Source organism: Brucella sp. (assembly GCF_032066345.1).
In the GTDB taxonomy this organism is placed as follows: Bacteria; Pseudomonadota; Alphaproteobacteria; order Rhizobiales; family Rhizobiaceae; genus Brucella; species Brucella pseudogrignonensis.
On the sequence record NZ_DAMBKZ010000010.1, the window covers coordinates 115165 to 172835 of the forward strand.

The window sequence follows — 57671 nt, forward strand, 5'->3', positions numbered from 1 at the left end:
GGCGTCTCTTTGAGCATGGAGACGAGGTAATTTCCCATTGCAGGAATAATGCGCGGGATGGCCTGCGGAACAATAATATCCCGATAGGTGCGCCAGGGCGTGAGGTTTAACGCACGCGCTGCTTCCCACTGGCCACGCGGAATTGCTTCTATACCGCTGCGATAGACCTCAGATGTATAAGCTGAATACTGTAAGCCGAGTGCTAAAGCACCGGTGAGGAATGCAGGTAACACGATACCGTACACGGGCAGCACGTAATAGAGAAAGAACAATTGAACTAGCAGCGGTGTGTCACGCAGAAATTCCACTACAACCACTGTTGGCCAGGAAATGATCTTGTATGGGCTGCGCCGCAAAAGCGCAAAAACAAGACCAAGCACCAGCGCGATGGCAAAACCAGTGGCAGCTGCCTTAAGCGTTACCGTCAGGCCAATCGCCAGAATGGGCAGAATGGAAATAGCAAAAGAGAGTGTAGTCGAAGTGTCCCAGGCGTATCCGTAAATCATGCGAAACCTCCGGCCATCGTTTTGCGACGAAGGTGCCTTTCGAGCCAGCGAATGGCTGTGGCAAGAACGAGTGCCATAGCGAAGTAACCAAGCAGCGTCAGAGAATAAATCGTGACATTATCAAGTGTCAGATTACGCAGACGTTGAGCTTGGAAGGTGAGGTCGCTTATCGCAATGAGTGAAGCAAGAGCCGTGTCTTTGAGATTGTGAATAGCGAGATTGCCAAAAGCAGGCATCATTTCAACAATGGCCTGAGGTAAAACGATGTGAAACAGCGTGTGGGTTTTGCCGAAGTTTAATGCGCGCGCTGCTTCATGCTGCGCCTCCGGTACTGCCTGAAGTGCTCCACGCACCACTTCCGCGCCATAAGCTCCGATGTTCAGCCCAAGCCCCATGATACCAGTGGTGATAGGGTCGAAAGAAATGCCCACCAAAGGAAGCGCGTAATAGAGCCAGAACAATTGTACGAGCAGCGACGTACCGCGAAAAATCTCGATATATATGATGGCAACTGTAGAAAGGATCGGCCCACCGGCAAACCGGGCAATGCCAGCAGCAAATGCGAGCATAGTACCTATGGCCATCGAACTTAGCGCGAGGACAATTGTGATTTGAGCCCCTTTGAACAGGGCGGGAAGATATTCCGTCCAGTGCATATGGTCCTCTCCCGTCTAAGATGAGATGAAGTCTGCCAAGCCGTTCTCAAGCCTGGCAGACAGCAAAAACATTACTTTGCGTTGCAGAGGCTTGCTGTATCGACGGTGCGCGCGGCTTCAACGCTTTCTTCGCTAAGCCCATATGTCATCAGAATTTTCTCGTAGTCGTCAGTTTTCTTAAATTCGATCAGCGCCGTGTTGAACACTTCATAAAATTCTTTGTCTTCCGGGCGGAAGCTGAATGCTCCAAAACTGCGTGCGGATTTTCCATCCACAACTGGATCGGTAAACGGGTGCGCCTGTTCCAGCTCCGGCGAGTTTTCAACGAGTTTTGCTACGGTCAATTCCGTGGCTGCATAGGCATCAGCACGGCCGGTTTGAACCGTTGATGGTGCGTCGGCATTGCCTTGGATCATAACGATCTGGGATTCATCAATGCCCATACCATGCAGAAAGTCGATCTGATCGGCGCCCGAAACAATGGCAACCTTCAGCGATGGGTCTTTCTTGATGTCGTCATAGGAGTGGATGTTTTTCGGGTTGCCTTTGGGAACCAGAAGGCCCTCGCCATAGCTTGAATTTGCGACAGTAAACTGGACCTGCTTGCAGCGATCCGGCAGGACGTTCTGCTCCGCTCCCACAAATTCAAAGCGTTTGGCCTTTAACCCCGGGATAAGCGAACCGAATGGGGTTACTGTCCAGTCAATCTCCTCAATACCAAGTTTCTTAAAAACTGCTGCGGCAACATCCGGACCTATACCCTTAGCAGCGCCGCTGGCATCCATATATCCGTAAGGAACTTCGTTTGCGGTTGCCCCACGAACAAAGCCCGCGCTTTTCAAGTCATCAATCGTGGTTGCCTGTGACGGGAGAGCCATTACAACGACAGCTACAGTCGCAAGCAGGGTAGAGATTGCAGTGAGTTTAATACGCATTGTGTTCACTCCTCTTTATGAATGCCGGTTGATTTTTGTTCCGGCTTGTCAATTGGATGGTAATTATCTGCTTATCCGGAAGCGGGCTCTCCGCTTATGGTCGCGATAACAGAGAGGCAATCGCCCATCTTGATAAGACCTGGAAAGTGGCGGGCGGCAAGGATACCATCGAGGGCCGCACGATATTCCTGCGGTACTGCTCCCGTGCGTGTCACCGAATGGACGCGGGCGATAACATCACCTTTACGAAGCTCAGCACCTAAATCAACTAAAGGCTCTAAAAGCCCATCCGTATCTGCAAAGCCAAAACATTCCTGCGATGGCATATCAAGCCAGGTGGTCGGCGATAGCTCGACTTCGCCTTCCATAATTCCTGCATGGCGCAAAAGATTGCGAATACCACGTTTGGCGATTGTCGCCGTATAGGCTGAGATCGTGCCGCCACCAGAAAGCTCAGTCGTAACAAAGACTTTGCCTGCTTCTTCAGCTGTAGTGTCGTACATTCCAACTGCATCGATCTCAATCATCTGCATAGAAAAGGGTGCTGAAAAAGCCTTGACGGCGGCAAAGCAGCGCGCTTCCTGAGCCTTATCTGGCAAGGCATGTGCTGCTGCATAGGGTAGAAAATCCAGTGTCCGACCGCCCGAGTGAAAATCCATTACAATGTCTGCGGTGGGCAATAGATAGCGGGTAAAATAGTCAGCAATTTTTTCCGTAACCGAACCATCCGGACGCCCCGGAAAGCTGCGATTGAGATTACCCTTATCTATAGGCGATGTACGTGTACCAGCTATAAATGCCGGATAGTTCATCGCGGGTACAATGATAATGCGACCGTTAATCTGCTCAGGCTTTAGATTGGAAGCGAGATCAAAAAGTGCAACTGGACCTTCATACTCGTCACCATGATTACCTCCTGTCAAAAGCGCGGTCGGGCCATCACCATTGCGGATCACACAGATGGGAAGCATTAATGATCCCCAGGCTGAATCATCTCTAGACCACGGCAGACGTAAGTGACCGTGCTGCACACCGTCGCGATTAAGATCAACACTCAGTGTAATAGGTGAGGGTCGGGACGGAGGAGATGCGTGCATCATCATGACACCCTAATTCTTTACAACCAGCTTGCGTGGTACGTTAGAAAGACATTCGACACCTGTTTCTGTAATCACAATGCTTTCTGTTATTTCGAGACCCATTGTCTCAAGCCAAAGACCTGTCATGAAGTGGAATGTCATGCCGGGTTTGAGTTCCGTGCGGTCACCGGGACGCAGGCTCATTGTACGCTCGCCCCAATCGGGTGGATAAGAAAGCCCGATTGAGTAGCCGGTACGGTTGTCTTTGATGATCCCATATTTTTTTAATACGGCAAAAAATCCGTTAGCGATGTCTTCGCATGTGTTGCCCGGGCGTGCCGCTAAAAGGCCCGCTTCCATGCCCTCCAATGTTGCTTTTTCCGCATCAAGGAATGCCTGGGTGGGCTTGCCAAGAAAGACTGTTCGGGAGAGCGGGCAGTGATATCGCTTGAAGCAACCTGCGATCTCGAAGAATGTGCCTTCGCCCGATTTCATAGGCAAATCGTTCCAAGTAAGGTGGGGTGCTGAGGCGTCAGCGCCTGATGGCAAAAGGGGAACGATTGCGGGATAATCGCCGCCAAATCCATCAACGCCACGAGTTCCGGCGTCATAGATTTCTGCGACCAGATCACATTTGCGCATACCCGGTTCGATCTTTTCGACAATTCGCTGATGCATTACTTCAACTATACGACCGGCCTTACGCATATAGTCGATTTCGGTCGGGCTTTTGATTGCGCGTTGCCAGTTCACAAGACCCTGCGCGTCTTTGAAATGAGCGTTCGGCAAATGTTTTTGCAGTGCATGGTGGGCGGCAGCGGTGTACCAATAATTATCGAATTCGACTGCGATGGTTTTTTTACTCCAACCCCTGTCTTCAAGAATGGACGCAAGCAAATCCATTGGGTGTCGTTCCAGCGACTGCACATAATGATCGGGGTAGCCGATAATACTATCATGGCTGATCCAGGCAGTGCGCTTTGCGCCGTTGCCGTCCTGACCGCGCCCATACCAGAGTGGCTCACCGTCCATGGCAAGCACAACGCATTGGTGGACGTAGAACGACCAGCCATCATATCCGGTCAGCCAATGCATGTTGGACGGATCGGTGACGATAATGACGTCAAAGCCTGCCTTCTCCATAGCGCGCCGGGTTTTGGCAATTCGCTCGTCGTATTCCCCGCGGCTGAAATTGAGTTCCACACTCATTGGCTGGCTCCTGCGTTTTTGCTTGAATCAATCTTTGCACCGACATTGACAAAGATGGCGCGTTGTGTGGCGAGGCGGGCAATGGCGGTGTCCTGAACACCAGTTCCAGTCAGGTCACAAACAGTAATGGCATCGGGCTCGCGTTTTGCTGTATCAGCATCAAGAATGATCTGGCCGAGTTCGAAAAGATTGGCTTCGGATTTGACAGTACCGGCCCTTATGGCGTGATGTAGTTCCCCAAGTCTGCTGGTCTGGTTTGTGCTATCCGCGACATAGATTATTGGGAGCTTGAAAATTGCAGGGTCGAGCTCGTTTTTATGTTCAGCATCTGAGCCCATCGCCGTAACATGCTGCCCTGCCTTCAGCCACTCAGCCATAAGGATCGGTGTTTGAGACGGTGTGGTTGTTACGATGATATCTGCGCCTTGACAGGCATCTTTGGCATCCGATTTAGCCGTAACGAAAAAGCCAAGCCTATCCATAAGCTCTTGCGCGGTGCGTGTTGCTTTTTCTGGATCGCGCGCCCAGATGCGCGCTTCGGTGATGGGACGCACCAGAGCAAGCGCCTGCAACTGGAGCTTCGCCTGCATCCCTGCACCAAAAATCGTTGCAATATGTGCATTCTCTCGGGCGAGATATTTCGCGGCAACTGCGCCTGCTGCAGCTGTGCGCATATCGGTTAGATATCCGTTGTCGAGCAAAAGCGCTTCAATCAATCCTGTCTTGGCGGAAAACTGGATCATCAGCCCGTTTGTGGATGGAAGGCCGATTGATGGATTATTAAAAAAACCGGGGCTTATCTTAATGGCAAAGCTGGCTAAGCCCGGAATATAAGCGGTTTTGACGTCTACTTCCCCACGTTGGGCAGGAATGTCGAGGCGTAGGATAGGCGGCATACTGACGTCGCCATTTGCAAGCGCGCGAAACGCATCTTCCACGCAAGCAATGCTTTCAAGATCAAGAGATATGATCTCTCGAAGATCGGCTTCGGTCAGGATTCTCATTTCGGCCATCAGCCAGCCCTCAGATATTGGTTGTTCATGATTGCGCGGTGTTGCTCTGGATCGATGTTGCCTCCTGATATAATGATGGCTGTTTGTCCGGCAGGTCGAATTTTGCCGCTAACCAACGCGCCTATACCAACCGCTGCGGCTCCCTCAATGATTTGCCCCTCTTGCAATGCGGAATGCCTTACACCTGCAGCGATTTCTTCTTCATCGAGAAGGATTACGTCGTCCAGCAACGCCCTGCACATCGCAAAGGTCCAGCGGTTGTTAATCCCGATGCCTCCGCCAAGAGAATCCGCCAGCGTATCCAGCTCTTCGACGTTGATTGGCTTGCCCGCTTTAAGGCTTGCATTCATCGCGGCCCCTCGCTGCATTGAGATGCCAATGATGTGGGTCCGTGGGCGCTTTGCTTTCATTGCTGCAGCGATGCCCGCCGCCAAGCCGCCGCCAGAAAGCGGTATAAGGACAGTGTCCACATCTGAAAGATCATCTATTATTTCAAGTCCGATGGTGCCCTGACCCGCGATCACGCGAGGGTCATCAAAAGGCGGAACAGCCTTCATGCCTTCTTCTAATACAAGGCGGGAGACTTCCTCCATGGCATCATCCTGCGACTTGCCAATAATGCGGATGTTAGCTCCCAGATCGCGTATCGCCTCGACCTTGTTGTGTGGAACAAGGGAGGACAAACATATTGTGGCATTCAGGCATTGAGCAGATGCAGCATGTGCAAGTGCGCGCCCATGATTGCCGGTAGATGCTGTGACAAATCCATTCTGCCGTTCATTTGGTGCGATGGTGAGAATGGCGTTGGTTGCACCGCGTAGTTTGAAGCTGCCAGTCTGCTGCTGATTTTCAAGCTTGAGAAACACAGGGGCTCCTGAATGCTTGGTCAGGGTTTCTGAGCGCACAAGCTGCGTTCGTACGATATGGCCTTGCAGCCTTTCGCGCGCTTCTTCTATTTCAAAAAGGCCAACATTCTCAGACACGTCGTCCGCCTCTCACTTAATCGCAGAAATTGGAGAAACGTAGCACCGCCTGAGTTTTGGCCGCGCAGTAAACGAGCTGAAATTAGGCGCAAAGATACACCGTCTGCGAAACCGTAAGGCCGCGTTCTCGTTCCCCATATGCTTACTTTTTATCGTTGAGACTAAGATTGGTAGACCAAATAGATCATGTCAATAATTATATTGGATCATTACAATTAAGATCTGAAATGACTTTCGGTGGCTTGCTCTTGAATGGTGGTGGCGACCATGCCAATGAGAGTGGGGCATAGACGCACTCACATTGGACCGGTTGAATGAAATCCGCACTCAAGCTAGACGCTGTTGATCTTCGTATTCTCGAAGCTGTGCAGGAAAATGCGCGGATCACTAAGATTGCGTTGGCCGAAAAAGTCGGACTGTCGCCAACCCCTTGCTGGCTGCGGCTGCGTAAGCTTGAAGAGGCGGGTGTTGTCATAGGCTATCATGCGCGTATCGCTTTTCGCAAAATTGCTCCCATCGCGCATATCATGGTGCAGATTACGCTCGGCAATCATCGTCAGAGTGATTTTGACCGGTTCGAGCGCGCGATCTCGGTCATTCCTGAGATTGTTTCGTGCTGGTCTGTCGGGGGAGGCGTTGATTATTTCCTGATGATTATGGCGCGTGACGTTGATGCATATCAACGCCTCATCGATCGCCTTCTTGACCAGAATATAGGTATAGAGCGCTATTTCACTTACATTGTGACCAAGCTGGTAAAAGACGAGAGAACTGGAACGCCGTTGTCGATCCTCGCAGACGATATCGAATAGTCTAAACGATCTGTTTAACCAACAAATTTTAGACCAATCCTACTGTTCCCGAATGCGCATTTGGTCCGAATATGGGCTCAAAATATGAGATGTTTCTTCCCGAATTGGGAGAAGCACAATGAATGCTGTTCTGGATCATCCGACACAACATGACGGGCTTAACAGGCTTCGGGACAAACATCTCTTTCGCGAATTGAGCTATGTCAACGGCCGTTGGGTTGCCGGCAATAAGGCCGAGACTTTTGCTTTGTCTGATCCGGCTACGGGAAAGCGACTGGCGCGAGTGGCTAGTTTAAACGAAGTTCAAACCAATCTTGCTATTGATGCAGCTCAAGCGATTTTCCCGCAGTGGCGCAACAAATTGCCTCAAGAGCGGGCTGCGATCTTACGTCGGTGGTATGAGCTCATTTTGGCAAATCGCGAAGATCTCGCTTTGCTGATGACACTGGAGCAAGGCAAACCGCTGAATGAATCCCGTGGTGAGATAGACTATGGCGCTGCGTTCATCGAATGGTTTGCCGAAGAAGGCAAACGGCTTAATGGTGAGACCATAGCAAGCCACTTGCGCAATGCCGAAATGCTGGTGCGGCCAGAAGCACTGGGTGTTGTAGGGTTGGTGACCCCGTGGAATTTTCCAAGCGCAATGATTACTCGCAAAGCGGCAGCAGCTATTGCTGCAGGTTGCTCGGTTGTAGTGCATCCTTCGTCAGAGACACCGTTATCGGCGCTTGCATTGGCTGAGCTCGCGGAACGTGCCGGAATGCCAGCAGGTCTTTTCAATGTCATTACAGGAAAAGCTGAGCCAATTGTTGATGCATTGTGTCGGGATGAACGCGTGCGTGCAATAAGCTTCACAGGCTCTACGGAAATTGGCAAACTCATTGCCGCAAAATGCGCAGCCACTCTCAAGCGTCTGGTGATGGAGCTTGGTGGCCATGCACCTCTGATTGTTTTTGATGATGCCGATATCGAGCGCGCGGTCGATGTTGCTATGGCTGCCAAATTTGCAACATCTGGCCAGGATTGTCTTGCGGTAAACCGAATTTTTGTCCAGCGAAGTATTCTTCCAGCGTTCACTAAAGCCTTTGGCGCGCGCATAAACTCTTTGAAGGTGGGCAACGGTCTTGATGCGGATGTCGAAATTGGCCCGATGATGCATAGTCGGGCCGTTGACAAAATTGAAGCGCATGTTCGCGACGCAGTCAAACGTGGTGCCAAAATCGAAATTGGCGGCAACCGTATTGAGAAACAATCTCTGTTCTTCGAACCAACACTGCTGACCAAGGTGCCCGATGATGCTGCAATCATGCATGAGGAAACTTTTGGCCCGGTCGCGGCAATGTCTGTTTTTGATGACGAAGACGAGGTGATCGCACGCGCTAATACAACGCAATATGGTCTCGTCGCTTATGTCGTGACCACAAATGGTGCACGCCAGCTACGCATGGGCCGCGCACTGGAATATGGAATGATCGCAATAAATCGCGCGAAAATTACCGGCGCTCCGATCCCATTTGGTGGCTGGAAGCAATCGGGTCTCGGACGTGAAGGCTCTCATCAGGGCATCGAGGCTTTCACCGAACTCAAATATCTCTGCATTGATACCGCCGCGTGAAAACGTGGCGATTAGAAAGGAACATGACCATGTTGAACAATAGTAATGAACTCACTGCCTGGGATCGCGATCATTTTTTCCATCCTTCTACACATATGGGAATGCATGCTCGTGGTGAAACTCCAACACGCGTATTGGAAGGTGGTGAAGGCGTTTACATCACTGATGTGAATGGTCGTAAAAGTCTTGATGCCTTTGCGGGGCTCTATTGCGTCAATGTTGGTTATGGCCGCACGGAAATCGTCGATGCGATTGCAGAACAGGCGCGTAAGCTTGCCTATTATCATGCTTATGTGGGGCATGGCACTGAAGTATCGATCACGCTCGCCAAAATGATTATAGATAGTGCGCCTGAGCATATGAGCCGTGTTTATTTTGGTCTCTCAGGTTCGGATGCCAACGAAACAAACATCAAACTGATCTGGTACTACAATAATATTCTTGGTCGTCCGGAAAAGAAGAAAATCATCTCGCGTTGGCGTGGCTATCATGGCTCAGGCGTGATGACAGGTAGCCTGACCGGCCTCGCAACCTTCCACAATGCCTTCGACTTGCCGCGTGCCCCGATCCTTCATACAGAGTCACCTTACTATTTCCGTCGCGAGGATCGCTCCATGAGCGAAGAGCAGTTTTCGCAACATTGTGCTGACAAGCTTGAAGAGATGATCCTGGCTGAAGGACCCGATACAATTGCAGCCTTCATCGGCGAACCAGTTCTGGGCACGGGCGGCATTGTACCACCACCCGCTGGTTACTGGCAAAAGATACAAGCTGTTCTGGATCGATATGATATCCTGCTTGTTGCCGACGAAGTCGTCACAGGGTTTGGCCGGCTTGGTAGCATGTTTGGTTCTGATCATTACGGAATGAAGCCGGACCTCATTACTATCGCTAAAGGATTGACCTCGGCCTATGCCCCGCTTTCGGGTTCGATTGTTTCCGATCGGATGTGGCAGGTTTTGGTGCAAGGATCGGATAAAATGGGGCCAATTGGTCATGGCTGGACATATTCAGCGCATCCGATCTGTGCAGCTGCAGGTATAGCCAATCTCAAGTTAATTGATGAGCTGAACCTTGTTGAAAACGCAGGCTCGACTGGTGTCTATTTCCGTAAGGCGCTTGAGGACGCAATTGGTGGTCACAAGCATGTCGGTGATGTGCGCGGGGAAGGTCTGATGGCGGCGGTTGAGTTTGTCGATGATCGTGATGATCGTAAATTCTTTGACGCTTCGCTGAAGATCGGTGCACAGGTTTCGACGGCACTTCTGGCCAACGGCGTCATTGCTCGCGCCATGCCGGAGGGCGATATCCTTGGCTTTGCACCTCCACTCTGCCTGACACGCGAAGAAGCCGATAAGGTCGTTGATGCAACGGCAAAAGCGATTACAACGGTATTTGCTTAATCGGAATTGCTGAAATGTAGTGGCTGAAGTCATGCTTCGGCCTTACTGCCGTTGAAAGTTTGCCCCTCACCGTCTTATGCGATGGTGAGGATTTTCTTTTAACACTGCAGAATTGTCGATTCATAGAACCCGCATGTCGATTGGTCCTAAAGCTATTGCTGATTTAGGCAAACAGATCAGAACATGAATGCCGATTTGAATATATTTCGGGGCGGCGGAATGACTGTTTTTGTTTTTGGGAAGAATAATACTCATATTCAACACCATCTTGGACAGGCAAACTTCGTTGTTCCTTTAACGCCCAATATTCAATTGAGAATGCAAGAGCTCAAGGCGTCGACCGCTATGCCGTGCGTTCTTGCCATGATCGCTATTGTAGCGGCTTTTTCTGGTCTAATTTTGTCAACAAGCCCGACGTCAGCCCAGCAGGTTTCGGGGCGGGGAGGAGCTGGTGGGCAGCATGCAATCAGCCCTCCTCGGGCAGGGGGGTCTGGGGCCGCTGCCACCTCTTATTCAGGCGGTGGAGGCGGTGGAGGCGGTGGAAAGAACGCAACCGCGGCATCCGGTGGTATCGGCGGGCATGGTGGAAGCGGGCCACATGCCCGGGGCGGAGGTGTGGGTGGGTCGTATAACAGCCCGGGTCACGACGGTACGAAGGGTGCGGATGGTGTCGGAAAAGGCTGGATTTGGGCACCGGGCAATTTCGGCCATGACGGGGGAAGTGGCGGTGGCGGTGGAGGTGGCGGCTCTCCATCGCCACTCCCATCGGGACTTGTTCATAATATTTCCAACTCTATGGTTGGAGGCGTTGGTGGCACAGGTGGAAATGGTGCCGTTGGCGGGATAGGTTATTCAGCAGCATATTTCCTCTTTTCGTCATACTGGGATGGGACCGGCGGCGGCGGCGGCGCAGGCGGCGGCGGTGGCGGTGGTGGAGCCGGACTGTATTTTACATCGTCCACGCAAGGTTACCTGCCTGCCGATCAGGTTGCCGCAAATATTTCAGCCAATATTACTGGGGGCACCGGCGGCGACGGTGGATATGGCGGTGATGGAGGGGCTGGCGAAACCAAAGCGAGCAAGAATTATGCCGTTGGCGGTGACGGCGGTTCAGGCGGTAATGGCGGTAATGGCGGCGCGGGCATCTTAGCAGGCGGCTATATTGCATCCCTCTACCTTACAGCTGGCACGGCCGTTTCGGGTGGCAGCGGCGGTAAAGGTGGTAATGGCGGCTGGGGTGGTAACAGCGATTACGCCAGCAACTATAATCTTGGTAACGGCGGCAATGGTGGCAATGGCGGGGTTGGCGGAACTGGCATTGTATTGGGTGGCCTGAATGCGGATCATAGCCATATCATTCTGGGCGAAGGCGCAAGCGTTAAAGGTGGGCAGGGCGGAGACCGAGGATTTCGTGGAGACCATGGTTCAGTCCAGGAAGGCACGATGTCGCCAAGCAATGGCAAACCAGGTCTGGCGGGCAAGGGCGGTCAGGGCATATGGCTCAACTCTGGCGCCGACTTGCGAATAGATGTCGGTAAAGGCGCAGTTATTCAAGGCGGCGACGGCTCCATTGGTGGCATTGGGATTGAAGGTTCTGCATCTCAATCCATCGTTGGTGTTGCAGGAACAGTTTCCGGCGGTCTTGGTTCTGATGGAACACGCGCAAACGCTGTTTCCATCAATGGTACAGACAATGTGCTGCAGCTTCGCAATGGCTATCAATTGGTCGGTGAAGTCAATCTGGGCACTGATGTCATGCTTTCCTTGGCAGGTAGTGAGAATGCGACCTTTGATCTCACAACGATCGGAACCCAATATTTGGGTTTGAGCCGTTTGCTAAAGCAGGATGGAAGCACCTGGACACTCAACGGAAAATCCAGTTCACGCTTTGCAGATGTGAGCGTTAGTGCTGGCCGTTTGGTGCTTGGAAACCAGTCTGATTTACTATCCGACATCGGTTTTATTGATGGTGGTGAAGTTGCCGTCAATGGAAACGGCACTGCAGATTCCGCGAAATGGACTGTCGATCAGTCTCTTCTCGTTGGCAATATCAATACAGGCAGCCTTGAGATTTCCGATGGTGGCACTGTCAAAGTTGGAAAAGATCTGCTGATCGGCGAGAATAATTCTGTCTCGGGTATGGTCAATATTACCAGCTCGCAGTCGAAACTCACTGTAGGTGGCATGTTGGCCGTTGGCGATTCCGGTCAGGGAACCATGACTGTTTCTGACGGCGCACAGGTTCAGTCCGGTAAAGTTGCTATCGGACGAAACTCTGGTTCAATAGGCTCTGTTGTCGTCACTGGCACAGGTACAAAATGGACCGCGCAAGAAATCTTTGTCAGCGGCGGCAATGTCGATAATGATGGTGGACATGGCTCACTGACTATTTCAGATGGCGCGACCATCGGCGCTCCGCGTGGCTTTATTGATGTTGGTGATCATGGGGCCTATGGTGTTGTGAATATCGGCGCTGCCGAAGGAGAGAACGCAGTAGCACCAGGCTTCTTCGTCGGAAGTGATCTTCTGCTCGCTCCCTTTACAGACGCAGTCTTTAATCACAATGCAACTGACTACAGTTTTGATGCGTCGATATCGGGTTTTGCAAACCTCAAATTTCTTTCGGGAACAACGAAACTGACGGGTGACAGTTCGCTTTTCAATGGCAATGCGACCATCACCAATAGTACCCTGAACATGGCCGAAAGAGCAAAACTCGGTGGTACGCTGACGGTCAGCGATGCCGGTCGTCTGGAGGGTTCAGGTCAGGTCGGAACGACAATCATTAATGCAGGTGGCACTCTTGCACCGAGCGGCACGCGGTCGATGACCATCAATGGTGATCTCACACTGAATTCCGGTGGGGCATTTTTACCAAGCGATACAGCCTCACTCATCGTAAACGGCAATGCGACGTTTAATAGCGGCGCGGCTTATAATTATAATCTCGCCGTTGGTGGGATAGCGACCAGCGCAACAACTGTCGTTAACGGTAACGTTGCTTTGAATGGTACGACCTTGAATATCTCAGGTGAACCAGCAATCGGTTATCATCGCTTGATCTCCTATACAGGTAGCCTTACGCAGGAGAATGGCGGACTGAATGTAGGTTCAACGCCTGACACCACACCTTTTGGCTACAATTATGCCATCGACACTTCCGTTTCGCGGTCAGTTGACCTGCTTGTCAGTCCTCAGGGGCTGAATATTCTCCAGCTGTGGGATGGCGGCATTCCTGGTGGTAACAATCAGGATGGCACATGGAACACTGCAAGCCAGAACTGGTCAGACCCAATTGGCGGTACGGCTGACACAACATGGGGCCATGGCTATGCCATCTTCCGAGGGTTTGGTGGTCTGGTTACGATTGAAGGCGCTCAATCAGCGGTCGGATTGCAGTTTGCGGGCGGCAATTACAGAATTGATGGGAGTTCGGGTGCGACACTCAATCTGGTGGGCTATAGCGGTCCCGGTCTTGAAATTGATGTGCCGGAAATACGTGTCCTCAACAATGAAGGGGCTGTGATCAGCGCCGATATTACCGGCACATCAGGTCTTGAAAAAACCGGAGACGGCCTGCTCGTTCTATGGGGAAACAACACATATAGCGGCAATACTTACGTCAGCGGTGGCATACTTCAAATAGCCTCGATGCAGAACCTTGGTGCATCGAGCAATACTCTCATTATCGACAATGCCATGCTGCGAACCGCGAACAGCTTTGACATGACCCAGGCCATAACGCTTGGCGGCGTGTCGACGATTAATGTTCTCCTCGGCGAAGAAATGAAGCTTTCGGGCGGCGTTACCGGCGATGGCATGTTATTCAAGGATGGCGGCGGTACGCTTCTGCTCAGTGGAACTAACAGCTGGTCCGGTGGCACTTGGATTAACGACGGTACGTTGCGTATCGAAGAGGGTAACTATTCGGCGATCGCTTACAACTCCGACTATGTGATCACGGGCGGCTTGCTCGACCTCAATGGTATGGATTTGCGGATGCGTTCGCTGATCGGAAGTGACGGCGAAATTTCGATTAATGCTTCCACACTCACAATCGCGCAGGATACCGATACTATTTTCGCTGGAAGAATAACCGGCAACAACTTTGACAGCAATCTGATCAAAACCGGCAGCGGAATGCTCGTGCTTACCGGCAATAGTTCTTATTACGGCAGCACCACAATTTACGGTGGCTCGCTTGCGATCTCCGATGCACGGAACATTGGGCTTAACTCTGGCTCTTCCAGACTTGAAATCAACAATAACACTGCGCTGATAACTCTTGCCGATATCGAGCTTAATCGTCAGGTGACTTTGGTTGGAAATGCCACAATCAATACAATCTTCGGCACAACACTCGAATTAAGCGGCCCAGTAACCGGATCTTTGGGCACGCTCTACAAAGATGGCGCCGGACGGCTCATCATCTCTGGCAATGGCACCTATGGTCAGGGAACTGTAATTGCTGGCGGCATATTGCAAATTGGTGATGGAGGCACGACCGGCTCCCTTACAGGCAATATCGCTAACAACAGCCTGCTGACCTTTGATCGCTCAAACACCTATACTTACAACGGCGTCATTTCCGGAGAAGGCGCGGTTCTTCAGGCAGGCTCGGGGACAACCATCCTGACCAGCGATCACAGCTATACCGGTAACACATTCATCACTTCAGGTACGTTACAGGTCGGTAACGGCGGCGAAACCGGATCGATTGGTGGCTACGTGCTCAATGATGGCACGCTCGCATTCAATCGCAGCGATGATTATACTTTTTCAGGTCTGATCGTCGGCACCGGCGCACTGGTGCAGGCAGGGTCCGGCACACTTACCCTTGATGCCGATAATTACTATACAAGTGGCACGAGTATCGAGAGCGGTACGCTTCAGATCGGCAGCGGTGGCAAATCAGGCTGGATCACAGGCGATGTTGCCAATAATGGAACGCTGGCCTTCAATCGCTCTGACGCATTTGAATTTGCAGGGAAAATCAGCGGGACTGGCGGCTTTCAGCAGAAAGGCGAAGGCGCTGTCATTCTCACAGGAGATAGCAGTTACAAAGGGGCAACTGATGTACTGGCCGGGCGGCTTGCCGTTAATGGTTCCATCGATTCTTCAATATTGACAACAGTTTACGAAGGTGCGGAACTTGGCGGCAACGGTACTGTCGGGCAAACCTTTGTCAATGGCGGCACACTTGCACCCGGCAATTCAATCGGCACCTTAAACGTAGTAGGTGATCTGCAGCTTACCGCATCGTCCACTTATCAGGTTGAGGTTTCACCGACCAATTCAGATAAGGTCAATGTTTCAGGAAAGGCGGATTTGGGCGGTGCCACTGTGCACGCTATGTTTGACCCGGGCGCTTACATAATGAAGCGTTACAATATTCTCTCCGCGAACGGTGGCCTTTCAGGCACAACCTTTGGCGAAGAAGTAACAACAGATCTGCCAGAGAATTTCGCCTCGCTTCTGCGATATGATGCCAATAATGTTTATCTTGATCTCGAAATGAGCATTGGTGGTTTGAATGTAAACCAGCAAAATGTTTCGACAGCGCTCGTCAACTACTTTGACGAGAACGGCCAGATTTCCGTCGCCTTCGGAGCATTAGACGTGGATGGGCTGAGCGCGGTTTCCGGAGAACTTGCAACAGCAGCGCAGCAAACCACCGTTGATGCTATGAGCCAGTTTATGAATACGCTTGCCGATCCGCTGGTAACGGGTCGAGCCGGACGTATCACAACATCACAAACAACGGATGCGAGCGCTTTTGAAAATCGCTGGAGTGTTTGGGGTGCTGGCTACGGTAGCGCTCGTTCAACCGATGGCAATGCGACTATAGGTTCGCATGATACTCGCGGTCGCGTTTATGGCGTAGCTGTTGGCGCGGACTATCTGGTTTCGCCCGATACGATCATCGGCTTTGCAGTTGCTGGGGGAGGCACCAAATTCAGCCTCGCAGATGGCATGGGTAGCGGCGACTCCGATCTGTTCCAGGCAGGTATCTACGGCAGACATAATATTGGCAATGCCTATATCACTGGTGCCCTTGCTTATGGTTGGCAGAGCATTGATACCGAACGTACAGTTTCATTCTACGAAGCGGATCAGCTCAAAGGCAGCTATCGTGCCAGTTCATGGTCGGGGCGACTTGAGGCTGGCTATCGCTTTGAAACGCCATGGCTCGGCATAACGCCTTATGCTGCAGGCCAGTTTGTGAGTTTCGATCTGCCATCCTATTCGGAAAAAGCCTATGCAGGCAGTGACACCTATGCGCTTAGCTATTCTTCTCAAAAGGAAACGGTTGGACGCAGCGAACTGGGCTTGAGCCTCGACAAGTCTATCGCGCTTTCCGACGGTGTGTTTACAGCCCGTGGACGCCTTGCTTGGGCCCGCAATTTCAACAATGAGCGAAATGTTTTCGCTGCAATAAACGCCCTGCCCGGAGCAGGCTTTGTGGTCAATGGCGCATTGCAGCCCAAAGATGTTGGACTTGCCAGCATTTCAGCCGAGATGAGCTGGACCAATGGCCTTTCACTCGGAGCAGCTTTTGATGCCGAGTTTTCCGCTTCCAGTGCCAATTATGCTGGCAAAGGCGTGCTTCGTTACAAATGGTAGAAACGCGAGCTTGGGCTATTGTGGCCCAAGCTCTGCAGCAAGTTCGTGAACGCTTGAGCGAATATCATTGAACATCCCAAAATTAACGCGGTTTGCGACGACGAAAATACCGAGTTTACGGTTGGGTGAAAGTACAACATAAGTCATAAAGCCGCCGAGGCCTCCGCTCTTACCCAGAAGCATAGGTGTACCGTTGCGCGGCATCGTTACAACCCAGCCGAGGCCCATTCCTTCCCCGCCGGTCACTTCCGTGCCAACGACACGTTCGAGGCCGTCATAAGGTAACCACATTGTATGGTCGAGCGTGTGTGCTTCCATTGTTGCAGCGGTTGGATTGAGATGCCATTGCATCCACTTCACCATGTCATCGGCCGTCGAATAAACACCGGCACTGGCATACATGATGTCTGGTACGATGTTGTTCGGATCATTCTTGTTGAATGGATCAAGGCCAACCATCATGCGCTTTTTCTGCTCGTCGTTCAGCGCTGTTGTTGTGTCAGCCATGCTCGCAGCTTCAAATACTCTACTCTTCAGCAGATCGGCAAAGCTGCTATTGCCTGCTTTGGCGAGTGCATCCCCCATAAGTCCATAACCGAAATTGGAATAGAGCGTGGTCGTGCCGGGCACGTAAGCAGGTGCATTTGATCCGATCCATTTCCAGTAATAGTCGCGATTAAAGGCATCAAACGGATTGTCGGAAGGTTTCGCGCTCGGATCTGCAAGCTCGCGTGGCAAGCCTGCAGAGTGCGTGGCAAGATCAAGTAATGTAATTGGTCGACCCGTCTGCTTGACGCTTGCGCCATCTGGAGAGTACTTCGCGAGCGGGTCTGTCAGCTTCAATTTACCATCGGCTGCCAGCGAGGTAAGCACATCGGTTGCAAACACCTTCGAGATAGAACCCAATCGAAATATCGATTTCCCGTTTGGCTCCGTATCGTTGCCGGGCACGGTCTCGCCAAAACCTTGAACGATACTTTCGTCGCCGCGAACCACTGCGATGGTGAGTGCTGGCGCGCCGGAATTGAGGAACAGTGCCATGCCGGTCATGGAGACGGCGTCCTTTAAAGCGAGGTCCTCAGCACTGGATTGCTGGGTCGCCATGACGACCAAACTGCTCGATATCAGCAAAGCGCGGATAAGGCTTGAAGTGCGATAGTCAAACGATTGGCTCGAACGCATGTTGATCTCCTGTTCACAAACTGGCGTCGCTATTTTGATGCCGCAAGCATTGAAAACAAGCCTTGTCCCGAGCAATAACAGAAGGATGAATCAACCTGCCCGTTGGATGAGTGGTCTTTGTGTTTTGAATGTTGAATGATCAGGTTGTATTACACGCCGAGGCGTTCACGCAGTGGCTTTCTATAAACCCGCGACACAGGCCACGCCTGTTGGATTGCACGCATTTTGATCAACCATTTATCCGGCTTGCTGCGATCAACATCCGAGACATGCAGAACGTTTACGAAGGCCGTGCGATGCACTCGGAAGAAGAGGCTTTCCGGCAATATGCTCATCCATATGCCAAGTGCGCGTGAATCAAGCACCATTGAACCATCGCTGAGCCAGATTTCACTGTAGTTTCCTGCAGACCGCACGCCGACGATGGTTTCAGGGCCGACACCACGCACAACGCCGCGTTTTCTCAGATAAACAAGTGCTGCTGTCTCGTCGGTGATTTCCGGTTCCGGCATGTGGTTTTCGCGTGGGGCATAACGCGCCTGCGCAATAAGTCTTGCGCAATGAAACATGGCCTTTACCTCTGAGCCGGACCAGTTCTGGTATTCATGCGTGGTATCGAAGCCGATGATCCCGCGCAAACGCTCGTTATGAAAGATCGGGATGCTGAGGATGCTCTTATTGCCCTGGCGAATGAACTCGACCTGTATCGCCCGTGCTGCGCGCGGGAGATTATGCACATTGTTGACCGCGACAGCACTGCCCGCTGCAAGATAACGATGCAGCCACGCTATCAGTGTTGTGGGTGTTTCCTGAAGCTCTTCTAGATAAGAGGTTGTTTCAACGCGGCACCATTCATGCGTATTGCGAAAACGCAGGAGATCTTGTCCATATTCGATCATCCAGGCTCGATCTGCACCGGATACATCGCCAACAAAGCGAAGAAACTCGGCTATCGCAGTGTCGATAGGGAGTTTCAGAAGATCCATCGCACAGGCAAAGGGCCAGTCCAGAGCTGACGCGTCTGCGCAGTCTGCTTCCGAATAGATACGGTAAGACTCACCGATACTGTCCAAACTTGGCCCCGAAGTTTGTTTGTGTTGCCTGGTGTTCTGATTGTTGCCACCTTTTTGCACGCAGGACTGTGCTGAGGTGATCTATGGATAGGCTTGGTATTATCCATCTTTTGACAATAATATCCAGAATTTTGGCTGCAATTTTTATGAAAAATTCCTTTTATTACTGAAAATAGACTTATCGTTACATATTTAGGCTTTTCTCTATTTTAAGTTGCATGGCGTATTTCTCAATTTGGCTATCGGCTGTGAATTTTCGAATTCAACACTTGCGAATGTGAATATTAATGTAATAACATTACAAATATTGGTTTTGACCATGTCCCAATTTTGAAAGAATGCCTGAGCTTATGAGTGACGCCTGCCTGACTTTTCGCGATCTGACGCTTGGCTATAACACCCACCCGGCGGTTCACCATCTCAGCGGTGCAATCCAAACTGGCTCACTGACTGCGATTGTCGGCGCTAATGGCTGCGGGAAATCGACCTTGATGAAGGGCATTGCCGGTATTCTTCGCCCCATGGCGGGAAGCTGCATTGTCCAGGAAGGAAAGAGCATTGCTTACCTGCCGCAGCAATCGGAACTGGACCGTTCCTTCCCCGCACGCGTTATTGATCTGGTAGGGCTTGGTTTGTGGCCCAGGCGTGGGCTTTTGGGCCGTCGTACTGCCGATGACCGCAAGGCTCTGGCTGATGCGCTGATTGCGGTGGGGCTCAAGGGCTTCGAAAACCGCTCGCTTGATAGTCTGTCTGGGGGGCAGTTGCAGCGTACACTTTTTGCGCGTGTTCTGGTTCAGAATGCTGATCTGATTTTGCTGGATGAACCATTCAATGCAGTCGATGAAAAGACGGTCGCTGATCTGATAGAGCTTATCAGGGCGTGGCATCGTGAAAAGCGCACGGTGCTGGTGGTCGCGCATGATCTCGATCTGGTGCGTGAACATTTTCCGGATGCATTGCTTCTGGCGCGCCGACCCGTTGCCTGGGGTAACACACGCGAAGTGCTGACATCAGAAAATCTGGTACGCGCCCGGCATTTCAACGAAGCATGGGATGAGACGGCGCATTGGTGCGATGTGGGGAACACCAAGCATGAGGAACATGCCGCTCTGTCGGGCAGGGAAGCCGCCTGATGTCAGCAATTCATGAATGGCTTATAAGCCCGTTTCTCGAATTTGCCTTTATGCAGCGTGCCTTGGCTGGTGCGATCATGCTCTCGATCAGCGCTTGCCCGGTAGGTGTCTATCTGATGCTGCGACGCATGAGCCTGACTGGTGATGCGATGTCCCATGCAATCCTGCCGGGTGCTGCTGCAGGCTTCTTGTTTTACGGACTGGAAATTGTCCCCATGACGATTGGCGGAATGATTGCAGGCGTCATCGTGGCACTTTCCGCAGGCGTCGTGTCCAGACTGACAATCCAGAAAGAAGATGCCTCCATGGCTGCTTTCTATCTGATTTCATTGGCGATTGGCGTGCTGCTCGTCTCCATGCGCGGATCGAGTGTTGATCTCATGCATGTTCTGTTTGGGACAGTATTGGCACTCAATAATGATGCGCTGGTTCTCATCGGATTGGCTGCGATTGTGACCTTATCCGCGCTGACAATTCTCTGGCGGGCATTGATCGCGGAGTGCCTTGATCCGCTGTTTCTGCGTTCGGTCTCGCGGTTGGGTTCTCCCGTGCATTTCATCTTTCTCGGGCTTGTGGTGTTTAATCTCGTTGCAGGTTTTCAGGCGCTGGGAACGCTGCTTTCGGTTGGGTTGATGATCCTTCCTGCTGCGGCAGCGCGGTTCTGGGCCAACCGGGTCGAGACAATGTGCATTCTGGCGACATTGTTCGGCTTGGCAGCGTCTCTGTTCGGTCTACTGTTGTCTTACCACCTCTCTCTGCCATCAGGACCGGCAATCATCCTGTCTGCCGGAGGACTTTATTTCGTGTCGGTGATTGCTGGAACGCGCGGGCTTTTGCTCACGAGGCGAACCCGGCGCGCGCATAGAATAGCTTAATTGAAAGAAGGACGAACCAAATGATGAGGCAATGGAAACTTGCCCTTGCGACCAGTATTGCGGTCGCGTCAATCTGCCTCCCAGCCATGGCTGCGGATAAGAAGCTGAATGTCATCGCAAGCTTCTCCATCCTTGGCGATATGGCGCAAAAGGTTGGCGGAGATCGCATTGAACTCCGCACACTGGTCGGTCCAAATGGTGATGCACATGTTTATGAGCCCAAGCCTTCGGACGCTATTGCCATGGCAAAAGCTGATGTCGTGCTGGTCAACGGGCTGCAGCTTGAGGGTTTTCTGTCCCGTCTCGTTGAGGCGAGCGAAACGAAAGCAGTCATCCTCGAAGCAACCAAGGGTGCGAATATATTGCGCGATCCGCATGGCGGTCACTACCACTATTACGGCACAAAGGCTGTGTTCCACGAAGCGCCCTTTGATCCGCACGCATGGCAGTCGGTCGGCAATGCCAAGGTCTATGTGCAGAACATTGCCGATGCCTTTTGTGCGGCAGATGCGAATGGTTGCGATACCTACAAGCAGAATGCATCTGCCTATAAAGCCGATCTCGACAAGCTGGATACCGAAATCAAGAATACGGTCGGGTCAATTCCGCAGGAAAAGCGCGTGGTTGTCGTCGCTCATAATGCGTTTCGGTATTTTGAGAATGACTATGGCATAAAGTTCCTGTCGCCACAGGGGGTCTCTACGGAATCTGAAGCGTCAGCTGCCGATGTTGCTGGCGTGGTTCGTGATATCAAACAAGATCACGCTTCAGCAGTTTTCGCAGAAAACATTGCCGACTCCCGGCTTGTCGAACAAATCGCATCTGAATCTGGGCTCAAGCTTGGTGGTGTTCTCTATTCGGATGCCCTGTCTGCCGCTGATGGTCCAGCCGCGACTTATATCGACATGATGCGGCACAATGCCGAAACCATTCGCAACGCAATCATCCCCCAATAAGCGCAGCTCATATCACTACGGCTGTGGCTTTGAATGTTATGTAATATCATTAAATAGGAGAGTTCTATGAAGAAGCTTATGCTGACAGCCTCGGCGATTGCCATGGCAGCGGTTTTGGCTGGCGGAAGCGCGAAAGCAGAGGATGACGTAACCGCATGGCGGCTCTTTGTCTCGGATCATGCAGAGCCTGTCGTCAACGTGATTGATGCGCTTGATGGCGACAAGCTTGCCAGCTTCAAGGTGAAAGGCCCGGCTTCGCTTTATCGCAGCGAAAGCGGTGAGACTGTTTATGCCGTACAGGGTGCTGACGGCACAGTTTCAGCGATTTCATCGGGAATTTCGTTCCACGATCACGGCGATCATGCAGATATCGATATCGATGATGCAAAGCTTCTGGACGTATCGCTGACGGGAACGAAGCCTGCGCATTTTGTCGAACGTCAGGGTAATATAGCTCAGTGGTTCGACGGTGAAGACCAGGCACGTTTTTTCACCGAAAAGGCCGTTGAAGATGGCAAGCTGGATGTGAAAACGGCCAGCGTTGGTGCTGCACACCATGGCGTTGCCGTTCCTTATGATAAATATGCCGTCGTCACGATCCCAAATCCGGACGATGCATCCAAGCGTCCGATCGGTGCGCGAATTGTTGACTTTGATGGGAATAAGGTTGGTGAAGACGTTGCTTGCCCCGGCTTGCACGGTTCTGCCGGATCGGGAAGCATTTATGCTCTTGCCTGTGATACCGGCCTGTTGCTGATCTCGCAGGACGGCGAAAAGCCTGTCATCAAGCATCTTCCTTATGATCCATCGCTGCCTAAAGCCAGCGCTTCAACTTTGATCGGCGGCAAGGGTCTGCAGTATTTCGCGGGCAACTACGGACCTGACAGTATCGTTTTGGTTGATCCATCTGAAGCGGATGGTGGTTTCCGTCTCGTGCAATTGCCGACCCGTCGCGTGCATTTTGCTGTCGATCCGGTGCGCCCAAAGTTTGCCTATGTCTTCACGGAGGACGGCCAGCTGCACCAGATCGATATTCTGAAGGGTGAAATCATTCATTCCATCAAGTTGACCGAGCCTTACTCGATGGATGGTCACTGGAGCGATCCGCGTCCGCGCATCGCCGTCGCGGGAGACAACGTTGTGGTGAGCGATCCTCTCCAGAGCAAGCTGCACCTCGTCAATGCTGTTTCATTTGAAAAGGCTGGCGATATCAAGGTTGAGGGCAAGCCTTTTAATATCGTTGCGGTTGGTGGTTCCGGCAAGGTCCATGAAGGCGAAGAAGGCCATAACCACGAGGGACACAAGCACGAGGAACACAAGCACACAGAACATAAACACGACTGATAGTTTTACCTATCTCCGTCCGTCGTGAACTTGGCCCGGCCTTAATGGTCGGGCTCTTTTTTAGTAATTGATAGTGACGATTACCGTGTCCGTATAAGTGCCTGAAGTGGGCGTTGTTTGTGGTGCAACGCGGCCATAAATAGTAACATTTTGCACTGCCCCTGTTCCTGTGCCGGGAACGATCTGGTTTGCAGCGCTGCCCCATGCCACGGTGCGGGCAGCATTTGAGTAAAGTCCATAGATGATCGCATTTGACCCAAGTGTCATTCTGCGCTGTGTAGGCTGAGCATTGCTCAGGCCACCACTCAAAGCAATACTGTATGGCAGTCCAAGTGTGCAGTTGATGGTCAGGGTGCCCGTTGCATCGACGTTGTTGAGGAGATTACTCTGTGAGCCGAAATTGATGTTTGTTGCGGAAACGGTGCAGGAGCGGTTGATGTTTGCCTGAACGGTAAAGGTTGGTTGAATAGGGTTGTCTACAACCGTCGAGCAGTCAGGTGCTCCCAACAGATAGCGAACATAGTTTACGCGCGCTTGCCCACCAGCAAATGTTGATAGGTAAGTCCCTGCGAGTTTCGATGCCTGCGAGCCCAGAATACGACCATAAATCGTGCGGGTTGCCGTTCCCGGACCCAGAATAGGAGCGACAACATCAATTGGAGGTACTGTTCCCAAAGTCGTGTTTGTCGATGAGCCCCACGGGATCGTGCGGTTCGCATCCTGATAAAATTGGTAAGTCAAATTATTAGTGCCATTCAACATCAGGCGATTGCCGCCAGAACTTCCGCCGCTACCGGCGTCAAGGTTTGGGCACAAGCGCATAAGAAGGGCGAGATTGAGTGAACTCGTGCAGGTGACACTCAATGTTGCTGTTGTGTCCACCGCAGCACCTGACTGGAGATTGACGGTGCCGAAATTCATGTCGGTGATGCTGGCCGTACAAGTTTGAGCGAGCGCTACACTCATACCTGTCAGGCTCAGGAATATCGTGGCAATGATCGTCAGAAATTGTTTTCTCATTGGTCTTTCCGGCACACGGCATCAGGTATTGTGGTGCGTCCGCTTGTAGTTGCAGGGGCATTGAATGTGACGGTGCAGTTTTCACCGTTTGATTGCTGTACGCTAAGCGTATTGGAACTGGCGGCATTCTCGATATAGACCTGTCCCTCATAGCCAACGATTGTATCCTCGCTACCGTTGAGCTTAGCTGAAGCGCCTGTTTCAATATATTCGCCTGCCTCGTCACGGACGGTCACAAGAACCGGCGTGTTCTCGGCAGAGACATTGAAATCAACGACCGCGCCACTTCTATCACTTGGACGAACGACCTGGCGGGTTGTTTCAACGCTGGCATCGAGCGGCAGGTTCGAGGGGTCGATAGAGATGGCATTAGCCTCATAAGAACGGAGATCCGTCACCAGGAACTTACCGCGCTTGTCAGTTTTTCCAATGGGGCGATTTTCATAAAACACCTCGACATCCGGTGCGCCAACATCTACCACGCTGAAGGCATCATCGACGCGGTTAGATAAGAACACGCCGCCTCCGGCCGCAATAATCGAGCCTTCAAACTGCGCGTTGGCCCGGACATTATCGTTATATTTTTCGACGCCTGCTTCCGCGCGGCCAATGGCGCTGCGGTAACTTCCGCTCGCCGCCACGATGTCGTTCTGACCATAGGAACCTCGCACGCGCCAGCCTGTGCTTCCAACGACTGGTTGTTCTGATTTCATCAGCTCTGCAGTGACACTGGTGCCTTTATCGTCTGATGATATGCCGCTTGAGGCTGTGATGTTGCCGTCCAATGTCCATGACAGGCCCGCAAAGACACCAAATGATCCTTTGCGTTCCAGATCCGTGAAGGTTGATAAAAAGACGTTGCCTTTCTCCCTGATCCCCTTCGTTGCCGTCATGCTGAGGATGCGGGATTTGTCAAAGTCGGCTGTTTCAAGCTGCGCATAGGAAAAATTGAGGTTCATATTTTCAAATATCGGCGGCAGGGAAACCGACGCCTGATCAAGCGATCGCGGAGGTTTGGCACTATAGATTGTTGATGGAAGTCCGAACTTTGCGATATCGGCGGTGACGGAAGCGATATCGTTGAAGTCACCGAAAGTCCGCTGTGTTCTCGCAAAAAACTTGATGTCCCAGAGTTCGGCTTCAAGACTGGCCGCAACCTGATAGCCTGTCTCGTCCCCAAAACGGCTGGCAGATGCAGCTACGGAGCCAATGCCGAAAGTGCCGATATTGAAGACGCCACCTGCGCCTCCATTGTAAAAGTCTTCGGCACCTTCGACATGGGCTTCGAGGGTCAGTTGATTGGTGAGACCATAGCGCAGCGTCGCTGAACCCACGGGCCTTTCATCGTAATCGTTTGACTCAACGCCGTAATAGCGACGCGCAAAGCCGATTTCAGCGGAGAAATCTGCTAGTCCTTTCGCCAGAAGATCGGACGACGCATAGAACGGGGTTTCGGAAACCGTTTCGCGGCCGAGTGCGTCGCGCACAACCAGCCGCGCCATGCCTGAGCCGGTCACAATCGGCAGATTGGTAATGGAGAATGGACCGGACGGCACCGAGCGTGACGCGCGCTGGGCATTGTCGACATAGACATCGACAGTTGATGGAACTGCTGCCGAACCTGAAAGCTCGGGCAAAGGCATCGTCACCAGATCAGGGCGAAGATTAAAATTGCGGCGTATCTGTATGCCACCGAGACGGGTAGGGCGGGTCCAGGAAAGACCGCCGGAGATGATGTCACCAACATTATAGGTCATCAGGCGATCTGGATCGGAGTAAGACCACCGCGTATCAAGGCGCGTCGTACCGAAGTTTTCCGCATCTGACGAGCTTAGAATTTGAGATGAGGTGAGAATGCCGTAAGGCCCGAACAATCGGCCTTCAAGCAAGCTGGAAACACCCTGAAATGATGTGAGGTCGTCCCATTTCGGGCCGCCAGTCGAGCCATAGATGGTGTAGTTGACCAACCCTCCCATATTGCTGGTTATGACAGGCTTTTCCTCCTCTTCTGTGGGCGGAACGTCGTCAGCCTGCGCGTCGATCACGCGCGCCGCACGGCTTCCCTCCACTGCGTCAAAACTCACAGTCTGGTTTTCTTCATCATAAGTCGCCACCACACCGGGTAGCCGACCTATATCAACCCAGCCATCCTCTCTTATTGCTTCTTTCGCAGGCTTGATGCCCACATTCTTCAGTTGCTCTGGCTCGATCAAAAGGAGCCCATCGGGTGTTTGACGAAAGGCAGCAATCAACTCACTAGGCGAACCATTCACGAAGACTTCAAGTTGCAGCTCCAGAAATTCGCTGTCAGAATGATTTAATTCCGCCAACGGGGGTGGCAAATCCTGAGCCGCAGCCTTCGGAAAGGCTGAGAAGATCGTCAGACAGGCAATCGTCAGAACAGCAAGGTCAACCGCCCCTAGCGTTCGCTTGAGCATTAAACGGGCCAGCTTCGCTTTGTGCCGAGATTATCAGCGAGCCACCACCTCGATTGCCACCTGTTCCCGGTATGAACCAGGAAGCGCTGGAATTACCCAGGACGTATCCGACAAGTCCCTTTTGCTGTGCGACTGATGCGCCGCCTTTGCTTTTTACAGCCAGATCGGAAACGCGCAGCCGTTTGTCGCCGGTATTGCGTGCTGTTACCTGATAGCCGCCTGACTTTGGCTGTGCGCTCCAGGCTACAGCAGCGCCGGAATTTTCCGGCGGCGAGAAAAATACCGGAATGGAATGCCGAACGACGAAGGTAACGGTTCCGGATTTCTTTCTGGAAGCACTTGGCAGTTCATCGACAATCAAACGATAGCTTTCTTCGGCCTTGACGGGGCGCTTGGATGTACGCACCACGCGAACCATATTTTCACCGCCCGGTTTGAGCTGTGAAATTGGCGGGCTTACTGCGACATCGGTGGCCGGGGTATAGGTGTCAACGCCGTTGCTCTGGCTCCATTTGAAGATTCTTACCTGCACGCTGATTGGGCGTTTCGCATCATTGGATATACGTACGCTCGATGCTGCCGTCGGCGCGCTAAGATCGACAAGCACCGGTGAAACACGCAACGATACGCTTTGCGAAAACGCAGGAGTTACGTGCAGACCGGCAAGTAATGCCGCCGCTAACACTAGACTACGCATGATATTTTTCCTTTATGCTCAGTACGTGATCGTCGCCGTTACCGTATCGGTATAGACGCCCGGCGCGGGGGTGTTCTGAGGTGGCACACGGCCATAGACAGTGAACTGTTGCGGTGCGCCGGTGCCAGTTCCCGCGAGTGTGTTGGTGCCGACAGTTGTGCCCCAGACAGTGTCTCTCGCAGCTGTCCTATAAAGAGAATACGTAACTGTTGCGCCGCCAGTGCCTGTCATAAGGCGATTGGTAACTGTTGCGCCTGAGCCGCCGCTGCCAGCACTGAGTGCCAGATTAAAGGGCGTGGTGTTTGTGCATTGCACTGTAACAAGGCTGGTCGCATCGGTGTTCGTCGTGAGCACCCCATGAGAGCCAAAATCCATGTTGGTCGCTGAATTGATCTGGCAGGCGCCAGCAATCGTTATCTGCACTGTAAACTGCGCAGTTGTTGTCTGAGCAAAGACGATTGACGGAGATAGAACTGCCGCCGCCAAAGAAGCTACAAGCGTACTAAACTTAATACACATATTCCCTCCTGTATGCCGAAAACAGACTGATATCAGCCGTCCTCCGATGTTGTTCGCATCACAAGTATATGTATCTATTTCACTTCACTGATTTGGAATTCTATGGGTATTCCAAATTCATATCAATGTTCATTTGGTGGAATTGTTAGAAAATTTTATATAGCAATCATGCTGGTGAATATTGGTGCAGTTTTCGTTAAAATCATTAGCTTTTGCAGTTTTTATTCAACTTAAAATGTCAAAATTAAACAATAAAAATCGATATTGTACTATTTATAGATGTTCATATTGACTTGTATTTTCGTTTGCAGGGTTGTCTTCACGTAAAGAAAAGAAATTTTGTCATGTGCTGATCGGGCATCTGATTCCCTTTACTTGCAGTGGATTGTGAACGCTGATGTCATCTGACTGTCACGCAGGCGGAATAGAAGCGCGCAAACCATTCAGATAGCACGCTTATGTTACATGAAACCAAAATACACGCGGATGTAGCTGTAAAGGCAGAGGGTTTAAGCCTCGCCTATGGCAGCAATACGATTCTCAAGAACATTGATCTGGCACTGCCAAAAGGCCAGACGCTTGCTCTGCTTGGCCCGTCAGGATGTGGGAAGACAACTCTTCTGCGTCTCGTAGCCGGTTTGCTTGCGCCGACCAGGGGTTCTGTAACGATCAATGGTGTGCAGGTTGCTGATGCGGCGAGCGGTCGTTTTGCGCCGCCTGAAAAGCGTCACCTCGGCATGGTGTTTCAGGACTACGCACTCTGGCCGCACATGTCGGTCTATGGAAATGTTTCGTTTCCGCTCGAAATGCGTGGTGTCGGGCGTGCCGAGCGCGAAGCGCGTGTGAAATCTGCACTCGACCGCGTTGGTCTTACTGGCTTCGGCGATCGCTCAATCAGCGATATGTCTGGTGGCCAGCAACAGCGCGTGGCGATTGCGCGTGCAATCGTTGCCGAGCCGGGCCTCGTATTGTTTGACGAGCCCCTCTCCAATCTTGATCGTGAATTGCGCGAAAACATGGTCAGCGAAATCGGCCAGCTCGTCGCCAATCTTGGTCTTACCGCAATTTATGTGACGCATGATCAAAGCGAGGCTTTCTCGCTGGCGCATCAGGTTGCAATTATGCGGGCGGGCGTTATCGAACAGCTTGCAGCACCCGAAATGCTTGTTGCTCAGCCGTCTACGCCAGCAGTTGCGGATTTTCTGCGGCTTGGCTGTGTGATGCCTGTTGAACGCGCAAATGCCGGCTATCGCATAGCGCAAACTGAAATCCACCTGTCGCACCATGCCGCGCCCGCGAAGGCGACACATGTGCTGTTGCCGTCACGCTCGGTTCGCAGTGTCGAAATGAATGACGCATCTATTCCGGCCACTGTTCTGCGCACGCAGTTCCGCGGTGATGGGCATCTCACAACAGTCCGCATCGGTTCGCAGCATGAAGGTCACGAACTGACCTATCTCGACAGCGCTCGTCATTCTCCGGGTGTTCCGGTGGGCATTGCAATCGATGCGGAACAGCTTCGCTGGTTCGCCTAATAACTCTTTCATCTCAGGCACATCTCAGGAGAGATTAATGAAGAAGTCCCTTTTCGGTGCAGGCATGGCATTCGCAGCCGCTTGGCTCGCAAGCACTGCCGCTTTTGCCGACATCACCGTTTATTCGGCTGGTCCTGGCAAGCTGATTGAAGGTCTGGCCGCTGGCTTCACGGCCAAGACCGGCACGAAGGTTAATGTCTTTCAGGCAACCACCGGCAAGGTCATGGCTCGTATCGAAGCTGAAGCTGCCAACCCTGTTGTCGACGTTCTGATTTCGGCTTCTTGGGACACAGCAACCGATTTTGCCAAGCGCGACTGGCTCGTGGCTTACACCAGCCCGAATGCTGAAAAAGTTCCTGATTTTCTGAAGAACGAAACCGCTGTTGCACAGGGCGTTTCGGCGCTCGGTATCGTATGGAACCCGAACAGCAAGACGCCAAAGCCGACCGAATGGGCTGATCTTGCCAAGCCGGAATACAAGGATCTGGTGAACCTGCCGGATCCATCGCAGTCGGGCGCAACTTTCGAACTCGTTGCAGCTTTGCAGGCGGAGCAGGGCTGGGACCTGTTCAAGCATCTGCATGAAAACGGCGCGGTTGCTGCCGGTGCCAATGCAGAAGCGCTGAACCCTGTGCTTCAGGGCGCGAAAGCCGCTGTTTTCGGCGCTGTCGATTACATCTCGCTCGCAGGCAAGGCTAAGGGTGAAGCCATTGACGTTATCTTCCCAACATCGGGCACCGTCATTGCGCCGCGTCCGGCCATGATCCTCAACTGGTCGAAAAATCAGGAGGAAGCCAAGCAGTTCATCGATTACATGCTTTCCGATGAAGGCCAGGAAATGGTTGCAAAGGCCTATCTGATGCCTGCACGTTCGGACGTTGCTGCAAACCGTCCTCTGATCAGCGATCTCAAAATTCTGAAGATCGATGCTGAGGCTGTTTATGGCAAGCGCAACGAAACGCTGAAGGAATTCAACGCGATCTTCGGCGCGAAGAAGTAATGAACGGGCGGCTCTCCTCACTTGTTGAGGAGAGCCGCTTCATTTTGTTTTGTTTTTAAACGCTGTCCTTTCCAGGGCGGCGGGAATACCACAGAGGCAATCATGAGTGCTAAGACCGCTACCGCTGCAAATCCGCTTGGGCTTGTGGCCGTCATCGGCCTTGCCATTGTCGTCGCGGTTCCGTTTATTTTCATTGTTTTGCAGGCCATTTTTCCGCAGATCGGGCAGGGCGTGTTCAGCGCACCTTTTGTGCATTTGCCTGCATTGTTTGAAGATCCAAAGCTTCTGCGCATGACCGGCAACACCATTTTGCTCGGTGTCAGCGTCGTCGTGCTGTCGGCTATCATCGCAGTGCCGCTCGCCGTGTTCCGGGCGCTTTATAAAGTGCCGTTTGCGCTGGTCTGGGACGTGCTGATGCTCGTGCCCTTCATGATCCCGCCCTATATTGCGACGCTTGGCTGGATCATGACTTTGCAGCCGCGCGGTTATCTCGATCAGCTTGCTGGCTTCAACCTCGCACCGTTTCTGTTTTCGCTTGGCGGTATGACATTCGCGATGGCGCTCAACACGTTTCCGCTGGTCTATTTCGCGGTGTCGCGCACGATTGAAGCGGTTGGCGCACGCTATTCCGATGTGGGCCGTGTGTTTGGCGCGTCGCCGTGGCGTTCGTTCTTCCGCATCACGCTGCCGTTGGCAACACCGGGACTTGCAGCAAGCTTGTTGCTCGTATTCGCTTCGGCAATCGAGGAATACGGCACACCAGCTGCACTTGGAAGTCGTTCGGGCTTCGACGTGCTGGTAACGGAAATCGACCTGCGCATTTCTGACTGGCCGATTGATCTTTCGGGTGCAGCTGTGTTCTCGCTGGCACTGGTGTTGCTATCGCTCGCGGCTTTCATGCTTCAACGCTGGATTTTGACGCGCCGTTCTTATGTGACGACTGGCGGTAAACCGCAGAACAAAGACAAACGCGATCTCGGTGCGTTCAAGGTTCCTGTCATCATCCTGTTTGGTGTGGTTGCATTTGCTGCAACCGGCGTGCCGCTCCTTGCCATTCTCGCAACGGCCATGTCGAAGACCATTTCCGGCGGGCTGACGCTGTCCAATCTCGGTTTTGATAATTTTGCAGATATCGCTGACAACAGCGCGGGCGCTATGCGAGCGCTTACCAACAGTCTTTCATTGGGTGTCGCAAGTGCGCTTCTGACCGGTTTGCTGGGTGCTATCGCTGCCTATGCAGTTGTGAAAATGCGTTTCCGTGGGCGTTTCTGGCTCGATGTTCTAACCGTGCTGCCAAATTCGCTTCCCGGTGTTGTTGTTGCGGTCGGTCTTATCCTTGCGTGGAACCAGCCATCACTGCTCATTTCACCTTACAATACGCCGCTCATTCTGTTGCTTGCCTATTGCTGTATCTTGCTGCCGCAGCCAATCCGTTATGCAACGGCGGCGTTTCATCAGATTGGTGATAATCTCGAAGCTGCGGCGCGTGTCTGTGGAGCAAGCAGTTTTACGACTTTCCGCCGCATCATGCTGCCGCTGATCGCACCAAGCCTGATTACCGCGATGCTGCTGGTCTTTGCGGTGGCAACGCGTGAGCTGGTTGCTTCCATTCTGGTGGCGCCTGTCGGTATGCAGACGATCTCCATCTTTATCTGGCGTCAGTTTGAACAGGGATCAATTGGACTTGGCATGGCCATGGCGTTCATTGCGATCCTGTTGACGACACTGCTGCCGCTTCTGCTTATGGGACTGCTCAAGCGCACAGGTTTGGTGAAAACCTAAAGCGGTTCTTGTGGAAGCCGAATTTCCAGAACCGCTTTTTTTCTTTCGTTTTCGCATTATCCAACGCAAAACCGCTTCGCACTTTTGCTGGAAATGCTCTGCCTGTCGACAAATTGCGTACAGAGATTTATCCTTTCAGCGTGTCACAGAGTCCGTGGCGGGCTGAAAGGAATAAGCAATGTCTCTCACCACCCAATATCCAAGCATTTCCAATGATGAGCGGCTGGAGCGTATCGACGTATTGCGTCGTCGTCTTCGCGAAACAAACATTGGTGCCTTGCTGCTTGGGTCGACCGAGAGCCTGCTTTATTACACGGGCCTTGTCTGGCATTCGAGCGAGCGTCTGCTTGGTGCAGTGATTACGCAAAGCGAGATTGTCTATATCGTTCCGGGTTTTGAGCAGAGCCGTGTGGAAAGCCTACCGCATTTGGCTGGCGAAATCCGCATCTGGCAGGAAGAGCAAAACAGTGCAGCCCTCGTTGCCTCACTGCTGAAAGCCGGTGAAACGCTCGCCGTTGACGATGCTGTACCGCTCTTTGTTTACAACGCATTGCGTGGACAAATTGGCGCCGACCGTCTTGTGGATGCTGGCCCGATCATTCGTGAACAGCGTATCGTCAAGTCGCAGACCGAAATCGACATTATCAAATATGCCATGGGTCTGACGCTCGAAGTGCATCGCCGCGCGCATCAGTTTATTCGTCCGGGCATAGCCGCCTCCGATGTCGTGCGCTTTATCGACGAGCAGCATCGTGAACTGGGCGCTGGCGGCGGCTCGACCTTCTGTATCGTTTCCTTTGGCGAGGCCACCTCTCTGCCTCATGGCGCGGATGGCGAACAGTTCTATAAAAATGGCGATGTTATTCTAGTGGATACCGGTTGCCGGATCGATGGTTATCATTCCGATCTGACCCGCACCTATATGCTGGATGTGCCGACAGCCGATTTTGAACGCATCTGGACGATTGAACGGCAGGCGCAGCAAGCCGTGTTCGATGCTGCGAAGATTGGTGCTGCCTGTTCCAGTCTCGATGATGCCGCCCGCGCCGTGCTGGTCAAGCATGGGTTGGGGCCAGATTATCAGCTCCCCGGTCTTCCGCATCGTGCGGGGCACGGTCTGGGACTGGAAATCCATGAAGCACCTTATATTGTTCGTGGTAATCAGCTGCCGCTTCAACCGGGTATGTGCTTCTCAAATGAACCGATGATCGTCGTGCCGGGACAGTTTGGCGTGCGTCTGGAAGATCATATTTACATGAGCGCTGAAGGCGCGCAGTGGTTTACGCAGCCCGCCAAGGGACCAACCGAACCATTTGCGTGATTTTTGTTTGTCGCATTATCCTACGCAAAACCGCTACGCACTTTTGCTGGAAATGCTTTAAAGGAGATGCCGATGACGGAAAGCGATACAAACGCCATCCCTGAACGCAAGCGCGGTTCTGGCGGGAAAATGGTCTATGACCTGCTGCGCGATGAAATCCTCGATCTGGTGCTGCCTCCCGGCAGCCCGATCGACGAGGTACAGCTTGCAGAGCGGTTCAAAATGTCCCGTACGCCAATCCGTGAGGCTTTGGTGCGGCTGGCAGGCGAGGGCCTAATCGATACCCTGCCAAATCGCTCGACCATGGTGTCGAACATCGATTTCCTCAACATGCATACCTATTTCGACGCGCTGACTTTGATGTATCGCGTCACGACCCAGCTTGCAGCCAGGAACCATCGCCAGGAAGATCTGGATATCATCGCGTTGCATCAGTCCGAGTTCACCAAGGCTGTGGAAGCACAGGATGCGCTTTTGATGATTGCGACCAATGCGGAACTTCATCTTGCAATTGCAGAGGCTGGGCGCAATCCCTATTTCACCAGCCTTTTCAAACGTTTACTAGATGAAGGTCGGCGTATTCTGCGACTTTATTATCAGTCCTATAATGATCAGTTGCCCCGCCGTTTTGTGGAGGAGCATGAAGAAATGATCGCCGCAATCGCTGCACGGGACATGAAACTGGCCGAACAGTTGGCTCATGAACATGCAGAGCAGATCGTGCGTCAGGTTCAGAAACTGGTGATGCGCGATGACCGTCTGGAAATAAGTTTGTAGCCCCACATAATTTCTGTCGACAAATAAAATACAAACTGATATATCAGTTATAGAGGCTGACAGGCGGCATCGCGTCGCCAGCGCTTCAGTCACTCTGGTATTGTTTTGTTGCATTTTCCGATCCACGTCGCTTCGCGAATGACGGAAATGCTCTGAGAGGAGTTTTAGATGGCTGCCAATATCTTTTCCGGCGTGATTCCGGCTCTGATGACCCCTTGCAAGGATGATCGCACACCCGATTATGATGCGCTGGTGCGCAAGGGTAAGGAACTGATCGCCGCTGGTATGTCGGCTGTCGTTTATTGTGGTTCGATGGGCGACTGGCCGCTCCTCACCGATGAACAGCGCATGGAAGGCGTTGCTCGCCTGACCGCTGCAGGTATTCCTGTTATCGTTGGAACCGGCGCTGTGAACACAGCTGTTGCCGCAGCGCATGCAGCACACGCGCAGAAGGTTGGCGCCAAGGGCCTCATGGTCATCCCGCGCGTTCTGTCGCGTGGTTCGGTGATTGCAGCGCAGAAAGCGCATTTCAAGGCGATCCTGTCGGCTGCACCTGATCTGCCAGCTGTTATCTACAACAGCCCTTATTATGGCTTTGCCACTCGCGCGGATCTGTTCTTCGCTTTGCGCGCAGAGCATCCGAACCTCGTTGGCTTCAAGGAATTTGGCGGCCCTGCCGACATGCGTTATGCAGCCGAAAACATCACCAGTCGCGATGATGATGTCACGCTGATGATCGGTGTTGATACGGCTGTGTTCCACGGCTTCGTCAATTGCGGTGCAACCGGCGCCATCACCGGCATCGGCAATGTTCTGCCGAAGGAAGTCATTCAGATGTGCAAGCTGTCGCAGGCTGCAGCTGCGGGCGATGCTGATGCACGCCAGCGTGCGCTTGAACTCGAACAGGCGCTTGCTGTGCTTTCGTCCTTCGATGAAGGTCCGGACCTGGTGCTCTATTTCAAGCACATGATGGTTCTGAAGGGCGACAAGGAATACACGCTGCACTTCAACGAAACAGATGCTCTTTCCGACAGCCAGCGCGGCTATGTCGAAGCGCAGTTCAAGCTGTTCAACAGCTGGTATGCCGAGTGGAGCAAGCTCCCGGGTGCTGTTCAGAAATACGCGGCTTGAATATAGCCTGAAAGTAAAAAGCCCTCCTTTCGGAGGGCTTTTTTGTATTAGGAGATCGCATCCACCCCTTTTTCCAGCAGCAGATCAAGCTGATCGATTTCCGCTTTGGTAAGCTTGACGCCTTCGCTGTCAGATTCCGCGCGTGCCTTGAAGCGGCGTTGTGACGGCAGGCGCGCGCCCTGACCGACGATTGCCTCAAAGAATGCTTCCGCACGGGCAAATGGATCGCCGGGGCGGCCCTTGGCAAAGGCTTCCGGTGAAAATGCAATGATGAGTTCGCCATGCACTGGCGACAATGTGGTGGTGCCAAGGAAGTCGAGCACTTCGGGGCTGGTCAGGTCGCCGATCATGATGGCAGCAAGCAGTTCAACCATCGTGCTGATCGCGGAACCCTTATGTCCACCAAACGGCAGCATTGCTCCCGCAAGTGCTGTTTCCGGGTCAGTTGTTGGGTTGCCTTCCGCATCCAGCGCCCAGCCTTCCGGCAGTTGTTTGCCTGCGCGACGATGAAGTTCGATCTCGCCACGCGCCGCAACAGAGGTCGCAAAGTCAAAGACGTAAGGCGATGTTTCCTTGCGTGGCCAGCCAAAGGCAAAAGGATTGGTGCCGAGCAATGGCTTGTTGCCGCCGGTGGGTGCCACGGTTGCATAACTCGGGCACATGACGAGTGCGGCAAGGCCTTCGCTCGTCAGCGCTTCAACTTCAGGCCAGAGTGCCGAAAAATGCGTGCAGTCATTGATGACAAGCGCCGCGATACCGTTTCTACGCGTGCGTTCGGCAAGTGCTGGTACGCCCAGTTCGAAAGCCGGGTTTGCAAAGCCGAAATTCGCATTGACGCGCACGATGCTGGAGGCTTCGTCTTTCACGATTTCTGGAATTGCGTCTGCTTTTACCTTCCCGGCCTTGACTGTGCGAAGCGCACCCTCGATACGGTATATGCCGTGAGATTTGCAGTGATCGCGTTCACCCGCAACAATCACACGAGCGACGGCCGCAGCCTGTATAGCGTTCAACCCTGCTTTACGAAAAATCGCCTCTACGCGTTCGTGAAGCGTGGCAATGCTCAGGATGGTAGTCTCGCTCATCATGCGTCTTTCATGGCTGCGCCTGACGGGAGGGGCCCACAGGCAATTGATATCTGCGCACACACTGTATACAAACATCTGGGGTATACAATCATTAGGCAAGTGCAATTTAGATGCAGCCGGATACTGGCTTAATTGCACGTCGATTTCTACAGGAGGATGTACGAATGGCATTTACGCCCAAAGGAAAACACCTTGTTGCTGGCGAATGGCTCGACGGAGCCGGCACTTTTGAATCTTCACCAGCAAGTGGGCCTGCTCATTCGTTTGCAGTCGGTACAGTCGATCTGGTGAATCGCGCCTGCGAAGCAGCCGAAGACGCTTTCTGGTCTTACGGTTATTCGACCCGCGCCGAACGCGCTACTTTCCTGCGTGCAATCGCTGATGAAATTGAAGCACGTATTGCTGATATCGTTGTGATCGGTTCACAGGAAACCGGATTGCCCGAAGCGCGTCTTCAGGGCGAAACCGGCCGTACTACCGGCCAGCTGCGCCTGTTTGCTGACCATATCGAAAAAGGCGATTATCTTGATCGTCGTTTTGATGCAGCGCTTCCTGATCGTCAGCCAGCGCCACGTCCTGAAATTCGTCTGGTTCAGCGTCCAATTGGGCCTGTAGCGGTTTTCGGTGCATCTAACTTCCCAATGGCATTTTCGACTGCTGGTGGTGACACCGCGGCAGCCCTCGCTGCCGGTTGCCCTGTGGTTGTAAAGGGCCATTCAGCACATCCGGGAACGGGTGAAATCGTGGCACAGGCTGTTGAAGCCGCTATTGCCAAGACGGGCGTTCACCCGGGCGTGTTCTCGCTCATTCAGGGCGGACGCCGCGATGTCGGTCACGCGCTGGTTCAGAATCCAAACATCAAGGCTGTTGGATTCACCGGTTCGCTGGCTGGTGGCCGTGCATTGTTCGACCTTTGCGCAGCACGTCCTGAGCCAATTCCATTCTTTGGTGAGCTTGGTTCGGTCAATCCGATGTTCCTGCTGCCAGAAGCCATGAAAGCCCGTGCTGAAACGCTCGGACAGGGCTGGGCCGGTTCGCTGACCATGGGCGCAGGACAGTTCTGCACCAATCCTGGTATCGCAGTCGTTCTTGACGGAGCTGATGCAGATACCTTCACAACAGCTGCTGTCGAAGGTCTCAAGAAGGTTGCTCCGCAGACCATGCTGACCGACGGTATTGCGCAGGCATATCATGACGGCAAAGAGCGTTTTGAAACGCGCAACGCTGTTAAGCCACTGTATGAGACGGAGTCGTCAGGTCGTCAGGTTTCACCAAATCTGTTTGAGACCACCGGCGAACGCTTCCTGTCCGATCACGCGCTTGGTGAAGAAGTGTTCGGTCCTCTCGGACTTGTTGTCCGTGTGGGTTCGGTCGACGAGATGGAAAAGCTCGCGCGCGGCTTTGAAGGCCAGCTGACCACGACCATTCATATGGACGGTGGTGACATCGCCTCTGCACAGAAGCTGCTTCCAGTGCTGGAACGCAAGGCAGGTCGTGTTCTCGTCAATGGCTTCCCAACTGGCGTTGAAGTGGTCGACTCGATGGTTCATGGCGGACCATACCCGGCATCCACCAACTTTGGTGCAACCAGCGTTGGCACGATGTCGATCCGTCGCTTCCTGCGCCCGGTTTCCTATCAGAACTTCCCGAAGGAACTTCTGCCAGAAGACTTCGCGTAATCGCGTAAATACAAAACAGAAAGCCCCTCTATTGGAGGGGCTTTTTTATTGGTTATTCATAAAGCGCTGCGGCTAGTTTTCGTATGGCCTCGGCGGTACGTGGACCAAAACCAAGCATATATGGCCCATCAAGCACGACGAGCGACTGGCTTTTAGCAGCTGGAGTTTGCTGCAAGGCTTTGTGCGAGAATACATCTTCGCGGGTTGGCCCGCTATTTCCGTCCGAAAGCATCAGAACGACGTCGGGTTCAGCCTTGACCAGCCATTCTTCCGATACAGGCTTATAGCCGGAATAGACGGACAGCGGATTGATCCCGCCTGCATAACGGATGAAAGCATCGGCAGCCGTATCACTGCCCGCGCCGCTCAGACGTGCCAAGCCATGGAAGAAGACCACTTTCTTTTGCTTGTCTGACGATATCTTGCTGGCATAAGCCGTCGCGGCATCGAAATCGTCGATGACTTTCTGCGCCAGAGCATCCCCTTCTTTTTCGAGGTCGAGGCGTTTTGCAATGAGCCCGATCTTTTTGACCAAGCCCGCACGACTGTTATCGACCGGAATATAAAGGATCTCGACTGCTGACTGGTTGAGCACATCGGTTGTTTCCGGTGGCCCAATGTCTTCAGATGCAATGATGAGATCTGTGTTGAGTGTCAGGATGCCTTCAGGCGACAGGCTACGGCGATAGCCGACATTGGCTTTCGTGGCGGTCTCGGCTGGGTATTTGCTGCTGCGATCAACCGCGATGATCTTATCACCTGCCCCCAATGCAAAGATGATTTCCGTGACATCCGGGCCGAGCGAGACAATGCGTGATGCCTCTTTGGTTTCCGCGAGAGCAGGTGCCTGCGGCAAGCTGACAAGGACAAACAACGTAAACAGCAGTTTTACGACGCTTGCATGAATATGATTGGGAAAATGCACGACTGTTTGATCCGATTGATGCCATGAATTCGATCAATCAAACTTATTTAATATGAGTAAATTAATCAAGTTAAATGAAGTGCTGTAGATCATACCAAGCTTTAGGCTTCAGCTGATGGTCGCTTTCGAATTGCGTCGAGAATACTTCTTTACAAGACGGAAGCTTTGCTTGTGAGACGAACGGCCAGAAGAGTCGACCAATGCGGATAGCGCTCGCGCATAATCAAGTACAAGGCCCGGCGTCCAGGCCATGGATTCAGCACGTTTACGCATCAAACCCGCTGCCCACAACTCAGGAAAAACGATTGCCTGTAAGGCTCTGAAAACCGGCCATCTATGTTCGCGATAGACACCTTCGAGAGCTGCATCGAGAGCATCTGCAACGGCGCTGGAGCAGTTTCTGTTTGTGAGATTATAGGTGTCGTTAGCGCGATAATGTTTCCAGAATGCGCGTAGTCGAGCTGCATCGATATTTTTGATCTCAACTTGAACCGTTGAAGGGCACCATTCAGTTGATTCAACTTCATAACTCGGGAGAAAGCGACCGGGTACGTTGTTATCCGCGGTAGCTCGCAAAGTGCGGCTGAACTCGTCGGGATTGCGGTCGATTTCGGCAGCGGGATAATGGCTGATGTAAAGATCAGGGGACATTTCAAGTGCGGCATGACCGGTCGAGATAACGCCGTTGCCATCGATGGCGGCAATATAACGGTTGATCGCTCGCTGACGGAGAGATGTCATTGCTGTACCAGTTGGCGTCCAGACATGAACGGTCAACTGCTTGCGATTTCTGGCATTGCGCTTTCTATAAAGCTGTGCGGCACGGTGATTGAAAGGATTGCGGCTCAGAATGCTTGTGAGTGATGCACCATCCTCGAGGCGCTTTATCCGGAAGGCTATGTTCAGAAGCCCGATGCCAGTTAGTACAAGTACCGCGCCGACATTGGTGCCAACCGTACCTTCATACCAGGTAGGCCAAGGCTGAAGCGTTGCGATCGCAAGCAAGACTTCGACGATACCGCCAATCAGCCCTACTTTCCAGCGTGGATAACGTACAACCCAAGCGCTGCCAATGCGGACTATACCGTCAATGAGGAAGCATAGTCCGAACAGTATAGCGAGCGCAAAATTGCTCGCCGGTGTTGAGCTAATAATCAATATGCTGACGCCAAGGAGGGCTACACCCTGCACGATACGCATTCTTCGGGCCGTGCCGTAACTGGCAAAGGCTGCAAACAGGCACAAGGCGGCTTCGGGCAGGAGAAAATAGCCAAATAAGCGTGCTGAAATAACGGTTTTGCCATCCAGAGCATCGATGATGATGAGCGCTCCGCCGACGATCCAGAGGATGGAGATCGCAAGCAATGTCCTCCAATGCCGCTGTATGATCTCGCGCCCAAGCAGAAGAAACAGTATCCGTATCACCCCACCACTCCGAAATCTGTTTATGTGACCTTTAATAGACGGAATGTTTGGTAGGTTTCAATGTAAAAGAAAACTAAAATAGAGCCATATTTATTGGCGCTATTTGTGGATGCAGTTTTTCTAGATGGGAAGAATATGCATTCAACAAAAAAGCCCCGAAAACGGGGCTTTTGAATTTTCAAAACAGGTCAACTGATCGCTCGCCCGATCCATATGAGAATGCAGGCGCCTATGAAGCCCGCTACGAGATAACCAAGCCATCCGCCAAAGGATACGCCAAGGAAGCCGAAAATAAAGCTCGCAATAGCAGCGCCGATAATACCCAGAATGATATTCATGAATATGCCGGTGTCGCTATTCATGAAGTTGGATGCGATCCAGCCCGCAAGACCACCAATGATAATTGCTGCTATCCAGCCTATACCTGCGTCACCCATTTCAGTGCTCCCTGTCTGACAAGATATTTAACGATATGTATCAGGACGTTGTTTCGACAAGGGGCGCTCGCGAACGCCAACATGTTTTAAAGTAACGGCTCTTTGGCTGTTTCTTTTGCAATTAGCTGGCGACTCGACTTGTGAGTAGCTGTTCCGCTTTTTCACGTTCGTTTGGCATCAGATCGATCCGCTCAAACCGATCGTCCAGCAGAACAGGTAAGGTATCTTCTGCGCGGGCCACGGCCAGGCCAAAAGTCTCGTTAGTCTTTTCATCGTAGTAAAGATAAGGCGTCTCGGTCTTCGCGAAGCTTGAAAGAATAGTCCGCTTCTTATGAGCCTTTAGCAAAGGACTATAACCAACTTTGACGCGCCCCATGCTGTCTTTGCGCGAGACAATTTTTGCCCAGCAAAGCTGAAGCGGTGATGCTGTTTTCGCTGCGGAAATGGCGCTCGAAATTTGGAGAAAGCGTTTAATAAAGAGGATGACGCAGCCAACCATGATGCCAACAAGCACAACGCCTACGCTCAGGCGATTCCAGAATTCATCGAGAGCTAAAGTAAGTGTCGCATTGTCTGGGTTGGATTTCTGCACGACGACGTCTGTCTCATAATCACCACTCGACAGACTTACAAAGGAAAAGTCGACAGTCTTGAGTTTTGTCTCTCCTTCGTAACGATAAGAAAGCGTGGCTTTGCAATCGGTGATCATCTTTTTGCTACGGCAGCTTCCATCAAAAATGGTGGAATCTTCAATAATAAGAGGGTCGTTCTTGATTAGATAATCAGAGTAAAGTCCCGGTCCCCAGACAACCGTTACAACAACTGAGATGATTGCGAATATGATTGCCAGTAATAGCAATTTCCATCTATCCGCAAATCCATGCTTTTTAATTTGAATTGGTCGGACAGGGATAACGCCAGACAAATCCGGCAATGTGTAATTGTCACTCATAGATTTAGCATCTTTGGTTATTGGGAGGAAGGATGTGTCATCTAGCGGACTATTAGCTCGTACTTGAATAAAATTATCCAGATATCCAGTAACGTAAGGTTACGGTCTTTATATTTACGGGAGCTGGAGTGCTCATTTCTCGTGGATATTTGAATGTGGATTCAACTCATGCGTGCCTGCTGCTTTGCAGAAAGGTTTTATCGGAACAAAAATCTCATCCCGTGCATTTCGGTCGTGACAAATACGTCATAATGCCGTTTCGGAGAATGAATATGCGCCGTTTTATCCTGTCTGCTGCCGCTACAATTGCTATGGTGTCGTTTGCGAATGCCCAGACCGCTACGATGACTGAAGAAACGGAAACAGAAGTTTTTGTAACAGCAAAGCCAACGGATGTTCTTAGCTATAATCTGATTGGCCTTAGCATTTTAAACGGCGACAATACGACGATTGGTGAAATCAAGGACTTGATTATTTCTGACGGCCACCTTGCAGGGTATATCATATCTGTAGGTGGTTTTCTGGGAGTGGGGGAAAAGTATGTCGTTGTTAGCCCAGAAGCAGTAGATATCACGTATTTTGATGATGAAAAAAAATGGTCCGCAGTTATGAATTCGACCAAAGATGAAATACAGAAAGCACCGGAATTTAAATACGAAGGTCGCTGGGCTAAGTAAGGGTGTTGATGTCAGGAGGAATGAGGTTTTCTAACATTTCGACATGCACCTGAACGCTTGAGGAACAGTTCACCACTTTCTTCGTTTTCCTAGTGGGAGTGATGGTCGTGTAAACCGAACGCGAGGGTATAGAAAACACGAGTATTTTTTCGGTTTCTTCCTGTGGCCAACGAACTGGCAGCCGAGTTCTTGTCCTCTCCGGCCGTCGCTCTCTTCTCCCACATGAACTCAAAATTCCTCACTCGGGTTCTTTCGCATTAGAAATTAATTAGCGAGATCTGAAAGATTTAGCAGCTGGCTGTAAATGCTTTGGGCGCTCATCGCATTGCTATTTGTATTTTTACATCTGTTGGCCGAGCTGCATCGGCACGCGAGAAGGCCTCGATGCTTTCGTTGAAATCATATGTAGCGGATATAAGCGGTTTGACGTTAATTTTGCCTTCTGTGAGCAAGGCTATAGCTCGGTCATAGACATTAGCATAACGAAAGACGGTAACCAGTCGTATTTCTTTCACTTGCAAAGCTACAATATCGATTGGGACCGTGTCAGTCGGCATGCCTACACAAGCCAAGGTGCCGCCGGGGCGGATATAGTCCGCAATACTCTCAAATGCCGCTACCGCACCGGAGCATTCGTAAACAATATCGACGCCCCAGCCATCGGTAAGAGTTTTGATTTTTTCTGCAATTAAACCTGCTTTCGCATAAAGCGGCTGGATATTTTCATAACGTGCAGCAATATCGAGCTTCTCCGAAGCGGGGTCAAAAATGAAGACTCGTGAGCAGCCTGCGGCGAGTGCTGAAAGCGCAACAAGAATACCGATTGGACCTGCTCCCAGAACGAGTGCGACGTCGCCCGCTGCCACACGAGTCTTATGGACCGCCTCCAAACCTACTGCCAGAGGTTCGATCATAGCGCCCTCAGCGAACGATATTTTGTCGGGCAATTTATAAGTTAAGTTGGCAGGGTGTACGACTTCGGGCGTGAGGCATCCATGAATAGGCGGTGTTGCCCAAAATGTCAGTGATGGGTCTAGATTATAGAGACCGATGCGGCTGGGCCGATTTGAAAAGTCGGGAATGCCCGGTTCAATGCAAACACGATCACCCACTTTCAAGTTGCTTACTTTCGTTCCGCACGCAACAACTCTACCAGCTCCTTCATGTCCTAAAATCATAGGTGCGTTTACCACGAACGGACCGATTTTCCCGTGCCGGTAATAATGAACGTCGCTGCCGCAAATACCCACGGTATCCATAGCAATGCGTACGTCATGTTCTCCGGTGTTTAGATCTAGTTCGATATCACGAAGAGCAAGCTGGCGGGTCTTCTCGAGAACGAGAGCGATGGGCATGACATCTCCTAAATGCTGCTATAGCCTGCATCGGCTGTGATGATTGATCCAGTCATAAGACTGGAAGCATCGGATGCTAGAAACTGTACAATGGAGGCGATTTCTTCAGGCTTGCCCATTCGCCCCATTGGGGTGAGGTCAAGCCAGCGTTCTACGAGGCCTGGTTGATTTTCTAAGCCATGTAACAGCGAAGTTTCGATATAAGTCGGAGCAATGGCGTTTACCCGCACTCCTCGTTTGGCCCATTCCACAGCAAGAGAACGTGTTAGTTGATGTACTCCCGCTTTGGATGCATTGTAATGGCATTGAGGCTGTGGCACATTGACGATATTGCCAGACATGGAGCCGATATTCACGATCGAGCCAGTGCCATTTTCAAGCATACGTCTGCCAAAAGCCCTGCAGGTTCGGAATACACCGCTTAGGTTGACCTCAATGACACGATCCCATTGGTCGTCGGTCATATCTTCAGCGGCTATATTGTTTACGATACCCGCATTGCATACGAGGATGTCGAGCGGTGTGAGTTCGCTAGCGAGTTTGTTCAATTCAGAGCTATTTGTTACATTGAGCTGTCTTGCGCTTGCGGTTCCTCCGATGGCGCGCGCGGTCTCTTCGGCTCGAGTGAGATCAATATCGGTGCAAATGACCGTCGCTCCGGTTTGGGCCAAAGCTTCAGCACAGGCGGCTCCAATTCCTTGGCCGGCTCCAGTTACAAGGGCCAATCTTCCGCTTAGATTCATTTTTGCACGATAAGACATTTTTTACTCGCTTCTAAATCAAACCAGATTTGGCTTTGTTTTGCATCAAGCCGCTCATCAAATGAGTGGTTTGGCCGGTCGTACTCGAAATAACCCTGAACTGGTGCGCCCACCGATTCAACACTCAGGCGGGAATCGAAAATAGCTACCCAGTCCATTCCTCTAGTAAAACTATTTTCCTCGTCTTGATGCCGTCAAGCGCAAAATTGAAAATTGGCGCTCATCAGGCGCAATAAAAGACGAAAAGGGTCATAATTCTGCTAATGTGAGGCTTTTCGGCTTTAGCAACATTCGTAAAGGCCGACACTTTTCTGGATTGGCAAATGAAATATAGCGCGATATGTAGTTATGCTATATTGTAATTTTGGCTTTTAGCTGATCAATATGATGTAGGGTGGAGGAATAGATGACGGATGCAGCGCTGTCCCGGATCAATGGCAAGATATTCATTGATGGAAAACTTATTGATGGGCACGGCGGGAAAATCGACGTTGAAAATCCCGCTCGCGGTCAAGTGATCGGGCAAATTGCAGCAACTACGCGTGAAGAAATCGAACAGGCCGTAACAACTGCAAATGCTGCTTTTCGTTCATGGTCGAAAGTTCCAGCAAAAATTCGTGCGCAGGCGCTGCATAGGCTTGGCGATTTAATTGCTGGTGATGCTGAAAGCATGGCTCATATTATGACGCTGGAGCAAGGAAAGCCACTTAACGAAGCGAAGGGTGAAATTCTCAAGCTTGCTGAAGCTTGCCATTTCTATGGTGAGGAGGCCGTGCGGGTATTCGGTAAATTAATTCCGAACGATCAGAGTGGCTACCAGAGCCAAGTTATTCGCGAACCAATTGGGGTCGTAGGTGCGATTACGCCGTGGAACTATCCAGCTGAACTGATTGGCTGGAAACTATGCGCCAGCCTTGCAGCTGGTTGTGCAATCATTATCAAGCCCGCTGAGATTACACCTTTTACAGCGCTCGCAATTGCTGAAAAAGTCGCTGAAGCGGGGATACCCGCTGGAGTGGTTGGTGTCTTGACCGGCAAGGGCTCAATTGTGGGGCAGGCGCTGGTTGATCATCCCGATGTGGACAAGATCGCGTTTACGGGTTCCAGTGCTGTCGGCCTTCAGATTCAACGTTCTTGTCTTACTGTCAAACGCCTGTCTTTGGAGCTAGGTGGCAATTGTCCGCTGATCGTAACTTCAAGCGCCGACATTGATGCAGCTGTGAAAGGTGCTGCGCGCCGTTCATTTCGCAATATGGGGCAGATATGTATTGCAATTAACCGGATTTATGTAGAGCGCTCGCTTTATCAGACTTTCCTTGAAAAATTTGCAGTCGCTGCAAATAGCTTGACCATTGGCGATGGTATTTTGAATCCCGCCGCTGACTTAGGTTCAATGGCGTCTGCAGCACCACTTGAAAAGACACAACAGCACTTAGCTGATGCACTTGATAAGGGTGCTCGGCTTGTTGCCGGTGGTGTGGCGCCAAACGGTGAAGAGTTTGCGAACGGACATTTTTTCCGACCCACAATTGTTGCTGACTGCACGCACGCCATGAAAGTAATGAGTGAGGAGACATTCGGTCCGCTCGTTGGTCTCGCGCCATTCGACACGCTGGAAGAAGCGATCAATCTCGCCAATGATACGCCGTATGGGCTTGCATCTTATGTCTACGCCAGAGATTTACGCGAAATATATCAGCTTTCGGCCGAACTCGATTACGGAAATGTCGCAATTAACAATGTCGATGCGGGCATTATGAACGCGCCCTATGGTGGACGTAAACAGAGCGGTATTGGCTACGAACATGGACGTGAAGGCCTGTTAGAATATTTCAATTTCAAGCACATCCGGCTACATCACGGCGTTGGTGCTTGACTATGACTTCTGCACTTTTGGGTATTGATATTGGAACCTCTGGCTGCAAAGCGCTGCTTTTGTCCGTCGACGGAGATATTCTGGCCACCAGCACTTCAAGTTACGGGCTCTCCCAGCCACACGCTGGATGGACAGAGCAAGATCCATTGCTTTGGATTGAAGGCGCACGCCGTGCGGTCGCGCAGGTCATGGAGCAATGCGGCAATGTCGAACTTCTCTGTGTCGGGCTTTCAGGGCAAATGCATGGTCTGACGCCGCTCGATAAAAGCAACAACGTTTTGCGCCCGGCAATTCTATGGAACGATCAGCGTAATGCCGCTGAAGTAGATGAAATAACTGAAAAGGCGGGAGGACTTGATGCGCTGATCGCTCACACAGGCAATCGTATGTTGGTGGGTTACACCGGTGGTAAGATCGCTTGGATGAAAAACCATGAGCCCCAATTGTTTTCCAATTTGCGATATGTGCTCAATCCCAAAGACTATCTGCGCCTGGTTTTAACCGGAGAAATGGCGACAGAAGTATCAGATGCATCCGGTACCGGACTGTTCGATGTGCGTCAACGTAGGTGGGCGTCTGAACTGCTGGGGGTTCTGGATATTGATCCTGATCTTCTGCCGAAATGTTATGAATCTCATGAAATTTCTGGCCGTATCAGCTCCTCTGGAGCCAGTCTTTTCGGGCTGTCTATTGGTGTGCCGGTAGTTGGCGGCGGAGGTGATAGCGTAATTCAGACCATTGGTTCCGGGGTGATAGAACCTGGCGAGCTGCAAACAACAATTGGAACTGCCGGCATTTTAGCGGCTGCACTCGATGCTCCCGCGACGAGTTCAGATGGCCGCATTCAGATGTTCTGCAATGTCGCTCCGAACAAGTGGCATGCCATGGGCGTATCATTGAACGCAGGCGGAGCTATGGGGTGGTTTCGTTCAATACTGGCCGAAACGGGGCACGGCGACAATCTTACGTTCGATGCGATAGTGCAGGCGGCTGCTTCAAGTAAGCCTGGTGCGAGAGGCCTACTATTTGTACCTTATCTCAATGGCGAACGATGTCCGCATCCAGACCCATCAGCACGTGGTGCCATTGTCGGCCTGACCGCACGACACACGCTGGGCGACGTCGGGCGGTCCGTTATGGAAGGTGTTGTCCACGCATTTTACGATATGCAAGCCCTGATGAAATCCATGGGAATTGAAGGGCGGCTGATCAAGGCTTCTGGAGGCGGTGCTCGGTCTGAGCTTTGGCGACAAATCCAGGCTGACATATTTGGCTGTGATGTGGTTACCACTGAAGGAGCTGCGGAAGGTGGAGCCTTTGGTGCCGCGCTTGTGGCGGGTGTCGGTGTCGGTGTCTGGAAGGACGCAATTCAAGCCGCCGGAATACTACGCCAGCTGACATACCAAAGGGCGGATGATCGTGTGAGCGAAGTTTATGCCAAAGCGCATAGTATCTATCGCGGGCTTTATCCAGCGCTTTCTGACAGCTTTCACGCTTTGAGTGATCCGGTCTTTGCCGACTGACGGGTGATCGACAGGCGAACAAAAGGACTATTGCAATTATGAAAAAATATTCGGCCTTGATATTCGATCTCGACGGTACATTGATCGACAGCGCGCCCGATATCGCGGCAGCTGTCAATATTCATATGACTTCCAAAGGGTGGCCTGAACTTAGTGTGGAGTATGTGGAAAAATTTATCGGTAATGGTCCCCGCCGTTTGCTTCTGGATATTTTTGTAGATCAGGGTCTGCCTTCAGATGATGCTACCGTTGAGGAAGCGGTTAACAATTATATTGAGAACTACCAACGGAATCCGGCCGAAAAGACACGCTTTTTTAGTTATGTTCGCGAAGACCTGCAAAGCTTACACGCAGCTGGTTTCCGGTTAGGTATTTGCACCAACAAACCACACGCGCTGACCCAGGAAATCCTTAAGATCCTCAAGCTTGATGCGATTATTGAAGTGGCTTTGGGTGCTGACGCTGTGCCCGCTTGCAAGCCAAATCCTGGTCATTTGCGTGCGGTTGTCGAGCGAATGAACCTTAACGGGGAAGATTGGGCCTATGTTGGTGACACCAATGTCGATAAGGCAACGGCAGAGGGAGCAAGTGCCACTTTCTTCGTTGTTCCTTGGGGAGGAGGAGCGGAAGTAAATGTCGAGCCACATCAACGGCTTGCGCGGATCGCCGATCTCATGGAGTATCGCGCGCATTAAAACGTTGAGATGACGAAGGAACGATTTTCATGACCGTCAGCCTGTTACAGCGCATATTCCATGAAATGGATGCTATGGGGGCCGCAGAGCGACGCATCGCAGAGTTTGTGAGCACATCGCCCAGTGAAGTAATCCATATGAGTATGGCGAGGCTTGCCGAGCGCTGTTCTGTCAGTGATCCAACAATCGTACGCTTTTGTAGGCGTTTCGACTATGACGGCTATCAGGATTTCAAACTGCATCTCGCGCAAAGCCTTGTTCCTTCTGCGCCGTTCGTTTACGAACAGATTATTCCCAATGATGGGATCGAGAATATAGTTCGGAAGACCTGTCGTAATTCACTCAACGCCATTCAGCGGGCATTGGAAGATCTCATTCCGCAGCAGATCGAGCGTGCTGCATTGCTTCTACGTGATGCTGCGTGGACCGGCATATATGCCAGTGGTATTTCTGAAGTGACAGCTTTGGACGCCGAGCATAAATTTCAGCGCCTTGGTATGCGATGCTCCGCAGTCATGGGACGAAAAAAGCAATGGATGCACGTTGAAAGCTCGCGTCCAAGCGAAGTGGCACTGATTTTCTCCCAATCGGGCCATACTAAACAAATGGTGGAATTAGCAATCGCAGCTCGTGCTGGAGGTGCGCGGGTGGTTTCGGTGACGGCTGCTGAAAGTCCGCTTGCTAGGGTCACTGATGCTTTGATTGCCGTACTTCCCTACGATCAGACGGAGCTCATGACACCTCTTGCGTCACGTCTCAATCATCATCTCGTCATCAATATGCTTGTCACGGCAATTGCCGTGTCAAGTGGCAGTGAATTTCCCGATCAGTTGCCGGCTCTCGATTCTTGGTTGACCGACAAGATACGGGATTAATCTCTCCATATTCGCCACAGCAGTTCGGGGTGGCTTTGGCTCATCATTAAGGAAGAAAAATGTCTGCACAGCAAAATGAAGCCAAGAAAATCGCCGGTCGCCGCGTCATTGAAGAGTTTGTCCGAGATGGAATGAAACTCGGACTGGGATCTGGCACGACTTCTCATTTTTTTGTGCGGGAGTTGGGAAAGTATGTAGCCAACGGTATGAGGCTGACCTGCACGACTACTTCGCGCTCCACAATAGATGTAGCCCGCGAGGTTGGTATCGCCATTACTGATCCCAACGAGATCGGTGAAATAGATCTCACCGTGGATGGCCCGGACGAAATTGATCGTCGATTTAATATGATTAAAGGCGGCGGCGCGTGTCTTCTGTGGGAAAAGATTATAGCCCACGCATCCAAGCAAATGATCACTATCTGTGACGAAACCAAAATTGTCGATACGCTCGGTGCGTTTCCTTTGCCGGTCGAAGTTGTGCAGTTCGCATGGAAGCAAACGGAGCGCATGGTGGATCGGGTTCTGAGAGAGCATGGAATTGAAGCTTTGATCGCTCGCCGGATGCATGATGGTCAGCCAGTGGTGACTGATAGCGGCAATTTTATACTGGATTGCAAGTGTGTAGCAATTGCGGAGCCTGCTCCTCTGGAGGTTGAGCTTAACCGTATCCCAGGGGTGGTTGAAAATGGTCTTTTTACGCGGGAGGCTGTAGGTATGGTGGTTGGTTGTTTTGACGGAACCTCATACGTCCAAATGCGATAATATAGTAAAACTTCAAAACAATCGAATCCTAAATGCGCTTGTCAGGTACTCTGACGGGCGCTTTTTGTTTAAAAAAAGATAGTATGAAGCCTGACTCTGCAGTTCATGATGGCTTGATGGGTTGCGTTGTGTGAGGGGGCTTGACAAGCACATTATAAATGTAGTGAAACTATATTTATATACCTTGGGAGGTAAGGATGGGTGTAGATTTGAAATTGAACCGGCGGCATGTTCTGGCAGGCGGTCTTGCATTGGGTGTAGGTGCGCTTGCGGGGCGTGCTGCGTTTGCACAAGATCGAGTGTTTATGCCCTTTAGTAATAAGAGTCTGGACTATTACTTTTTTGTTATTGAGGAAGAGGCGGTTAAGCGCGCTGTCGAGAGCAGAAAATGGTCTTTTCAGGCAACCAATGCTAATTTTGATAATACAAAGCAGCTAGAGCAATGGCAGAGTCTTATGCTGTCACAGCCCGCCGGATTAATTGCAGATCCAATTGATAGTCAGGCGATTGTAAGTGCGATCCGCCGGTATAATCAGAAGAAAATTCCCGTCGCTATTATCGATACTCCAGCCGATGGTGGTGATGTCGCTATCACTGTTAGCTTCGATAATTATGAGGGAGGCGTGATGGCCGCGCGTGAGATCATTGATAGGCTGACCAAGAAACATGGTGGCCCACGCGGCAAAGTGCTGAACTGTTATGGGGCATTAGCAAGTGTTGCTTGGCGCCAGCGGAAAGAAGGTATGGACGCAGAGTTCGCCAAGCACCCTGACGTTACCTATATCAGCCGACCGACCGAAGGGCAGCTAGATCAAATGCTTTCCGTCACTCTCTCCACTCTATCTGAGCATCCCGATCTTGATGCAGTTCACGCTCCAAGTGACTCTCCAGCACGTGGTATCGCTACTGCCTTGCAGCAAAAAGGCCGCTGGAAGAAAGTCGGCGAAGAGGGGCATGTGATTTTTGTCACTATCGACGGTGAACCAGTTGCGGTGAAAGGAATCCAGGATGGCTTTATGGATGCCTGTGTTTCACAGGATCCTATTGCTTATGGCGAGATTGCCGTCGAAATGCTCGAGAAACACTCCATGAAAGGCGAGGAAGTTCCGCTTGGAGTATATGAAAACAAGAAGTATTTCTGGGAGAAGGGTGAGATCGTTAAAGGCGCGACAGGCCCGACACTGATTATTCCGCCATTTGTCATCAATGGTGACAATGCTGCTGACAAGCGCCACTGGGGCTATGTTGCAGAAAAGGAATGGAACATTCCATACACCTGATCATGATTGGCGACGCCCGTCAAAAAAAGGTGGACGTCGCTTTGACTATCAAAGCCGAAGTTAGTCGCGGGAGGTGACTAAGATCATGACAAGCAATCAGACCATAGTGCACGATGACGGTGTCGCAAGTGCGACCACTGACGGCGTCGCCTTGCGCGTCGAAAATGTCACCAAGCGATATGGCTCGTTCACAGCATTGCGTTCAGTCAGTCTCAGCGTAAGCCGCGGCACCATTCATGGCTTGTTGGGTGAGAATGGTGCAGGAAAAAGCACACTTGTCGGCATCATTTCGGGGCAGCGAACACCCACCACCGGAACGATCTATTTGAACGGTGAAGCTGTGCAAGGCTCTGATGTCAAAGCTATGGAAGACGCAGGCGTGTTTCTGGTCACTCAGGAACCCATGATTGTCGATCATTTTTCTGCGGCAGAAAACCTAATGCTCGGTATTTGGCCTTCTCGCGGTGGGTTTGTGCGTTGGAAAACACTGAAATCTGATGCAAAACGAATGTTAAAGGATTCCGGTATCGATCCAAGTTTCACTGCTGGGAAACTCAACGCCGTTGCACGACGTAAGTTAAACATACTGCGAGCTATGTTCTCGGGTGGTAAAGTCATCATTCTTGATGAACCAACCGCCGCTTTGACCGTACCTGATCGTCGTCAACTATTCGATTTTATGCGTCAACTGAAGGATGAGGGAGTCACCTTCATCTTCATCTCCCATTATAATGACGAAATTCTTGAGATTTGCGATGCAGTATCCGTCCTTCGCGATGGCTTCCTCGCTGGTAGTAGTGAAAATGTGCAGACCATGACGTCAGATCAATTGTCTGAACTTGTTCTTGGTCGTGGGCTTGATTTGTTTCAGCGAGAACGCAAAAACTTTAGTGATGAAACACCCGTAACAAAGCTCTGTAGTGTTGTTTCTCATCATGTCAATCTCGACACTCTTGTTATCAGACAAGGGGAGATCATAGGGTTTACCGGGCTGCCAGGTGCAGGTGCCAAGGAGCTTGCTAAGACTATCTTCGGTCTTAATCGAGCAAAGTCTGGTACCATAAGTCTTGAAGGTGGCCGTGAGGAAGCGTTGCCCCAGCATCCAAAAGATGCATTCAACAAAGGCATTGCTTATCTTTCTGATGACCGTCGAAAAGATGGGGTTGTTGGACATCTATCAATCGCTGAAAATATCGCGCTGTCGTCGCTCGATGGGCGTTCTATTCTGGGGTTTGTTCTTAGAGATAAAGAACAGCAACTATGCGACGGATATTCTGGGAGTATGGGTATCAAAGCGCCTGATGCGGTTGCCGCCGTGGACACATTAAGTGGCGGTAATCAGCAGAAAGTTTGTCTTGGGCGCGTTCTCGCCACTGAGCCTCGACTACTAATCCTCGACGAGCCAACGCGTGGTATCGATGTAGGTGTAAAGCAGGACGTTCTTCGTATCATTGATGAACTCAGCAAAACGGGTGTGAGTATCGTCATCGTTTCGACTGACACAGACGAACTTGTTCGTGCTGTTGACCGCGTCTGCGTGTTTCGTAACGGTTCCATCGGGGAAGTCGTTACCGGCGAGAACATTACTACCGAAAATTTACGTCGCCTCTCTCAGGCTTGACCGCGCATCGGCTAAAGGAATTAAGGAATGAGCACTGTCATGATGGCCACTACGTCCAAAAATGCCAAAATAACGGAACGTTCGACGCACAATTTAGTTGGTTGGGTTTTGCATAATGTGGTCTGGATATGGCTGGTAGCACTGGTTCTAGGCTTTGGATTGTTCAATGAATTCTTCCTAACCGTGATGAACATGCAGAACATCATGGTTCAGGCGACTGTTCTTGGCATGCTTGGGCTTGCCGTAGCGCTTCCACTGCTTGTTGCTGAAATCGATTTGTCTATTCCAGCAAATCTGGGCTTTTCTTCAGCGATTGGTGCGCTGGCTTATTCCAGTCTCGGCCTTCCTTGGTTTCCAGCAATGCTGATTGGTGTGGCAGTTGCAACGCTTATCGGTTTTTTTAATGGGCTATGCATAACCAAACTCCGCATGGTCTCTTTGATCCAAACCTTGTCGATGATGATTATCCTGCAGGGAGCTCTTCTTGCGTTGACGCAAGGGAAAACGCTTACCAACCTATCAGATGGCTATGTCTGGATCGGGCAGGCTTCGATTTCAGGTTGGCCGGTAATGCCGCTCATTTTCGTTCTTGCACTGGTGGCCATCGGTGTTTTGTTGCGTATGACCGTTCTTGGGCGCTCGATCTATGCAGTGGGTGGTAACCCCCAGGCATCGAACTCAGCAGGTATACGTGTCGACCGCATCAAGATTGTCGCCTACACGATTTCCGGTTTTTTGGCCGGGGTTGCTGGATTTCTTTTGGCGTCATGGCAGATGGCAATAACTTCCAATCAAGGTTCGAGCTATCTGCTCTATGCAATTGCGGCACCAATCATCGGGGGAGTGAGTGTTTTTGGTGGGCGTGGTAATGTGATCGGCATTCTTGGTGGTGTGCTTCTTCTGACAGTTATTCAGGTAGGGCTTGCTATTATCAACATCCCATCTTTTTACGTGGGAATGATCGGTGGCTTTATGATCTTTATCGCTGTGGCAATTGACGCGATACGAGTGCGCTACTTTGCCTGATCGCCTTTAACATATTGCCATGTCGTAGAATTGAAAATTATGCCTGAACTCGTTGAGAAGCTTCGCGATATCGTCGGTCGTCGATATGTATTAACCGGTGATACGCAAACCCGTCAGTTTCGCCGAGGATATCGTTACGGCGGTGGCGATGCGCTGGCTGTTGTACGTCCCGGCACACTGTTGGAGATGTGGAGAGCCCTGCAAGCTTGCCACAAAGCGGGCACAATCATTATCTTCCAGGCCGCTAATACTGGTCTAACTGGCGGCTCTACACCCGTACCTGAGGGTTATGACCGCCCGGCTGTGATCATTAACACGATGCGTATCCGACACTTGAATTTGATTTCTAACGGTACTCAAGTGGTTGCCCAACCAGGTGTAACACTCGATCAACTCGAAAAAACACTACGTCCGATCGGAAGAGAACCTCATTCAGTCATTGGATCGAGTTGTATAGGTGCATCCGTTACCGGCGGTATTTGCAACAACTCTGGAGGTTCTCTCATTCGCCGAGGGCCGGCTTATACAGAGCTTGCTCTTTTTGCTCAGATCGACAGAGACGGTGATCTCAAGCTGGTCAATCACTTAGGCATAGAACTGGGCGAAGCTCCTGAAGACATTCTAACGAGATTGGATAGTGGAGCGATTTTGGAGCGTGACGTTGTTACGTCGCCCGAGTTTCACGCGTCCGATCACGAATATTGCAACCATGTAAGGGATATTTCTGCTTCGACCCCTGCGCGCTATAACGCGGATCCAAGACGGCTCTATGAAGCTTCTGGTTCTGCAGGAAAGGTTGCTGTTTTCGCACTACGAATAGATACCTTTCCGGCTGACGATCAGACACAGGTATTTTATATAGGAACCAATGATTCCGCAGAGCTGGAAAATATACGTCGAGATATTCTTTCTGAATTTGCTAATCTTCCAATTGCTGGCGAGTATATGCATAGGTCTGCTTATGATCTGTCTAGGCTCTACGGCAAGGACTTATTTCTGTTTGTTAAAAAGTTCGGGACAGATCGGATTCCTAAAGCCTTTGGAATGAAAAGCCGCTTTGATGGTATCACTGAAAAGTTAGGATTGGGCAACGGTTTGAGTGATCGAATCCTGCAATTATTTACCAAGATATTGCCCGAACATCTGCCTCAAAGATTAAATGAGTTCCGTGACCGCTACGAGCACCATTTGCTTCTTAAAATGGGAAATGAAGGTATTGAAGAGGCACGCCGATATTTAACCTCCCACTTTCCGACCACGCATGGGGCTTATTTTGATTGTAACGACGAAGAAGGAAGAGCAGCTTTTCTCAATCGCTTTGCTGTAGGCGGGGCTGTTGTTCGATATAGGGCCGTGCATCCGCAAACAGTGGAAGATATCGTTGCCCTTGACATCGCTTTACCGCGAAATACCCTCGATTGGTTTGAGCAACTACCTGCTGAAATCGCCCAGAAAATTGATGTGACTATGTATTGCGGGCACTTCTTCTGCCATGTCTTGCATCAGGAGTATCTGGTGAAGAAAGGAGAAGACTGTAGCGCCATTAAAGAGACGATCCTTAAACTTTTGCAAGAGCGTGGTGCTAAGTATCCGGCGGAACATAATGTAGGTCATCTCTATCACGCTGAAGACAGCCTAAGGCAGTTCTATCAGGAATTGGACCCAAAGAATTCTTTCAACCCCGGCATTGGTGGTTTGACAAAACTTCTAAACTGGCAGGCACCAGGAACTCAGTCGAAGCAATTCACTCAACCTTAAATCAGGAGATATGAAGGATAAAATTATATAGCAACTATGTTGCCCATTGATCTGCTGTGCTGAGCAGCATGCAAATGCGTTTAAAGCTATCATTTGCACGTTTGCTCATGTGCCGCGCTCTAAGATAACCGTGAACAAGTTGCGGCTCATTGATGCAACAAGCAAATACTCCGGCATTGAGAAGTTCTGCAACGTAAACCGGTCCGTCATCACGCAATGGATCAACGTCAGCTGTGATTACCCATGTTGGAGGAAGGTGGGAGAAGTTTGCGCTCTTTGCGGGTGCAATTTCGCTTTGTTGATCAGAACTGAGATTATCATCGCCGACATAAAGTGGCTTATAGGCTAAAATGTCTTGTGTTCGTAGCAACGGAGCTTCTGCATTCTCGCTGTAGGATGGTAAGCTATGATCCCCAGTCAGTGAAGGGTAAATCAAAATTTGTCCGCGTGGCATTGGACCATTTAAGCGTTTCATGCGCGAAGAGAGAGCTGCACATAAGTTTCCGCCGGCACTGTCACCCATAATAATTGTTGAGCGACCATCAGTTGTGATCTCTCGCCAAACTCGTTCGACATCGTCAATTTGCGCCGGGTATTGATATTCCGGCGCCAACCGATAGTCGACAGCTATTACTTCTAAACCGCTAACATCGCATAATTCTGCACAAACATCATCATGGCTTTCAAGTGATCCGACGACATAACCACCGCCATGCAAATACATAACTTTAGTGGCGGTGGCTTCATTCGTCGGACCTGCATTCTTTTTGCGATAGTTTCGCACCGGCACGCCATCAATATGGCGGTCTTCCGTCTCGACATTTGCGGGGCAGGGCCTGCGGAAGACTGCGCACATCGTATTGTAATAACGGCGGTTGTCTTCCGCTGTCGCGAGATTAGCATCTGCCGGATAGCTTTCTTCGGTTTTTTTTACGAAAGCCAGAACCTCAGGATCACTGATCATTTTCATAGAGACGAACTTTCACGAGCGGGACAATAACGAAGACGCTTCAGTTTTTTGCAGGCGCGATGTTAACCAATCGGGGTCCATCTGCGGCACCGACGCCAGCAACTCTTGTGTATAGGCTTGCTTCGAGTCATTGAGGACTTCCCGCACAGGCCCTTGTTCAATGACAAGCCCTTTCTGCATCACGACACATTCATCGGCAATTGCTCGCACTGCAGCAAGGTCGTGGGTAATAAATAGATAGGAAAGATCTTTTTCTTGCTGAATGCGCTGTAGCAATTTCAGAATTCCTTCCGCCACCAATTGATCAAGCGCAGATGTTATTTCATCGCAAATGATGAGATCAGGCTCTGCTGCCAGAGCTCTGGC

Annotated in this window: 47 protein-coding genes (2 of these 47 only partly in view); 25 read left to right on the plus strand and 22 right to left on the minus strand. The window is 51.4% G+C overall.

The window, feature by feature from the left end; translation table 11 throughout:
* The 7 genes from ehuD to eutB form a co-directional block, all read right to left on the minus strand.
* Nucleotides 1-506 carry the 5' portion of an ectoine/hydroxyectoine ABC transporter permease subunit EhuD gene (gene ehuD, locus RT142_RS14190; protein WP_313029424.1) on the minus strand. Its footprint begins 187 nt before the window's first position, so only the first 506 of its 693 coding nucleotides appear in the window; the start codon lies at nucleotides 504-506; the stop codon falls past the left edge of the window.
* The gene (gene ehuC, locus RT142_RS14195) at nucleotides 503-1162 is read right to left on the minus strand and encodes an ectoine/hydroxyectoine ABC transporter permease subunit EhuC (protein ID WP_313029426.1); all 660 of its coding nucleotides are present in this window, start codon (nucleotides 1160-1162) and stop codon (nucleotides 503-505) included. Before ehuC ends, ehuD begins: the two co-directional genes overlap by 4 nt.
* Before the next feature lie 71 nt (nucleotides 1163-1233).
* Nucleotides 1234-2097, minus strand: coding sequence for an ectoine/hydroxyectoine ABC transporter substrate-binding protein EhuB (gene ehuB, locus RT142_RS14200; protein WP_313029429.1), 864 nt, complete (start codon nucleotides 2095-2097; stop codon nucleotides 1234-1236).
* A 71-nt stretch (nucleotides 2098-2168) separates the two neighbouring features.
* Nucleotides 2169-3197 carry a N(2)-acetyl-L-2,4-diaminobutanoate deacetylase DoeB gene (gene doeB / locus RT142_RS14205; protein WP_064322548.1) on the minus strand — a complete coding sequence of 343 codons (1029 nt, stop codon included), beginning with the start codon at nucleotides 3195-3197 and terminating at the stop codon, nucleotides 2169-2171.
* 9 nt (nucleotides 3198-3206) lie between these two features.
* Nucleotides 3207-4385, minus strand: a complete 1179-nt coding sequence (gene doeA / locus RT142_RS14210; protein ID WP_105519856.1) for an ectoine hydrolase DoeA — start codon at nucleotides 4383-4385, stop codon at nucleotides 3207-3209.
* Entirely contained in the window at nucleotides 4382-5398 is a 1017-nt protein-coding gene (locus RT142_RS14215; RefSeq protein ID WP_113158995.1) for a cyclodeaminase, read from the minus strand. The genes doeA and RT142_RS14215 overlap by 4 nt, the downstream gene beginning before the upstream one ends.
* Nucleotides 5398-6381 carry a hydroxyectoine utilization dehydratase EutB gene (gene eutB / locus RT142_RS14220; protein WP_113158994.1) on the minus strand — a complete coding sequence of 328 codons (984 nt, stop codon included), beginning with the start codon at nucleotides 6379-6381 and terminating at the stop codon, nucleotides 5398-5400. Before eutB ends, RT142_RS14215 begins: the two co-directional genes overlap by 1 nt.
* A 314-nt stretch (nucleotides 6382-6695) precedes the next feature.
* Between eutB and RT142_RS14225 the strand changes: the two genes are divergently transcribed.
* The 4 genes from RT142_RS14225 to RT142_RS14240 all read left to right on the plus strand — a co-directional run bounded on the left by RT142_RS14225 (nucleotide 6696) and on the right by RT142_RS14240 (nucleotide 16835).
* Entirely contained in the window at nucleotides 6696-7193 is a 498-nt protein-coding gene (locus tag RT142_RS14225; RefSeq protein ID WP_113158993.1) for an Lrp/AsnC family transcriptional regulator, read from the plus strand.
* A 118-nt stretch (nucleotides 7194-7311) separates the two neighbouring features.
* Complete coding sequence (locus RT142_RS14230) at nucleotides 7312-8808, plus strand: NAD-dependent succinate-semialdehyde dehydrogenase (RefSeq protein WP_313029438.1); 1497 nt, start codon at nucleotides 7312-7314, stop codon at nucleotides 8806-8808.
* Nucleotides 8809-8837: 29 nt separating this feature from the next.
* A complete protein-coding gene (locus RT142_RS14235; RefSeq protein ID WP_313029440.1) occupies nucleotides 8838-10211 on the plus strand; it encodes an aspartate aminotransferase family protein in 1374 nt (457 codons plus the stop codon).
* A gap of 345 nt (nucleotides 10212-10556) precedes the next feature.
* The gene (locus RT142_RS14240) at nucleotides 10557-16835 is read left to right on the plus strand and encodes an autotransporter domain-containing protein (protein ID WP_313029443.1); all 6279 of its coding nucleotides are present in this window, start codon (nucleotides 10557-10559) and stop codon (nucleotides 16833-16835) included.
* Nucleotides 16836-16850: 15 nt separating this feature from the next.
* On the opposite strand, the gene ampH is transcribed toward RT142_RS14240, so the two are convergent.
* Complete coding sequence (ampH, locus tag RT142_RS14245; RefSeq protein WP_105519847.1) at nucleotides 16851-18017, minus strand: D-alanyl-D-alanine-carboxypeptidase/endopeptidase AmpH; 1167 nt, start codon at nucleotides 18015-18017, stop codon at nucleotides 16851-16853.
* Between the two features lie 149 nt (nucleotides 18018-18166).
* Nucleotides 18167-19090 (minus strand): GAF domain-containing DNA-binding protein, encoded by a 924-nt coding sequence (locus tag RT142_RS14250; protein WP_105519846.1) that lies wholly within the window; start codon nucleotides 19088-19090, stop codon nucleotides 18167-18169.
* A gap of 350 nt (nucleotides 19091-19440) precedes the next feature.
* Here RT142_RS14250 and aztA point away from each other — a divergent pair, with 350 nt between their 5' ends.
* The 4 genes from aztA (at nucleotide 19441) to aztD (ending at nucleotide 23398) form a co-directional block, all read left to right on the plus strand.
* The gene (gene aztA / locus RT142_RS14255; protein ID WP_313029449.1) at nucleotides 19441-20223 is read left to right on the plus strand and encodes a zinc ABC transporter ATP-binding protein AztA; all 783 of its coding nucleotides are present in this window, start codon (nucleotides 19441-19443) and stop codon (nucleotides 20221-20223) included.
* Nucleotides 20223-21098, plus strand: a complete 876-nt coding sequence (gene aztB / locus RT142_RS14260) for a zinc ABC transporter permease AztB (RefSeq protein WP_105519845.1) — start codon at nucleotides 20223-20225, stop codon at nucleotides 21096-21098. The genes aztA and aztB overlap by 1 nt, the downstream gene beginning before the upstream one ends.
* A gap of 20 nt (nucleotides 21099-21118) precedes the next feature.
* Nucleotides 21119-22054, plus strand: a complete 936-nt coding sequence (gene aztC / locus RT142_RS14265) for a zinc ABC transporter substrate-binding protein AztC (RefSeq protein WP_007879949.1) — start codon at nucleotides 21119-21121, stop codon at nucleotides 22052-22054.
* Between the two features lie 66 nt (nucleotides 22055-22120).
* Nucleotides 22121-23398, plus strand: a complete 1278-nt coding sequence (aztD, locus tag RT142_RS14270; RefSeq protein WP_313029454.1) for a zinc metallochaperone AztD — start codon at nucleotides 22121-22123, stop codon at nucleotides 23396-23398.
* Nucleotides 23399-23458: 60 nt separating this feature from the next.
* Here the strand turns inward: aztD and RT142_RS14275 are convergent, their stop codons facing one another.
* From RT142_RS14275 to RT142_RS14290, 4 genes are read right to left on the minus strand one after another with little or no spacing between them, the layout of a single operon-like run.
* On the minus strand, nucleotides 23459-24418 hold the full coding sequence (locus RT142_RS14275; RefSeq protein ID WP_113158988.1) for a spore coat protein U domain-containing protein: 960 nt from the start codon (nucleotides 24416-24418) through the stop codon (nucleotides 23459-23461).
* Nucleotides 24415-26856: a fimbria/pilus outer membrane usher protein gene (locus RT142_RS14280; RefSeq protein WP_313029459.1), complete on the minus strand. Its 2442-nt coding sequence runs from the start codon at nucleotides 26854-26856 to the stop codon at nucleotides 24415-24417. The genes RT142_RS14275 and RT142_RS14280 overlap by 4 nt, the downstream gene beginning before the upstream one ends.
* Nucleotides 26828-27553, minus strand: coding sequence for a molecular chaperone (locus tag RT142_RS14285; protein ID WP_084479862.1), 726 nt, complete (start codon nucleotides 27551-27553; stop codon nucleotides 26828-26830). The genes RT142_RS14280 and RT142_RS14285 overlap by 29 nt, the downstream gene beginning before the upstream one ends.
* A gap of 18 nt (nucleotides 27554-27571) precedes the next feature.
* Nucleotides 27572-28072: a spore coat U domain-containing protein gene (locus RT142_RS14290; protein WP_112813949.1), complete on the minus strand. Its 501-nt coding sequence runs from the start codon at nucleotides 28070-28072 to the stop codon at nucleotides 27572-27574.
* Nucleotides 28073-28530: 458 nt separating this feature from the next.
* On the opposite strand from RT142_RS14290, the gene RT142_RS14295 reads away from it, so the two are divergent.
* The 6 genes from RT142_RS14295 (at nucleotide 28531) to RT142_RS14320 (ending at nucleotide 35618) form a co-directional block, all read left to right on the plus strand.
* On the plus strand, nucleotides 28531-29607 hold the full coding sequence (locus RT142_RS14295; RefSeq protein WP_200638039.1) for an ABC transporter ATP-binding protein: 1077 nt from the start codon (nucleotides 28531-28533) through the stop codon (nucleotides 29605-29607).
* A 37-nt stretch (nucleotides 29608-29644) separates the two neighbouring features.
* Nucleotides 29645-30607 (plus strand): ABC transporter substrate-binding protein, encoded by a 963-nt coding sequence (locus tag RT142_RS14300; protein ID WP_313029464.1) that lies wholly within the window; start codon nucleotides 29645-29647, stop codon nucleotides 30605-30607.
* Nucleotides 30608-30709: 102 nt separating this feature from the next.
* Nucleotides 30710-32389, plus strand: coding sequence for an ABC transporter permease (locus tag RT142_RS14305; RefSeq protein ID WP_113158983.1), 1680 nt, complete (start codon nucleotides 30710-30712; stop codon nucleotides 32387-32389).
* Nucleotides 32390-32567: 178 nt separating this feature from the next.
* The gene (locus RT142_RS14310; RefSeq protein WP_313029468.1) at nucleotides 32568-33710 is read left to right on the plus strand and encodes a Xaa-Pro peptidase family protein; all 1143 of its coding nucleotides are present in this window, start codon (nucleotides 32568-32570) and stop codon (nucleotides 33708-33710) included.
* Between the two features lie 72 nt (nucleotides 33711-33782).
* A complete protein-coding gene (locus RT142_RS14315) occupies nucleotides 33783-34487 on the plus strand; it encodes a GntR family transcriptional regulator (RefSeq protein WP_409558582.1) in 705 nt (234 codons plus the stop codon).
* 168 nt (nucleotides 34488-34655) lie between these two features.
* On the plus strand, nucleotides 34656-35618 hold the full coding sequence (locus RT142_RS14320) for a dihydrodipicolinate synthase family protein (protein WP_007879926.1): 963 nt from the start codon (nucleotides 34656-34658) through the stop codon (nucleotides 35616-35618).
* Between the two features lie 47 nt (nucleotides 35619-35665).
* Here RT142_RS14320 and RT142_RS14325 read toward each other — a convergent pair whose 3' ends face one another.
* Nucleotides 35666-36703, minus strand: a complete 1038-nt coding sequence (locus RT142_RS14325) for an Ldh family oxidoreductase (RefSeq protein ID WP_113159062.1) — start codon at nucleotides 36701-36703, stop codon at nucleotides 35666-35668.
* A gap of 167 nt (nucleotides 36704-36870) precedes the next feature.
* On the opposite strand from RT142_RS14325, the gene RT142_RS14330 reads away from it, so the two are divergent.
* The gene (locus tag RT142_RS14330; protein ID WP_094544735.1) at nucleotides 36871-38385 is read left to right on the plus strand and encodes an aldehyde dehydrogenase (NADP(+)); all 1515 of its coding nucleotides are present in this window, start codon (nucleotides 36871-36873) and stop codon (nucleotides 38383-38385) included.
* Nucleotides 38386-38437: 52 nt separating this feature from the next.
* Here RT142_RS14330 and RT142_RS14335 read toward each other — a convergent pair whose 3' ends face one another.
* The 4 genes from RT142_RS14335 to RT142_RS14350 form a co-directional block, all read right to left on the minus strand.
* Nucleotides 38438-39310, minus strand: coding sequence for an ABC transporter substrate-binding protein (locus RT142_RS14335; RefSeq protein ID WP_313029474.1), 873 nt, complete (start codon nucleotides 39308-39310; stop codon nucleotides 38438-38440).
* Between the two features lie 108 nt (nucleotides 39311-39418).
* Nucleotides 39419-40675, minus strand: coding sequence for an HdeD family acid-resistance protein (locus RT142_RS14340; RefSeq protein ID WP_064322005.1), 1257 nt, complete (start codon nucleotides 40673-40675; stop codon nucleotides 39419-39421).
* A gap of 248 nt (nucleotides 40676-40923) precedes the next feature.
* A complete protein-coding gene (locus RT142_RS14345; protein ID WP_007879920.1) occupies nucleotides 40924-41172 on the minus strand; it encodes a GlsB/YeaQ/YmgE family stress response membrane protein in 249 nt (82 codons plus the stop codon).
* A 121-nt stretch (nucleotides 41173-41293) separates the two neighbouring features.
* Nucleotides 41294-42124 carry a hypothetical protein gene (locus RT142_RS14350; protein ID WP_313029479.1) on the minus strand — a complete coding sequence of 277 codons (831 nt, stop codon included), beginning with the start codon at nucleotides 42122-42124 and terminating at the stop codon, nucleotides 41294-41296.
* 272 nt (nucleotides 42125-42396) lie between these two features.
* Here RT142_RS14350 and RT142_RS14355 point away from each other — a divergent pair, with 272 nt between their 5' ends.
* Complete coding sequence (locus tag RT142_RS14355; RefSeq protein ID WP_151563756.1) at nucleotides 42397-42801, plus strand: PRC-barrel domain-containing protein; 405 nt, start codon at nucleotides 42397-42399, stop codon at nucleotides 42799-42801.
* Nucleotides 42802-43118: 317 nt separating this feature from the next.
* On the opposite strand, the gene RT142_RS14360 is transcribed toward RT142_RS14355, so the two are convergent.
* Together RT142_RS14360 and RT142_RS14365 are read right to left on the minus strand one after the other, a co-directional pair.
* On the minus strand, nucleotides 43119-44156 hold the full coding sequence (locus tag RT142_RS14360) for an NAD(P)-dependent alcohol dehydrogenase (RefSeq protein WP_313029483.1): 1038 nt from the start codon (nucleotides 44154-44156) through the stop codon (nucleotides 43119-43121).
* An 8-nt stretch (nucleotides 44157-44164) separates the two neighbouring features.
* A complete protein-coding gene (locus RT142_RS14365; protein ID WP_105519832.1) occupies nucleotides 44165-44917 on the minus strand; it encodes an SDR family NAD(P)-dependent oxidoreductase in 753 nt (250 codons plus the stop codon).
* A 406-nt stretch (nucleotides 44918-45323) separates the two neighbouring features.
* On the opposite strand from RT142_RS14365, the gene RT142_RS14370 reads away from it, so the two are divergent.
* The 9 genes from RT142_RS14370 (at nucleotide 45324) to dld (ending at nucleotide 56335) form a co-directional block, all read left to right on the plus strand.
* The gene (locus RT142_RS14370; RefSeq protein ID WP_105519831.1) at nucleotides 45324-46793 is read left to right on the plus strand and encodes an aldehyde dehydrogenase family protein; all 1470 of its coding nucleotides are present in this window, start codon (nucleotides 45324-45326) and stop codon (nucleotides 46791-46793) included.
* A 2-nt stretch (nucleotides 46794-46795) separates the two neighbouring features.
* Complete coding sequence (xylB, locus tag RT142_RS14375; protein WP_313029488.1) at nucleotides 46796-48316, plus strand: xylulokinase; 1521 nt, start codon at nucleotides 46796-46798, stop codon at nucleotides 48314-48316.
* Nucleotides 48317-48354: 38 nt separating this feature from the next.
* The gene (locus RT142_RS14380) at nucleotides 48355-49011 is read left to right on the plus strand and encodes an HAD-IA family hydrolase (RefSeq protein WP_105519829.1); all 657 of its coding nucleotides are present in this window, start codon (nucleotides 48355-48357) and stop codon (nucleotides 49009-49011) included.
* Nucleotides 49012-49040: 29 nt separating this feature from the next.
* Nucleotides 49041-49886 (plus strand): MurR/RpiR family transcriptional regulator, encoded by an 846-nt coding sequence (locus tag RT142_RS14385; protein WP_105519828.1) that lies wholly within the window; start codon nucleotides 49041-49043, stop codon nucleotides 49884-49886.
* Nucleotides 49887-49945: 59 nt separating this feature from the next.
* A complete protein-coding gene (gene rpiA, locus RT142_RS14390) occupies nucleotides 49946-50650 on the plus strand; it encodes a ribose 5-phosphate isomerase A (protein ID WP_113158977.1) in 705 nt (234 codons plus the stop codon).
* Nucleotides 50651-50847: 197 nt separating this feature from the next.
* Nucleotides 50848-51930 (plus strand): sugar ABC transporter substrate-binding protein, encoded by a 1083-nt coding sequence (locus RT142_RS14395; RefSeq protein WP_105519826.1) that lies wholly within the window; start codon nucleotides 50848-50850, stop codon nucleotides 51928-51930.
* 85 nt (nucleotides 51931-52015) lie between these two features.
* Nucleotides 52016-53551, plus strand: coding sequence for a sugar ABC transporter ATP-binding protein (locus RT142_RS14400; protein WP_105519825.1), 1536 nt, complete (start codon nucleotides 52016-52018; stop codon nucleotides 53549-53551).
* Between the two features lie 27 nt (nucleotides 53552-53578).
* On the plus strand, nucleotides 53579-54577 hold the full coding sequence (locus tag RT142_RS14405; protein WP_105519824.1) for an ABC transporter permease: 999 nt from the start codon (nucleotides 53579-53581) through the stop codon (nucleotides 54575-54577).
* A 39-nt stretch (nucleotides 54578-54616) separates the two neighbouring features.
* Complete coding sequence (gene dld, locus RT142_RS14410) at nucleotides 54617-56335, plus strand: D-lactate dehydrogenase (protein WP_105519823.1); 1719 nt, start codon at nucleotides 54617-54619, stop codon at nucleotides 56333-56335.
* A 34-nt stretch (nucleotides 56336-56369) separates the two neighbouring features.
* Here the strand turns inward: dld and RT142_RS14415 are convergent, their stop codons facing one another.
* Both RT142_RS14415 and RT142_RS14420 read right to left on the minus strand, forming a co-directional pair.
* Nucleotides 56370-57305 (minus strand): alpha/beta hydrolase, encoded by a 936-nt coding sequence (locus tag RT142_RS14415; RefSeq protein WP_235820933.1) that lies wholly within the window; start codon nucleotides 57303-57305, stop codon nucleotides 56370-56372.
* A gap of 12 nt (nucleotides 57306-57317) precedes the next feature.
* Nucleotides 57318-57671: the final stretch of an ABC transporter ATP-binding protein gene (locus RT142_RS14420; RefSeq protein WP_313029498.1), read on the minus strand. 1290 nt of this gene lie beyond the right edge of the window; 354 of the gene's 1644 nt are visible here — the last part of the coding sequence; the start codon falls outside the window, past its right edge; the stop codon is at nucleotides 57318-57320.

Coding starts and splice junctions, on each gene's coding strand:
- RT142_RS14345 (WP_007879920.1), bottom strand. CDS start 41,172: ATGGGTGACGCAGGTATAGGCTGGATAGCAGCAATTATCATTGGTGGT.
- RT142_RS14310 (WP_313029468.1), top strand. CDS start 32,568: ATGTCTCTCACCACCCAATATCCAAGCATTTCCAATGATGAGCGGCTG.
- RT142_RS14415 (WP_235820933.1), bottom strand. CDS start 57,305: ATGAAAATGATCAGTGATCCTGAGGTTCTGGCTTTCGTAAAAAAAACC.
- RT142_RS14235 (WP_313029440.1), top strand. CDS start 8,838: ATGTTGAACAATAGTAATGAACTCACTGCCTGGGATCGCGATCATTTT.
- RT142_RS14385 (WP_105519828.1), top strand. CDS start 49,041: ATGACCGTCAGCCTGTTACAGCGCATATTCCATGAAATGGATGCTATG.
- RT142_RS14400 (WP_105519825.1), top strand. CDS start 52,016: ATGACAAGCAATCAGACCATAGTGCACGATGACGGTGTCGCAAGTGCG.
- RT142_RS14355 (WP_151563756.1), top strand. CDS start 42,397: ATGCGCCGTTTTATCCTGTCTGCTGCCGCTACAATTGCTATGGTGTCG.
- RT142_RS14380 (WP_105519829.1), top strand. CDS start 48,355: ATGAAAAAATATTCGGCCTTGATATTCGATCTCGACGGTACATTGATC.
- doeB (WP_064322548.1), bottom strand. CDS start 3,197: ATGATGCACGCATCTCCTCCGTCCCGACCCTCACCTATTACACTGAGT.
- RT142_RS14315 (WP_409558582.1), top strand. CDS start 33,783: ATGACGGAAAGCGATACAAACGCCATCCCTGAACGCAAGCGCGGTTCT.
- RT142_RS14405 (WP_105519824.1), top strand. CDS start 53,579: ATGAGCACTGTCATGATGGCCACTACGTCCAAAAATGCCAAAATAACG.
- xylB (WP_313029488.1), top strand. CDS start 46,796: ATGACTTCTGCACTTTTGGGTATTGATATTGGAACCTCTGGCTGCAAA.
- aztB (WP_105519845.1), top strand. CDS start 20,223: ATGTCAGCAATTCATGAATGGCTTATAAGCCCGTTTCTCGAATTTGCC.
- RT142_RS14230 (WP_313029438.1), top strand. CDS start 7,312: ATGAATGCTGTTCTGGATCATCCGACACAACATGACGGGCTTAACAGG.
- ampH (WP_105519847.1), bottom strand. CDS start 18,017: ATGCGTTCGAGCCAATCGTTTGACTATCGCACTTCAAGCCTTATCCGC.
- RT142_RS14295 (WP_200638039.1), top strand. CDS start 28,531: ATGTTACATGAAACCAAAATACACGCGGATGTAGCTGTAAAGGCAGAG.
- ehuC (WP_313029426.1), bottom strand. CDS start 1,162: ATGCACTGGACGGAATATCTTCCCGCCCTGTTCAAAGGGGCTCAAATC.
- RT142_RS14330 (WP_094544735.1), top strand. CDS start 36,871: ATGGCATTTACGCCCAAAGGAAAACACCTTGTTGCTGGCGAATGGCTC.
- aztC (WP_007879949.1), top strand. CDS start 21,119: ATGATGAGGCAATGGAAACTTGCCCTTGCGACCAGTATTGCGGTCGCG.
- RT142_RS14290 (WP_112813949.1), bottom strand. CDS start 28,072: ATGTGTATTAAGTTTAGTACGCTTGTAGCTTCTTTGGCGGCGGCAGTT.
- RT142_RS14360 (WP_313029483.1), bottom strand. CDS start 44,156: ATGCCCATCGCTCTCGTTCTCGAGAAGACCCGCCAGCTTGCTCTTCGT.
- RT142_RS14285 (WP_084479862.1), bottom strand. CDS start 27,553: ATGCGTAGTCTAGTGTTAGCGGCGGCATTACTTGCCGGTCTGCACGTA.
- RT142_RS14280 (WP_313029459.1), bottom strand. CDS start 26,856: ATGCTCAAGCGAACGCTAGGGGCGGTTGACCTTGCTGTTCTGACGATT.
- doeA (WP_105519856.1), bottom strand. CDS start 4,385: ATGAGTGTGGAACTCAATTTCAGCCGCGGGGAATACGACGAGCGAATT.
- RT142_RS14325 (WP_113159062.1), bottom strand. CDS start 36,703: ATGAGCGAGACTACCATCCTGAGCATTGCCACGCTTCACGAACGCGTA.
- RT142_RS14395 (WP_105519826.1), top strand. CDS start 50,848: ATGGGTGTAGATTTGAAATTGAACCGGCGGCATGTTCTGGCAGGCGGT.
- RT142_RS14370 (WP_105519831.1), top strand. CDS start 45,324: ATGACGGATGCAGCGCTGTCCCGGATCAATGGCAAGATATTCATTGAT.
- RT142_RS14275 (WP_113158988.1), bottom strand. CDS start 24,418: ATGAGAAAACAATTTCTGACGATCATTGCCACGATATTCCTGAGCCTG.
- RT142_RS14305 (WP_113158983.1), top strand. CDS start 30,710: ATGAGTGCTAAGACCGCTACCGCTGCAAATCCGCTTGGGCTTGTGGCC.
- RT142_RS14225 (WP_113158993.1), top strand. CDS start 6,696: ATGAAATCCGCACTCAAGCTAGACGCTGTTGATCTTCGTATTCTCGAA.
- aztA (WP_313029449.1), top strand. CDS start 19,441: ATGAGTGACGCCTGCCTGACTTTTCGCGATCTGACGCTTGGCTATAAC.
- RT142_RS14365 (WP_105519832.1), bottom strand. CDS start 44,917: ATGTCTTATCGTGCAAAAATGAATCTAAGCGGAAGATTGGCCCTTGTA.
- RT142_RS14320 (WP_007879926.1), top strand. CDS start 34,656: ATGGCTGCCAATATCTTTTCCGGCGTGATTCCGGCTCTGATGACCCCT.
- RT142_RS14350 (WP_313029479.1), bottom strand. CDS start 42,124: ATGAGTGACAATTACACATTGCCGGATTTGTCTGGCGTTATCCCTGTC.
- dld (WP_105519823.1), top strand. CDS start 54,617: ATGCCTGAACTCGTTGAGAAGCTTCGCGATATCGTCGGTCGTCGATAT.
- RT142_RS14300 (WP_313029464.1), top strand. CDS start 29,645: ATGAAGAAGTCCCTTTTCGGTGCAGGCATGGCATTCGCAGCCGCTTGG.
- ehuB (WP_313029429.1), bottom strand. CDS start 2,097: ATGCGTATTAAACTCACTGCAATCTCTACCCTGCTTGCGACTGTAGCT.
- aztD (WP_313029454.1), top strand. CDS start 22,121: ATGAAGAAGCTTATGCTGACAGCCTCGGCGATTGCCATGGCAGCGGTT.
- RT142_RS14215 (WP_113158995.1), bottom strand. CDS start 5,398: ATGGCCGAAATGAGAATCCTGACCGAAGCCGATCTTCGAGAGATCATA.
- rpiA (WP_113158977.1), top strand. CDS start 49,946: ATGTCTGCACAGCAAAATGAAGCCAAGAAAATCGCCGGTCGCCGCGTC.
- RT142_RS14240 (WP_313029443.1), top strand. CDS start 10,557: ATGCCGTGCGTTCTTGCCATGATCGCTATTGTAGCGGCTTTTTCTGGT.